The organism is Bordetella sp. 2513F2 (assembly GCF_054642735.1).
The window spans coordinates 387,039-440,898 of sequence record NZ_CM137755.1; the positions used below are offsets into that span (position 1 = coordinate 387,039).

56 protein-coding genes (2 of these 56 only partly in view) are annotated in these 53,860 nt (G+C 67.4%); 27 read left to right on the plus strand and 29 right to left on the minus strand.

The annotated features are described in order from the left end of the window. The 4 genes in view from ACYBYQ_RS01850 to ACYBYQ_RS01865 are tightly spaced (at most 42 nt apart) and all read right to left on the minus strand, a layout consistent with a single transcriptional unit that may run on beyond the window. Positions 1 to 1,191 carry the 5' portion of a CaiB/BaiF CoA transferase family protein gene (locus ACYBYQ_RS01850; protein WP_459616697.1) on the minus strand. It extends 42 nt beyond the left edge of the window, so only the first 1,191 of its 1,233 coding nucleotides appear in the window; its start codon is at positions 1,189 to 1,191; the stop codon falls past the left edge of the window. A 22-nt stretch (positions 1,192 to 1,213) separates the two neighbouring features. After that, a complete protein-coding gene (locus ACYBYQ_RS01855; RefSeq protein ID WP_459616698.1) occupies positions 1,214 to 2,167 on the minus strand; it encodes a Bug family tripartite tricarboxylate transporter substrate binding protein in 954 nt (317 codons plus the stop codon). 42 nt (positions 2,168 to 2,209) lie between these two features. Next, entirely contained in the window at positions 2,210 to 3,163 is a 954-nt protein-coding gene (locus tag ACYBYQ_RS01860) for a LysR family transcriptional regulator (protein WP_459616699.1), read from the minus strand. A gap of 4 nt (positions 3,164 to 3,167) precedes the next feature. Continuing rightward, on the minus strand, positions 3,168 to 4,124 hold the full coding sequence (locus ACYBYQ_RS01865) for a Bug family tripartite tricarboxylate transporter substrate binding protein (RefSeq protein WP_459616700.1): 957 nt from the start codon (positions 4,122 to 4,124) through the stop codon (positions 3,168 to 3,170). A 200-nt stretch (positions 4,125 to 4,324) separates the two neighbouring features. Between ACYBYQ_RS01865 and ACYBYQ_RS01870 the strand changes: the two genes are divergently transcribed. Then, entirely contained in the window at positions 4,325 to 6,658 is a 2,334-nt protein-coding gene (locus ACYBYQ_RS01870) for an acyl-CoA dehydrogenase family protein (RefSeq protein WP_459616701.1), read from the plus strand. A 178-nt stretch (positions 6,659 to 6,836) separates the two neighbouring features. After that, entirely contained in the window at positions 6,837 to 7,409 is a 573-nt protein-coding gene (locus tag ACYBYQ_RS01875; RefSeq protein WP_459618681.1) for a trimeric intracellular cation channel family protein, read from the plus strand. A gap of 12 nt (positions 7,410 to 7,421) precedes the next feature. Here ACYBYQ_RS01875 and ACYBYQ_RS01880 read toward each other — a convergent pair whose 3' ends face one another. Then, positions 7,422 to 8,210 carry an exodeoxyribonuclease III gene (locus tag ACYBYQ_RS01880; protein ID WP_459616702.1) on the minus strand — a complete coding sequence of 263 codons (789 nt, stop codon included), beginning with the start codon at positions 8,208 to 8,210 and terminating at the stop codon, positions 7,422 to 7,424. Between the two features lie 144 nt (positions 8,211 to 8,354). Between ACYBYQ_RS01880 and pyrE the strand changes: the two genes are divergently transcribed. Next, positions 8,355 to 9,032: an orotate phosphoribosyltransferase gene (pyrE, locus tag ACYBYQ_RS01885; RefSeq protein ID WP_459616703.1), complete on the plus strand. Its 678-nt coding sequence runs from the start codon at positions 8,355 to 8,357 to the stop codon at positions 9,030 to 9,032. Between the two features lie 385 nt (positions 9,033 to 9,417). Further along, positions 9,418 to 9,669 carry a hypothetical protein gene (locus ACYBYQ_RS01890; protein ID WP_459616704.1) on the plus strand — a complete coding sequence of 84 codons (252 nt, stop codon included), beginning with the start codon at positions 9,418 to 9,420 and terminating at the stop codon, positions 9,667 to 9,669. 30 nt (positions 9,670 to 9,699) lie between these two features. On the opposite strand, the gene ACYBYQ_RS01895 is transcribed toward ACYBYQ_RS01890, so the two are convergent. Both ACYBYQ_RS01895 and ACYBYQ_RS01900 read right to left on the minus strand, forming a co-directional pair. Beyond that, positions 9,700 to 10,935: a hypothetical protein gene (locus ACYBYQ_RS01895; RefSeq protein ID WP_459616705.1), complete on the minus strand. Its 1,236-nt coding sequence runs from the start codon at positions 10,933 to 10,935 to the stop codon at positions 9,700 to 9,702. Positions 10,936 to 11,133: 198 nt separating this feature from the next. Beyond that, positions 11,134 to 12,027, minus strand: a complete 894-nt coding sequence (locus tag ACYBYQ_RS01900; protein WP_459616706.1) for a LysR substrate-binding domain-containing protein — start codon at positions 12,025 to 12,027, stop codon at positions 11,134 to 11,136. A 118-nt stretch (positions 12,028 to 12,145) separates the two neighbouring features. Here ACYBYQ_RS01900 and ACYBYQ_RS01905 point away from each other — a divergent pair, with 118 nt between their 5' ends. The 4 genes from ACYBYQ_RS01905 (at position 12,146) to ACYBYQ_RS01920 (ending at position 16,094) form a co-directional block, all read left to right on the plus strand. Continuing rightward, positions 12,146 to 12,958, plus strand: a complete 813-nt coding sequence (locus tag ACYBYQ_RS01905) for a class II aldolase/adducin family protein (RefSeq protein ID WP_459616707.1) — start codon at positions 12,146 to 12,148, stop codon at positions 12,956 to 12,958. A gap of 119 nt (positions 12,959 to 13,077) precedes the next feature. Next, a complete protein-coding gene (locus ACYBYQ_RS01910) occupies positions 13,078 to 13,692 on the plus strand; it encodes a TRAP transporter small permease (RefSeq protein WP_459616708.1) in 615 nt (204 codons plus the stop codon). Positions 13,693 to 13,705: 13 nt separating this feature from the next. Continuing rightward, positions 13,706 to 14,986, plus strand: a complete 1,281-nt coding sequence (locus ACYBYQ_RS01915) for a TRAP transporter large permease (RefSeq protein ID WP_459616709.1) — start codon at positions 13,706 to 13,708, stop codon at positions 14,984 to 14,986. A gap of 97 nt (positions 14,987 to 15,083) precedes the next feature. Beyond that, complete coding sequence (locus ACYBYQ_RS01920) at positions 15,084 to 16,094, plus strand: TRAP transporter substrate-binding protein (RefSeq protein WP_459616710.1); 1,011 nt, start codon at positions 15,084 to 15,086, stop codon at positions 16,092 to 16,094. 113 nt (positions 16,095 to 16,207) lie between these two features. Here the strand turns inward: ACYBYQ_RS01920 and ACYBYQ_RS01925 are convergent, their stop codons facing one another. Both ACYBYQ_RS01925 and ACYBYQ_RS01930 read right to left on the minus strand, forming a co-directional pair. After that, a complete protein-coding gene (locus ACYBYQ_RS01925) occupies positions 16,208 to 17,077 on the minus strand; it encodes a PhzF family protein (protein WP_459616711.1) in 870 nt (289 codons plus the stop codon). A gap of 44 nt (positions 17,078 to 17,121) precedes the next feature. Next, entirely contained in the window at positions 17,122 to 18,075 is a 954-nt protein-coding gene (locus ACYBYQ_RS01930) for a LysR family transcriptional regulator (RefSeq protein WP_459616712.1), read from the minus strand. A 206-nt stretch (positions 18,076 to 18,281) separates the two neighbouring features. Here ACYBYQ_RS01930 and ACYBYQ_RS01935 point away from each other — a divergent pair, with 206 nt between their 5' ends. The 9 genes from ACYBYQ_RS01935 to ACYBYQ_RS01975 are packed head-to-tail and all read left to right on the plus strand — an operon-like array spanning position 18,282 to position 26,499. Then, complete coding sequence (locus ACYBYQ_RS01935; protein WP_459616713.1) at positions 18,282 to 19,418, plus strand: M24 family metallopeptidase; 1,137 nt, start codon at positions 18,282 to 18,284, stop codon at positions 19,416 to 19,418. 57 nt (positions 19,419 to 19,475) lie between these two features. After that, positions 19,476 to 20,528 carry an ABC transporter substrate-binding protein gene (locus tag ACYBYQ_RS01940; protein WP_459616714.1) on the plus strand — a complete coding sequence of 351 codons (1,053 nt, stop codon included), beginning with the start codon at positions 19,476 to 19,478 and terminating at the stop codon, positions 20,526 to 20,528. Continuing rightward, positions 20,513 to 21,394, plus strand: a complete 882-nt coding sequence (locus tag ACYBYQ_RS01945; protein WP_459616715.1) for an ABC transporter permease — start codon at positions 20,513 to 20,515, stop codon at positions 21,392 to 21,394. Before ACYBYQ_RS01940 ends, ACYBYQ_RS01945 begins: the two co-directional genes overlap by 16 nt. Continuing rightward, the gene (locus ACYBYQ_RS01950) at positions 21,387 to 22,190 is read left to right on the plus strand and encodes an ABC transporter permease (RefSeq protein ID WP_459616716.1); all 804 of its coding nucleotides are present in this window, start codon (positions 21,387 to 21,389) and stop codon (positions 22,188 to 22,190) included. The genes ACYBYQ_RS01945 and ACYBYQ_RS01950 overlap by 8 nt, the downstream gene beginning before the upstream one ends. Further along, positions 22,187 to 23,299 carry an ABC transporter ATP-binding protein gene (locus tag ACYBYQ_RS01955; RefSeq protein ID WP_459616717.1) on the plus strand — a complete coding sequence of 371 codons (1,113 nt, stop codon included), beginning with the start codon at positions 22,187 to 22,189 and terminating at the stop codon, positions 23,297 to 23,299. Before ACYBYQ_RS01950 ends, ACYBYQ_RS01955 begins: the two co-directional genes overlap by 4 nt. A 6-nt stretch (positions 23,300 to 23,305) precedes the next feature. Continuing rightward, positions 23,306 to 23,611 carry an FmdB family zinc ribbon protein gene (locus ACYBYQ_RS01960; RefSeq protein ID WP_459616718.1) on the plus strand — a complete coding sequence of 102 codons (306 nt, stop codon included), beginning with the start codon at positions 23,306 to 23,308 and terminating at the stop codon, positions 23,609 to 23,611. Then, complete coding sequence (locus tag ACYBYQ_RS01965) at positions 23,608 to 24,729, plus strand: NAD(P)/FAD-dependent oxidoreductase (protein ID WP_459616719.1); 1,122 nt, start codon at positions 23,608 to 23,610, stop codon at positions 24,727 to 24,729. Before ACYBYQ_RS01960 ends, ACYBYQ_RS01965 begins: the two co-directional genes overlap by 4 nt. Continuing rightward, positions 24,710 to 25,030, plus strand: a complete 321-nt coding sequence (locus ACYBYQ_RS01970) for a (2Fe-2S)-binding protein (protein WP_459616720.1) — start codon at positions 24,710 to 24,712, stop codon at positions 25,028 to 25,030. The genes ACYBYQ_RS01965 and ACYBYQ_RS01970 overlap by 20 nt, the downstream gene beginning before the upstream one ends. Next, positions 25,027 to 26,499 (plus strand): FAD/NAD(P)-dependent oxidoreductase, encoded by a 1,473-nt coding sequence (locus ACYBYQ_RS01975; protein ID WP_459616721.1) that lies wholly within the window; start codon positions 25,027 to 25,029, stop codon positions 26,497 to 26,499. The genes ACYBYQ_RS01970 and ACYBYQ_RS01975 overlap by 4 nt, the downstream gene beginning before the upstream one ends. A 261-nt stretch (positions 26,500 to 26,760) precedes the next feature. Here the strand turns inward: ACYBYQ_RS01975 and gatB are convergent, their stop codons facing one another. The 3 genes from gatB to gatC are packed head-to-tail and all read right to left on the minus strand — an operon-like array spanning position 26,761 to position 30,066. Beyond that, a complete protein-coding gene (gene gatB / locus ACYBYQ_RS01980) occupies positions 26,761 to 28,218 on the minus strand; it encodes an Asp-tRNA(Asn)/Glu-tRNA(Gln) amidotransferase subunit GatB (protein WP_459616722.1) in 1,458 nt (485 codons plus the stop codon). Position 28,219: 1 nt separating this feature from the next. Further along, entirely contained in the window at positions 28,220 to 29,755 is a 1,536-nt protein-coding gene (gatA, locus tag ACYBYQ_RS01985; RefSeq protein WP_459616723.1) for an Asp-tRNA(Asn)/Glu-tRNA(Gln) amidotransferase subunit GatA, read from the minus strand. A gap of 2 nt (positions 29,756 to 29,757) precedes the next feature. Then, positions 29,758 to 30,066: an Asp-tRNA(Asn)/Glu-tRNA(Gln) amidotransferase subunit GatC gene (gene gatC, locus ACYBYQ_RS01990; protein WP_459616724.1), complete on the minus strand. Its 309-nt coding sequence runs from the start codon at positions 30,064 to 30,066 to the stop codon at positions 29,758 to 29,760. A gap of 264 nt (positions 30,067 to 30,330) precedes the next feature. On the opposite strand from gatC, the gene ACYBYQ_RS01995 reads away from it, so the two are divergent. The 5 genes from ACYBYQ_RS01995 (at position 30,331) to rodA (ending at position 35,998) form a co-directional block, all read left to right on the plus strand. Beyond that, positions 30,331 to 31,374, plus strand: a complete 1,044-nt coding sequence (locus ACYBYQ_RS01995) for a rod shape-determining protein (protein ID WP_459616725.1) — start codon at positions 30,331 to 30,333, stop codon at positions 31,372 to 31,374. A gap of 82 nt (positions 31,375 to 31,456) precedes the next feature. Beyond that, a complete protein-coding gene (mreC, locus tag ACYBYQ_RS02000) occupies positions 31,457 to 32,344 on the plus strand; it encodes a rod shape-determining protein MreC (protein ID WP_459616726.1) in 888 nt (295 codons plus the stop codon). Beyond that, positions 32,328 to 32,891 carry a rod shape-determining protein MreD gene (gene mreD, locus ACYBYQ_RS02005; RefSeq protein WP_459616727.1) on the plus strand — a complete coding sequence of 188 codons (564 nt, stop codon included), beginning with the start codon at positions 32,328 to 32,330 and terminating at the stop codon, positions 32,889 to 32,891. The genes mreC and mreD overlap by 17 nt, the downstream gene beginning before the upstream one ends. A 12-nt stretch (positions 32,892 to 32,903) precedes the next feature. Continuing rightward, the gene (gene mrdA, locus ACYBYQ_RS02010) at positions 32,904 to 34,865 is read left to right on the plus strand and encodes a penicillin-binding protein 2 (RefSeq protein ID WP_459616728.1); all 1,962 of its coding nucleotides are present in this window, start codon (positions 32,904 to 32,906) and stop codon (positions 34,863 to 34,865) included. Then, positions 34,862 to 35,998 (plus strand): rod shape-determining protein RodA, encoded by a 1,137-nt coding sequence (gene rodA, locus ACYBYQ_RS02015; RefSeq protein WP_459616729.1) that lies wholly within the window; start codon positions 34,862 to 34,864, stop codon positions 35,996 to 35,998. The genes mrdA and rodA overlap by 4 nt, the downstream gene beginning before the upstream one ends. Before the next feature lie 31 nt (positions 35,999 to 36,029). Here rodA and ACYBYQ_RS02020 read toward each other — a convergent pair whose 3' ends face one another. The 5 genes from ACYBYQ_RS02020 to argB form a co-directional block, all read right to left on the minus strand. Then, positions 36,030 to 37,085, minus strand: coding sequence for an Ldh family oxidoreductase (locus ACYBYQ_RS02020; protein ID WP_459616730.1), 1,056 nt, complete (start codon positions 37,083 to 37,085; stop codon positions 36,030 to 36,032). A 15-nt stretch (positions 37,086 to 37,100) separates the two neighbouring features. After that, positions 37,101 to 38,597, minus strand: a complete 1,497-nt coding sequence (locus tag ACYBYQ_RS02025; protein WP_459616731.1) for a DASS family sodium-coupled anion symporter — start codon at positions 38,595 to 38,597, stop codon at positions 37,101 to 37,103. A gap of 180 nt (positions 38,598 to 38,777) precedes the next feature. Further along, entirely contained in the window at positions 38,778 to 39,353 is a 576-nt protein-coding gene (gene slmA / locus ACYBYQ_RS02030; protein ID WP_459616732.1) for a nucleoid occlusion factor SlmA, read from the minus strand. A 53-nt stretch (positions 39,354 to 39,406) separates the two neighbouring features. Beyond that, complete coding sequence (locus tag ACYBYQ_RS02035; protein WP_459616733.1) at positions 39,407 to 40,153, minus strand: pyrimidine 5'-nucleotidase; 747 nt, start codon at positions 40,151 to 40,153, stop codon at positions 39,407 to 39,409. Next, on the minus strand, positions 40,153 to 41,055 hold the full coding sequence (gene argB, locus ACYBYQ_RS02040; RefSeq protein ID WP_459616734.1) for an acetylglutamate kinase: 903 nt from the start codon (positions 41,053 to 41,055) through the stop codon (positions 40,153 to 40,155). Before argB ends, ACYBYQ_RS02035 begins: the two co-directional genes overlap by 1 nt. Before the next feature lie 241 nt (positions 41,056 to 41,296). Between argB and ACYBYQ_RS02045 the strand changes: the two genes are divergently transcribed. After that, on the plus strand, positions 41,297 to 42,082 hold the full coding sequence (locus ACYBYQ_RS02045) for a MetQ/NlpA family ABC transporter substrate-binding protein (protein WP_459616735.1): 786 nt from the start codon (positions 41,297 to 41,299) through the stop codon (positions 42,080 to 42,082). A 28-nt stretch (positions 42,083 to 42,110) separates the two neighbouring features. On the opposite strand, the gene ACYBYQ_RS02050 is transcribed toward ACYBYQ_RS02045, so the two are convergent. From ACYBYQ_RS02050 to ACYBYQ_RS02065, 4 genes are read right to left on the minus strand one after another with little or no spacing between them, the layout of a single operon-like run. Next, on the minus strand, positions 42,111 to 42,605 hold the full coding sequence (locus tag ACYBYQ_RS02050; RefSeq protein ID WP_459616736.1) for a peroxiredoxin family protein: 495 nt from the start codon (positions 42,603 to 42,605) through the stop codon (positions 42,111 to 42,113). Further along, positions 42,602 to 43,336 (minus strand): BON domain-containing protein, encoded by a 735-nt coding sequence (locus ACYBYQ_RS02055; RefSeq protein WP_459616737.1) that lies wholly within the window; start codon positions 43,334 to 43,336, stop codon positions 42,602 to 42,604. The genes ACYBYQ_RS02050 and ACYBYQ_RS02055 overlap by 4 nt, the downstream gene beginning before the upstream one ends. Then, positions 43,333 to 43,926 carry a phosphoheptose isomerase gene (locus tag ACYBYQ_RS02060; RefSeq protein WP_459616738.1) on the minus strand — a complete coding sequence of 198 codons (594 nt, stop codon included), beginning with the start codon at positions 43,924 to 43,926 and terminating at the stop codon, positions 43,333 to 43,335. Before ACYBYQ_RS02060 ends, ACYBYQ_RS02055 begins: the two co-directional genes overlap by 4 nt. Before the next feature lie 27 nt (positions 43,927 to 43,953). After that, complete coding sequence (locus ACYBYQ_RS02065) at positions 43,954 to 44,454, minus strand: YraN family protein (protein ID WP_459616739.1); 501 nt, start codon at positions 44,452 to 44,454, stop codon at positions 43,954 to 43,956. A 66-nt stretch (positions 44,455 to 44,520) separates the two neighbouring features. On the opposite strand from ACYBYQ_RS02065, the gene rsmI reads away from it, so the two are divergent. Both rsmI and ACYBYQ_RS02075 read left to right on the plus strand, forming a co-directional pair. Continuing rightward, the gene (rsmI, locus tag ACYBYQ_RS02070; RefSeq protein ID WP_459616740.1) at positions 44,521 to 45,468 is read left to right on the plus strand and encodes a 16S rRNA (cytidine(1402)-2'-O)-methyltransferase; all 948 of its coding nucleotides are present in this window, start codon (positions 44,521 to 44,523) and stop codon (positions 45,466 to 45,468) included. 26 nt (positions 45,469 to 45,494) lie between these two features. Continuing rightward, positions 45,495 to 46,058 carry a methylated-DNA--[protein]-cysteine S-methyltransferase gene (locus ACYBYQ_RS02075; RefSeq protein WP_459618682.1) on the plus strand — a complete coding sequence of 188 codons (564 nt, stop codon included), beginning with the start codon at positions 45,495 to 45,497 and terminating at the stop codon, positions 46,056 to 46,058. A gap of 15 nt (positions 46,059 to 46,073) precedes the next feature. On the opposite strand, the gene ACYBYQ_RS02080 is transcribed toward ACYBYQ_RS02075, so the two are convergent. After that, positions 46,074 to 47,039, minus strand: coding sequence for a septal ring lytic transglycosylase RlpA family protein (locus ACYBYQ_RS02080; protein WP_459616741.1), 966 nt, complete (start codon positions 47,037 to 47,039; stop codon positions 46,074 to 46,076). Next, positions 47,036 to 47,917 (minus strand): RNase adapter RapZ, encoded by an 882-nt coding sequence (gene rapZ / locus ACYBYQ_RS02085; RefSeq protein WP_459616742.1) that lies wholly within the window; start codon positions 47,915 to 47,917, stop codon positions 47,036 to 47,038. The genes ACYBYQ_RS02080 and rapZ overlap by 4 nt, the downstream gene beginning before the upstream one ends. Before the next feature lie 123 nt (positions 47,918 to 48,040). Between rapZ and ACYBYQ_RS02090 the strand changes: the two genes are divergently transcribed. Next, positions 48,041 to 48,769 (plus strand): c-type cytochrome, encoded by a 729-nt coding sequence (locus ACYBYQ_RS02090; protein ID WP_459616743.1) that lies wholly within the window; start codon positions 48,041 to 48,043, stop codon positions 48,767 to 48,769. Then, complete coding sequence (locus ACYBYQ_RS02095; RefSeq protein WP_459616744.1) at positions 48,766 to 50,049, plus strand: cytochrome c; 1,284 nt, start codon at positions 48,766 to 48,768, stop codon at positions 50,047 to 50,049. Before ACYBYQ_RS02090 ends, ACYBYQ_RS02095 begins: the two co-directional genes overlap by 4 nt. Positions 50,050 to 50,074: 25 nt before the next feature. On the opposite strand, the gene hprK is transcribed toward ACYBYQ_RS02095, so the two are convergent. From hprK to lptC, 6 genes are all read right to left on the minus strand, one after another. Then, entirely contained in the window at positions 50,075 to 51,004 is a 930-nt protein-coding gene (gene hprK / locus ACYBYQ_RS02100; RefSeq protein WP_459616745.1) for an HPr(Ser) kinase/phosphatase, read from the minus strand. Positions 51,005 to 51,011: 7 nt separating this feature from the next. Continuing rightward, on the minus strand, positions 51,012 to 51,467 hold the full coding sequence (locus ACYBYQ_RS02105; RefSeq protein WP_459616746.1) for a PTS sugar transporter subunit IIA: 456 nt from the start codon (positions 51,465 to 51,467) through the stop codon (positions 51,012 to 51,014). A 297-nt stretch (positions 51,468 to 51,764) separates the two neighbouring features. Beyond that, the gene (gene hpf, locus ACYBYQ_RS02110; RefSeq protein WP_459616747.1) at positions 51,765 to 52,100 is read right to left on the minus strand and encodes a ribosome hibernation-promoting factor, HPF/YfiA family; all 336 of its coding nucleotides are present in this window, start codon (positions 52,098 to 52,100) and stop codon (positions 51,765 to 51,767) included. Positions 52,101 to 52,311: 211 nt separating this feature from the next. Next, a complete protein-coding gene (lptB, locus tag ACYBYQ_RS02115) occupies positions 52,312 to 53,103 on the minus strand; it encodes an LPS export ABC transporter ATP-binding protein (protein ID WP_459616748.1) in 792 nt (263 codons plus the stop codon). Then, the gene (gene lptA, locus ACYBYQ_RS02120) at positions 53,103 to 53,720 is read right to left on the minus strand and encodes a lipopolysaccharide transport periplasmic protein LptA (RefSeq protein WP_459616749.1); all 618 of its coding nucleotides are present in this window, start codon (positions 53,718 to 53,720) and stop codon (positions 53,103 to 53,105) included. Before lptA ends, lptB begins: the two co-directional genes overlap by 1 nt. Further along, positions 53,717 to 53,860, minus strand: the final stretch of a protein-coding gene (gene lptC, locus ACYBYQ_RS02125; protein ID WP_459616750.1) for an LPS export ABC transporter periplasmic protein LptC. It continues 492 nt past the right edge of the window; the window shows 144 of its 636 coding nt (coding positions 493-636); its start codon lies off the right edge, out of view; it ends in the stop codon at positions 53,717 to 53,719. The genes lptA and lptC overlap by 4 nt, the downstream gene beginning before the upstream one ends.

Below are 53,860 nucleotides of genomic sequence, written 5' to 3' on the forward strand. Positions count from 1 at the left end.
CGGCAGGCCGAACTCGCGCAGGACTTCCTCGGTGTGCTGTCCCAGCGTGGGCGGGGCGTCGCCCAGGCGCGGTTGGGCGTTCCTGAAGCGGAAGGGGCTGCGCACCTGCGGTATCTGCAGCCCCTCGGGATGGGGCAGCGTATAGCGCATTTCGCGATGCTCGACCTGCGGGTCCTCGAATACTTCGGCGATGTTGTTGATGGGCCCTGATGGCACGCCTTCGCGTTCGAGGGCCGCGAGCAGCCCCGCCTTGTCGCGCTGCGCCAGCTGCTCGTCCAGCCACGGATCGAGCAGGGCCAGGTTGACCACGCGCGCAGCATTGGTTCGAAAGCGCTCGTCCTCTGCCATTTCGGGATGGCCCAGCACCCGGCACAGCTTGGCGAACTGCTGGTCCGACCCGATGGCCATGATGATGCGGCCATCCCGGCACTGGTACACCCGCTGGGGCTGGATGTTCGGGTGGCGGTTGCCCCTGCGGGGCGGCACGCTGCCTGTGAGCAGGTAGTTCATCGCCTGGTTGGCCAGCAGCGTCACGCCCACGTCGAGCATGGCCATGTCGATGTGCTCGCCTTCGCCGGTCGCGTCGCGCCGGGCCAGCGCAGCCAGGATGCCCGTGGCGGCATACAGCCCGGTGATGAGGTCCACCATGGGCACGCCGATTTTCATCGGCCCGCCGCCCGGCCGGTCATCGGACTCCCCGGTGATGCTCATCATGCCGCTCATGGCCTGGATCATGAAGTCGTAGGCGGGCTGCTGGGCTCGCGGCCCTTCCTGGCCGAAACCGGTGATCGAGCAGTAGACGAGCCGGGGATTCTCGGCCCGGAGGTGCTCGTATCCCAACCCCAGCCGGTCCAGCGCGCCCACCTTGAAATTCTCCAGCACCACGTCGGCCTCGCGCGCCATGCGCCGGATCAGCGCCTGCCCGCGAGGCGATTTCAGGTTCACCGTGACGGATCGCTTGCCGCGGTTGCAGATCAGGTAGTAGCCCGACTCGCCCGTCCGGGACCCGTCGGCCCGGGACAGGAAGGGCGGGCCCCAGGCGCGGGTGTCGTCGCCCACGCCTGGCTGCTCCACCTTGATCACCGAGGCGCCCAGGTCTGCCAGCGTCTGGCTGGCCCAGGGGCCGGCAAGTACCCGGCTCAGGTCGAGCACGCGGATATGGGAAAGGGGATGATTCTGCTGCCGCAACATGATGCAGGGGCTCCTGGTCGTTCTATTTGGGGGTGATGCCGGCGTCGGCGATGACCTTGCGCCAACGGGCCTGTTCCTTGCGCACCAGCTCTTCCATCTCCGCCGGCGTGTTGGCGATGGCGAGGATGCCCTGTGTCAGCATCTGGGCCTTCACCTTGGGTTCGGCGATGGTCTGCTGCAGGGCCGTGGCCAGCCTGTCCACGACGGCTTGCGGCGTGGCGCGCGGAACCGTGATGTAGTTGACAGGCGACGCGTCATAGCCGGGCAGGGTGCGCGAGAGCGGCGGCACGCCAGGCAATACCGGCACTTCCTCGGGCGTCGTCACGCCCAGTGGAACGAGCCGGCCGTCCTTGATGAAGGCGGTGTAGATCCCCACGGTATCGATGGCCATGTCGCCGCTGCCGCCCACCAGGTCCTTGAGCGCCTCGCCGGTGCCCTTGTAGGGCACATGCTGCAGCTGGATCCCGGCCAGGCGCTGCAGCAGCTCGCCATTGAGGTGGCTGGAGGCGCCGATGCCTGCACTCACATAGGTGATTTCGCCCGGCCGCTTCTTCGCGAGCTGGATCAGTTCGTCCAGGGTCTGCACCCCCAGCTGTTTGTTGACCACCAGCACGCTGGGGGCCAGTGAAACCTGGGACACGGGCCGCAGCGCATCGGGGTCGTACGGCATCTCCTTGACCAGGAAGGGCAGCGTCATCTGCTGGCCCGGCGTGGTGTACAGCACCGTATAGCCGTCGGGCTCGGCCCGCGCCACGGCTGCCGCCCCGATGAGTCCGCCCGCGCCGGGCTTGTTCTCGACGATGACCTGCTGGTTCAGCTTGGCGGACAGCGTCTCGGCCACGACGCGCGCGGTGAAGTCGGCCCCGCCGCCCGGGGCGAACGGGACCACCATGCGTATGGGCTTGTCGGGGTAGCCGGCGTGCGCACTGCATGCGACCAGTGCCATGGCAATGCTGCGCCAGAAGAATTTCATCATTGTCCTGTCTCCTCGTTGGTATGCCTGTCTGCGACAGGTTCTTCAGTGCGGCGAGCCGTCGCGCGGCAGGGCGTCCAGGCGCGCCACGGATTCGTCCACGATCTCCCGCAGCATGGCGGTCACCACCCGCACGGCCTGCGTCGGGCGATCGGTCTGCATGAGCGAAACGATGCGGATCACGGAAGGCTGCACGATCTCCGCCGCCTGCAGCTCCCCCCGCTCGACTTCGGCTGCGACGACATGCCACGGCAACACGGTGTAGCCGGCGCGCCGCACCACCATCTGCTTCTGGATGAAGCCGGAATCCGCTTCCACCGCCACGCGCACATCCACGTCATGGCGCCGGCCCATCTCGTCCAGCATCATGCGCACGGATGACGGCTTGCACGACAGCACCAGCGGCAGCTTGTCCAGCGCCCTGAACGGCACGGTCGGGGCAGACGTGATGCGGTCTCCCGGCGGCCCGACGAGATAGGACGGAAGCCGGAGCAGCACTTCCTCGTCCTGCCCCACGGCATCGTGGCTCCGGTACGGCAGGCCGATGTCGATCTCTCGGCGCTGCAGCCAGCTTTCGATCTGCCCTGCGGCGCTCTCCACGATCTGCATGCGGATGTCGGGATATTCGTGCTGCAGCCGTAGCAGCAGCGGAATGATCAGCGGACCGCTCAATGACGGGAGGGTGCCGATGCGCACCAGGCCGGAGACCTTGCCGCGGCTGCTGGCCACGGCATCGCTCAGCTCCGATGCGCTGGCAAGCACCTGCTCCGCCATGGGCAATACCTGCTTGCCGAGTTCGGTGAGCTCGACGCCGCGCCCGTTACGCGTGAACAGATAGCCACCGCATTGCTTCTCCAATGCCGACAGGTAGCGGCTGACCGCAGGCTGACTGACCCCGAGCTCGATCGCCACCCGCGTGATGCTGGTGCTGCGGGCAACCATCGAGAAGATGCGCAGCGAGCGCAGGTCCCAGCCGGCGGGGTCGATAGGCTTGTTCATCGGCTTATTGGCCGGAGAGTTTTTCGGCTTTGATGATGGCGCCCCAGCGTGCGACTTCCTGGTCGAAGAACTGTCGGAATCCGGCCTGGTCGCGGTAGATCGCCACGGTGCCCATGTCGGCCGCCTTGCGGCGCACCTCGGGCTCGGCCACCACCGTGCGCAGGCGCGCCTGGAGCGCGTCGATGACGCCCTGCGGCGTCCCCGACGGCACGAAGATTCCCCACCAGCTCGAGGCATGCACCTTGGCAATGCCCAGCTCGTCCAGCGTGGGAAGCTCCGGCGCTTCTTCCAGGCGTTCCGGCGCGGCCACGGCCACGGCCTGGATGCGGCCCGACTTGACGTGCGGCATGGCCTGCAGCGTGTCGAAATAGGCGTCCACCTGCCCGCCGAGGAAATCATTGATGGCGGCCGACGTGCCGCGGTAGCTGACGTGCGTGACCTGCACGCCCGTCTCCCGGGCGAACAGCGCCGCCGCCAGGTTCGGGCTGGAGCCCACGCCGGAATTGGCGAACGTCAGATGGCCGGGATTCTCCCTGGCGTATTCCACGAGCGCCTGGACATCGGGCTTCATTCCCGCACGCACGTAGAGCACCAGCGGGCTCACGGCCACCTGAGCTACCGGCACGATGTCATCGGGCTCGTAGGGCAGCGATTCGATCATTGCCGGATTGGTGGCCGTGCCCACGCTGCCCAGCAGCAGGGTGCGGCCGTCGGGCGGGCTCTTGGCCACCTGTGCGGTGCCGATGGCGCCGCCGCCTCCCGGGCGGTTCTCCACGATGACGGGGCTGCCCTGGCCGGCCTGCAGGCGTTCGGCCAGGACACGGCCGTAAAGGTCGGTGACTCCGCCCGCCGCATACGGGACGATGATCCTGTCTATCCGCGCGTCGGTCGCGGCAGCCCATGCCGGGGCATTGCAGAGTGCGGCGAGGCATATCGCCAGCCGCGCGATGGTTCGATGCATGAATGTCTCCTCGCCCAATCCGGTTCGTCCAGCTTTTTGGGGTGTGGCGGCATTCTAGGAAGGATAGTCGGGCCGCAGCATGTCGATTCGTGCATAGCTGTTCTTATCGAAGCGTTATGAGTCATGCCGGCTTCCGCACCTAGAATCTGCCGGCTGAGAGCACCAGCAACGCAACGTGGGCAAATCCCCGAAGGACGACGATGGAGACACTCGATACCTATGCATTGTTCGGGCCGCTGCCCCGGCATGCCGACTTCATGGAGGCCGCTTCGGACATTCTGGCACGGGTCTCGCCGCTGACGCGGATCCGCGCGCTGCGTGGCGCCGTGCCGGGCTGGGAGCCGGCCGCCTGGCGCGCCTTCGCCGAAGCCGGCTGGACGTCGGTGACCGTGCCCGAGGACCTGGGCGGCCTGGGGCTGGAAACGGACGTGCTGGGCGCCATCGCCACGGCGGTAGGCGAATCGCCGGTCCCGGAACCGTACCTGGGCGGCATCCTGCCCGCGCTCGTGCTGCCGGCCTTCGCGGGCAATGCGCTGGGCAGGGACCTGCTGCGCGCCGTGGTGGACGGCTCCGCGGTGCTGGGGCTGGCTTGGCAGGAGCATCTGGGCGAGGTCGTGCCCGCCTCGGTGTCGACGTCGGTGAGCCGCGATTCGGGGCGCATACACCTGGTGGGCGCCAAGCGCTGGGTGGCGCCGGGGCCCGGCGCCACGGGATGGCTGGTGCATGCCCGCCTGGGCGAGGTGCCCACCCTGGTGTGGGTGCGGCCGGACGATCCCGGCGTGACGGTCGATACCGAACTGCGTGTGGACGGCAGCCTGCTGTGCTCGCTGCAGCTCGATGTGCTGCTGCCGGCCGAGCGCATGGTCGCGCAGGGCAGCCAGGTGGATGCCGAGTGCCAGCGCGCACTGGAGACGGCCCGGCTATTGCAGTGCAGCGAGCTCTACGGGATAGCCCGGCGCGTCTACGCGATGACGCTCGACTACCTGAAGACGCGCGTGCAGTTCGGGCGCCCCGTCGGTTGCAATCAGGCCTTGCAGCACCGCCTGGTCGACGCATACGTCAGCGTGATGGTGTGCGGCGCGCTGGTTGCAGACAGTTATCGCGAAGTGCGCGAGAACCCGCAGGCCCTGGCACGCGTGGCCACGCTGGCCAAGGCCCGCGTGGCAGAACGGGTCACGGCCTTGTGCCGCGAGGCGGTGCAGCTGCATGGCGCCATCGGCTATACCGACGAATACGACCTGGGCCTTTATCTCAAGCGGGCATTTCACCTGTCCAATTGGCTGGGCAGCCCGCGTACGCTGCTGCCCCGCGCCCTGGCGCTGCGCCCCGACGAGCCGCATGCGGCAACCCCCGAGGCCGCGGCAGGCGCACAGGAAGGCGATGCCGACTACAACGCCATGCCCGACGAGGCGTTTCGCCAGATGGTGCGGGCGTTCCTGCGGCAGCATTATCCCCAGCACCTGCGCCATGTGCCGCGCCGGCTGCGCCTGCACGAGGTGCGCGAGTGGTATCAGGCCCTGTCGCGCAGAGGTTGGCTGGCGCCTGCGTGGCCGAGCGAGCATGGCGGCATGGCGCTCTCGCCAGCCAAGCTGCTGGTCTACTTCGAGGAGATGGAAGGCTGGGGCGCGGCGCGGCTGCCCGACCAGGGCATCATCAACCTCGGGCCCGTCCTCATCCAGCACGGCACGCCCGAGCAGAAGGCCTACTACCTGCCGCGCATCCTGTCGGGCGAGCACATATGGTGCCAGGGCTATTCGGAGCCGAATGCCGGGTCGGACCTGGCCTCGCTGCGCACCGAAGCCGTACGCGACGGCGACCATTTCATCGTGAACGGGCAGAAAATCTGGACCACGCTGGCACAGGATGCCACGCACATCTTCGCGCTGGTGCGCACCGACAAGACGGTGAAAAAGCAGGCCGGCATCAGCTTCCTGCTCATCGACCTGAAGACGCCCGGCGTCACCGTCCGGCCCATCACCAACATCGTGGGCGAACAGGAGTTCTGCGAAGTGTTCTTCGAGGATGTGCGCGTGCCGGCGGAGAACTTGGTGGGCCAGCTCAATGCAGGATGGACCATCGCCAAGGACCTGCTGGGATACGAGCGCATCTTCGCCGGCAGCCCCCAGCAGTCGCGCCAGGCCCTGCACCACCTGGAGCAACTGGCCGACAGCCTCTCGCTGTTCGATGATTCCGAGTTCCGCTCGGTGTACGCGGAACTGCTGGCCTGCGTGAAGGAGCTGGAGGCGCTCTACGGGCATTTTGCCGACATCGTGCGGCGCGGTGAGCTGCTTCCTCCCTCCGTGTCCGGGATCAAGATCCTGGCCACCGAAACCTATGTGCGGATCGCACGCGAGCTCATCCGCTGGGCCGACGACGCCGGCGGCAGCTGGACCGGCCAGGCCATGCCCGACGGCACGGCGCTGATTCCGGCGGCGCCGTTCCTGCAATCGCTCGTGACGACGATCTATGGCGGCACCAACGAGATCCAGCGCAACATCGTGGCCAAGGCCGTGCTGCGGCTGCCGGCCGGCTGAAGCGCCGCCGGGCATGGCTCCCGCGGCGGACGCGGCACGGCAGTTGGCGGCGGAGCGTTGATCCGGCCGCGTCTGGTTCGCCTGGCGCAGGCCGCCTACAATCGGGGTCGCCCACGCGAGAGGAGGCGCCCGCACCATGCTCACCGTGTTCTATGTGATCGCCATCGCCGCCGAGGCCATGACCGGCGCGCTCGCGGCGGGGCGGCGCGACATGGACTGGGTGGGCGTGTGCACGCTGGCCTGCGTGACGGCCCTGGGCGGCGGCTCGATGCGCGACATGCTGCTGGGGCACTACCCCCTTACCTGGGTGCAGCATCCCGAATACCTCTGGGTGACGGCCGGCGCCGCGCTGCTCACGGCCCTGATGGCGCCCGTCATGAAGCACCTGCGCCGGCTGTTCCTGCTCCTGGACGCGCTGGGGCTTGCGCTCTTCACCGTCATCGGCTGCCGGGTGGCGCTGTCCATGGACCTGCCGGTGACCATCGTGCTGGTCAGCGGCATGATCACGGGCTGCGCCGGAGGCGTATGGCGCGACGTGCTGTGCAACGACATCCCGCTCCTGTTCCGCCGCGAACTCTACGCCAGCGTGTCGCTGGTCACGGGCGGACTGTACGTGGCCGCGCGCCACCTGGAGATGCCCGATTCCTGGGCGATGACGGGCGCCATGGGCGTGGGGCTGGCGCTGCGGCTGCTGGCGCTGCGCCAGAACTGGCAGATGCCGCGCTTCGTGTATCGCGACGACTGGGACTGAGCCCCGCAGGGCTCAGAGCGTGGCGTCGTAGTCCACCGTCAGCGGCGCGTGGTCGGAGAACCGTTCGTCCTTGTAGATCGCGGTGTGGCGGGCCTTGGCGGCGATGCCGGGCGTGGCGATCTGGTAGTCGATGCGCCACCCCACGTTCTTGGCCCAGGCCTGGCCGCGATTGCTCCACCAGGTGTATTGGTCCGGCCGCTCGTCCAGCGTGCGGAACACGTCCACGAAGCCGCGCCTGTCGAACACCTCGGTGAGCCACGCGCGCTCCTCGGGCAGGAAGCCCGAGTTCTTCATGTTGCCCTTCCAGTTCTTCAGGTCGATTTCCTTGTGGGCGATGTTCCAGTCGCCGCAGATTACGAACTCGCGTCCGGTCGTGCGATGCTCGTCCATCAGCGCGTCCAGCCACGGGCCGAAGCGGTCGAGGAAGCGGTACTTGGCCTGCTGGCGCTCGTCGCCGCTGGAGCCGGAAGGCAGGTAGGCGCTGATCACCGACAGGCCAGCCCAATCGGCGCGGATGATGCGGCCTTCCGGATCGAATTCCTCGCAGCCCAGCCCCGTGGTGACGCGTTCGGCCGCCTGCTTCAGGTAGATGCCCACGCCGCTGTAGCCCTTCTTGATGGCATGGCAGAAGTGGCCGGTATAGCCCGGGGGATGGCGCAGATCGTCGGTGAGGTCCGCCTCGGACACCTTGATTTCCTGCAGGCACAGGATGTCGGCGCCATGGGCCGCCATCCAGGGTTGCAGGCCCTTGCGGAAGGCCGATCGGATGCCGTTGAGGTTGAGCGAGGTGATGCGAAGCAAAGCGGGCTCCTGTTTTTCCGCCGGCGCGTGCGCCGGCAGGCTAGGGAATAAGCCGGAACTTTAACCCAGCCCGCACGCCCGGTCCGGATGGGCGGGGATGGCGGATAATAGCGGCTGTTTATCGACTACCTCCGGATCCCCCGCATGCCTGCCACGCCCGCCACCTCCGCCGATTTTGTCCGTTTCGCCCTGGATGAGGGCGTGCTGCGCTTTGGCAGCTTCAAGGTGAAGTCGGGCCGCACCAGCCCGTATTTCTTCAATGCCGGCCTGTTCAACGGCGGGCGCTCGGTGGGGCGGCTTGCCCGGTTCTATGCGCAGGCCCTGGTGGATTCCGGCATCGGGTTCGACATGCTGTTCGGCCCCGCCTACAAGGGCATTCCCCTGGCAACCGCAACGGCGGTGGCCCTGGCCGAGCATCCCGGCATGAACGGCCGCGACGTGCCTTTCGCGTTCAACCGCAAGGAAGCCAAGGACCACGGCGAGGGCGGCACGCTGGTGGGCGCGCCGCTGGCCGGCCGGGTGGTGATCATCGACGACGTGATCACGGCGGGCACGTCGGTGCGCGAATCGGTGGAGATCATACGCGCCGCGGGCGCCCAGCCGGCCGCCGTGCTGATCGCGCTCGACCGCATGGAACGCGCGGGCCCCGACGACGCGCTGTCGCCGCACTCCGCGGTGCAGGAAGTGGCGCGGGCCTACGGGATGCCGGTGGTGAGCATCGCCAGCCTGGACGACATCATGGGGCTGCTGCAGGCGGATGCCGGGTTTGCCGAGCATCGGGAGGCGGTGGCGGCCTACCGGGCGAAGTACGGGGTGGCTTGAGGGGCGGCGGGTCCGGCGTCGTCTTCCATCGCGGCCGCGCGCCGGGCGCGCTGCGTCGCATCGGCCCGACCGGCTGGCGCGGGCGCTGGACGCGCCCGCGTCCGTCGCCGCTCCCCACCCGGCGGGCCGTGGGGCAAACTCGCGTCCCTGCGGGCCGCTCAGACATGCCCCACGGAAAACCCCCCGCCGTGCAGGGACCGGCTCGGCAGCCGGTCAACGGGCCGATGCGACGCAGCGCGCCCGGCGCGCGGCCGGGTGTAACGATGCGGGCAGGTATGGGCATCATGGGACGCTGACGCAGGCCCCGTGTTGCGGGTAAGGTAGGGGCAAAGGCCTTGATTGCCCGGCACTTCGGCCTGTGCCTGCCAGCGGGAACCCGAACATCATGAAGACCTTTCGTTCCGCACTGCCGCTCGTCCTCGTGGCGGTTGCGTGCGCGTCGATTGCCGCCTGTGCGGACAATCCGCCCCGGACAACCGATCTGGATTATCGGAGCCCGCCCCCTTCCGCCACGCACGGTGCGAGCGGCGCTCCGGGTTCGTCGGGTCAACGTCTGATCATAAAGTCCGGCGAGGGGGAGAGGTTGAATCTGCCCTGGTTCATCCGGGATACACAGGACTGGATCAATAGCAATTGATTGTGGCTCGCCCGGGGCCTGTCAACAGGCCTAGTCCGCGTAGAAACTCCCCATGATTCCGTCCATGGCGGGCAAAGACCGCTCATACAGGGCCGCTGCCTGCGCAGCGGTTTGGCCGCTCGCGATGCAAGTCAGCATCCAAACGTGGGACGGTGTCAGGTGCATCCGGGTCTGCGCCATGTTGTACTTGAATACGGCATGGGGCCCGTCGAATTTGTAGACGGCGCGTTGCGCGGCTTGGTTGGCGACGTTGACGCCACTGCGCTCCAGGAATTCAGGGGTCTCGCTGTAGGACTTCAACCAGTCGCGCCAGGTGGCTTCCGGCCAGAGCGGCGCGCGTTCTCCGGCATTCAATGCCAGGCGGCCGGCGGCATCGCTTAAATTGATCAGGCAGTTGACGGGTTCACCCTGCTCGTTGCTCGGCGCGAGAAGCCTGAGCGACATCGTTGAAGGCTGGGCCGGCGCTTCGCTCACCCGCCAACCGTTTGGAATCCACACGCCATGCGCTCCGCTTGGGAAGATATATAGGGTGTAGCCCTCGCGTTCCTTCCTGATTGCGGCGGACCCGCTGCTTGCGGGCAAACGAAACTGCACGCGCACGCTATCAAGAACTTTAGTGAAATCAGCCCGGCTGCTTCGGTAAACGGAGGCGACGGCAGCCGGATCTGAGGATCGCGCCGCGCAGCTCACTTGCACGACGCCGTCGGCGGACAAATAGCTTCGCTCTTCCATCTTTACGTGCCGCGGCGTAGTGTCGTTCCATTTTCGCGCGCTCGCGGTCATCGACACTTGCTGCACTCGCATGCCGGAAACCGACCATGCCCTGGTCTGCAAAATATCCACGGATTCAAAAGGACTTTGGTAATGGCGCTTCCAATCCTCGGTGGACCACTGTGCCTTTTGCCGCATCTCCGGTGGCACGGCGTTGCTGCCCTTTGTCCATGGCCGCGTATCGACAGTAATGGTGCATTGCGCCACAGCGCCATTGGGCAGGCGGGGCGCGAGGAACAGCGAAACCCAGAGTCCCGGCGCCACCTCGCCTGCCGAAATGCGCTGCCACCCCGCCGGTTGCGTCAGCCTGACATGACCCTGAGCGATCTGAACGGGCTCATCTGTCTGGGCCAGATGCGGGACAGGCATGCCGGGCGCATGCTGCGCCTGCAGCGGCGTAAGGCCGGCGGCGATTGAAACAAGGCAAGCCAATGGTGCACGCAAGAAACGCATGGGGTTATTCAGCAGGGTGATTTCGAAGCGTAGGTTCGTCAATGCTGGAAGGGAACGACTGCGGGCGTAAATATAGTCCAGGAGCCAGCCCTTTGCCGGAAGCCGCTGTTCGCGACTGATGGCTCCGACCTGTTATTGCCGTCGGCGCCTCATCAGCAGATGCCTGCTGTACAGCGGTTCTGCAATTCGGCACTGTGTCGGTGGCCGGCTGCTGTCAGCCCTCAGCGCTCTTCAAGCCATTCAACCGTCCAGTTCCCTGCGCAACCACGCCACAAATGCTCCCAATACGGGATTGTTGCGGTCGGCCTCGCGGTAGCAGAGGAAGTGCAGTTTCTGCGTGATGCCGATGAATCCCGGGCCGTCCAGCGCGACCAGTTCGCCGCGCTGGATTTCCTGTTCGGCAAAGCGCACGGTTTCCAGGGCCACGCCCATGCCGTCGGCGGCGGCGGATACGGCCATCAGTCCGCGATCGAAGGAAGGGCGTGGCCGTGCCGGCAGCTTCACGTGGTTCTGCCTGCACCAGTCCGACCAGCGTACCGGGCTGAGCTGGGAATCGATGAGCACCCATTGCGTGACCCATTCCGGGGTGACGGGACCCTTGGCCTGCTGCAGCAGCCTGGGCGACACCAGCGGTGCGGTGATTTCCTCGCCCAGGTCCGTCACGCAGACTCCCGGGGCGAGGGGGGCGTGGCCATAGCTGATATGGACGTCGATCTGCGCGGCCTTGCTGAGGTCCACGGGCTCGGGGCCGGACGACAGGCGGAACGTCACGTCCGGGTAGTCCTGCATCAGCCGCGGCAGGCGCGGGTTCAGCCATTTTGCGGCGAAGCTCGGCGCGGAATGTATGGCCAGTTGCGCGCGGCTGCGCGATGGCTGCAGGGCGGCACAGGCCTCGTCGATGCGGTCCAGCGCGGGCGTCAGTTCCCTGAGCAGCGAGCGCGCCTCTTCGGTCAGGGTGACACGCCGCGTGTGGCGCAGGAACAGCTCCTTGCCGAACCAGCTTTCCAGGTTCTTCACCTGATGGCTGATTGCCGAAGGCGTGAGGTTCAGCTCTTCACTGGCCCGCTGGAAGCTGGCGTGGCGGGCCGCGCATTCGAAAGCGACCAGCGCAGTGAGGGGAGGGAGGCGGCGCATGCGGTAGTATAGGTGAGAAAAACTCATCTATACACGAAATTTTATCGTTTGTGGGGTATGCAGCGGCTCTTTAGGATGCGCTGGAAATAAACAATTCCATGCCTATGAGGAGACTCGCATGTTGGATACCGCCAAGCGCATTTCCATTTATCAACCCGAGCAGCCGGGACTCAAGTTCCCGGAGGTCCAGCAGTTCGAATCGATCGAGCAGGAGCGTCTGCATCGCAAGCAGCGGCTGGTGGCGGCGTGCCGGGCGTTCGCACTGGAAGGCTTCGATTACGGTTTTGCCGGGCACCTGACGGTGCGCGATCCCGAGCGTACAGAGCTCTACTGGACCAATCCGATGTGCGTGCATTTCGCGCAGGTATCCCTCTCCAACCTGATCCTGGTGGATCATGACGGCCGCGTGCAGGAAGGCGACTACGCCGTGAATCGCGCGGGTTTCGTGCTGCACGCCGCCGTGCATGAGGCGCACCCGGATATCGTCGCGATGTGCCATGCGCATACCGTCTATGGGACTGCATTTGCCGCCCTAGGCCGCCCACTGGACCCGATATCGCAGGACGCCGCGGCGTTCTTCGAGGACCACGTCGTGATCAAGAGCGAAGCCGGCCAGGTCGCGGTCGAGAAGCAGTCGGGCCCGAAGGTCGCCGACTGGTTCAAGGGTGTGAAGGCCGCCATACATCAGAATCACGGATTGCTGACCGCCAGCCGCCACAGCATCGATTCCGCCGCCTTCTGGTTCATCGCCCTGGAACGCTGCTGCCGCCAGCAGTTGATGGTGGAGGCCACGGGCGCCAAGCCCGTGCACGTCAGCCCGGAACGGTCGCGCTACAGCCGCGAGCATGTCGGCAGCGAGTACATCGGCTGGCTCCACTTCCAGCCGATCTGGGACCACTTGGTCAAGACGCAGACCGGTATCCTGGCCTGACGGCCACGGTTCGCAGCATTGCCGGATACGCAGGCCGACAGACGCCTGCGATCCGTCTGGCCGGATGTGCAGGGCCACGGCGAAACCCGCCGATACCCCTATTTGAGGAGACAGCACAGATGAAGCGCATCATCGATGCCTATTTCCTGTTGCTCAAGGGCATGTTGGTATTGTGCCTGGCAGGAATGGTGGTTCTCGTGTTTGGCAATGTGGTACTGCGATACGTGTTCAACTCCGGCATCGCGACCTCCGAGGAAGTCTCCCGCATCCTGTTCGTCTATGGGACGTTTCTTGGCGCAATCGTCGCGCTGCGCGAGCGCAGACATCTGGGCGTCGATACTCTGCTTGTGCGGCTGTCGCCGGCGGGGCGCCGGCTTTGTGCCGTGGCCGCCTACGGCTTGATGCTGCTGGCCAGTTGCGTGGTCCTGGTGGGGAGCTGGTCCCAGACGCTCATCAACTGGTCCGTGAAGATGCCGGTGACGGGCTTGTCGATGGCCCTGCAATACGGCGTGGGCGTGGTCTTCTCCATCTCGGCGATATGCATCCTGCTGGTGGAGCTTGCCCGGGTTCTGCGTGGCGTGACACCGGATACGACGGCCTCCCAGGAGGATGCGATGGTGCTCGAGCAGCTCCAACCGGAGCACGCCGGGCCAGGCAGGCCGGGGCCGCGAGGCTTGGCTGCACGTTCCGAAGCAGGGCACTCCGGCCATATGCCCCGCCGCGCTTTGCCCTGATGCGGAGACCAGCATGATCGTGGCAATCTTTGCTTCCACCCTGCTGGCTTCGGCGGCAATCGGGGTCCCCATCGCCTTCGCGCTCATATTGTGCGGCATTGCCATGCTGGCGATGATCGACATGTTCGATGCGCAGATCGTGGCGCAGAATCTCATCAACGGGGCCGATAGCTTTCCGCTGATGGCCGTGCCGTTCTTCCTGCTGGCGGGCGAGGTCATGAACCGCGGCGGCCTGTCGCGCCGTATCGTCGAGGCGGCGATGTCGCTGGTCGGCCACTATCGTGGCGGGCTGGGCTATGTGGCCATCATGGCGGGCTGCCTGCTGGCTGCCTTGTCGGGATCCGCCGTGGCCGACGCGGCAGCGCTCGGTGCGCTGCTGGTTCCCATGATGGCACGGGCCGGGCACGACAAGCGCTATTCGGCCGGCCTGGTTGCCGCCGCCGGCTGCATCGGGCCGGTCATTCCCCCTTCCATCGGTTTCATCATCTTCGGTGTGGCGGGCGGGGTGTCCATTACCAAGCTTTTCCTGGCCGGCATCGTGCCGGGGCTTCTGATCGGAGCGTGCCTGGCGGCTGCCTGGTGGCTTGTTGCCCGGAACGAGGCAATCGAGCCGCCGCCGCGCCAGAGCGCGGCCGTGCGGGTGAAGGCGCTGCGCGAAGCCGTTTGGGCTTTGCTGCTGCCCGTGATCATCGTGGTGGGACTGCGTTTCGGCGTATTCACGCCCACGGAAGCCGCCGTGGTGGCGGTGGTGTACTCCCTGTTCGCCGCGGTCTGCCTCTATCGCGAAATGCGCATGAAGGACCTGCCCGAGCTGCTGCTGGCAACGGCCGTCACGTCTGCGATCGTGATGTTCCTGATCGCGGCCGCCCTGGTGGCCGCCTGGGTCATCACGGTGGCCGACCTGCCCGGGATGATCATCGACCTGCTCGATCCGCTGATGGACTCGCCAGTGCTGCTGCTGTTTGTGATCATGCTGCTGGTGCTGGTCCTGGGCATGGCGATGGACATGACGCCGATGATCCTGATCCTGACGCCGGTGCTGCTGCCGGTCGTCAAGCAGGCGGGCATCGATCCCGTCTACTTCGGGGTGATCTTCATCATCAACTGCTCCATCGGCCTCATCACGCCGCCCGTCGGCAGCGTGTTGAACGTGGTGGCGGGCGTATCCAAGACCTCGCTCGAATCCGTTGTCAGGGGCGTATGGCCGTTCCTGCTGGCGGAGCTGGCCGCCTTGTCGCTGATGGTGGCGTTCCCCTCCATCGTGACGGGCCCCGCCCGTTGGCTCAGCCAGTGAGCCCGCTCATACCGACGGCCATTGCGGCGGGCCGCCGCATGGCCGTGGTTTTCCGTTCCTTCAATCCCAGACTGCCCAAGAATAGGAGACATTCCCCATGATGCAGCACCTGCGCAAGATCGCCATCGCCCTGGTCGCACCCTGTGTGCTGAGCGCGACGGCGCACGCCGCCGATATCCAATCGCGCACGCTCAAGTTCAGTCATGTGCAGCCCGCCGACAGCCACATGGGGCTGGGCGTGAAGATGTTTGCCGAGGCTGTCGCCAAGAAGAGCGGCAACAAGATAAAGGTGCGCGATTTCGCGGGCGGCACCTTGGGAGGAGACCTGCAGACGCTTTCCGCCCTGCAGGGAGGAACCATCGACCTCACCACCTTGCCGCCCAGCCTCATGGTGGGCCTGGATCCCGCATACGGGGTATTCGATCTGCCCTTCCTGTTCGACAACTTCAATGAGGCCGACAAAGTCCTCGACGGCGCCATGGGCCGCAAGTTCCTGGAAAACGCGCCGAATGGATTGGTGGGCCTGGCCTACTGGGACCATGGTTTCCGCAACGTATCCAACAGCAAGCATGCCATCACACGGCCGGAGGACTTCCAGGGCCTGAAACTGCGCGTCGTCCAGACACCCCTGATGGTGGAAAGCTTCAAGGCCCTGGGCGCCAATCCCATTCCGCTTTCCTTCACGGAGCTGTTCACCGCGATGGAGACCAAGGCGGTGGATGGGCAGGACAACCCCATCGTGGCCTTCGAGACGAACAAGTTCCAGGAGGTGCAGGGCTATCTCTCGCAAACCCGCCATGTCTACAACCCCTTGATCGTGCTGATCAGCGAGAAGACCTGGAACAAGCTTTCCGATGACGAGAAGCAGATCATCGCCTCGGCCGCGGAGGAAGTGCGCACGGAGCAGCGTCGGGTGTCGCGCGCCATGGAGCAGAAGTCCATAGAGCAGATCAAGGCGCAGGGCGTCACCGTCAGCGAGATCTCTCCTCAGGAGAGGGCCCGCATGCGCGAACTGACCCAGCCGGTGGCCGAACGCCTGGCCAAGGACATCGGGCCGGACGTGGTGGCGGCCATGCAGGAAGAAGTGCGCAAGGTGCGCGCGCAATAGTAGGGAGTGTTGGCACAGGGGCCGTGTCGCTTGGGTGCTCCGGCCCATCTCCGCCCTGCCGAATGTCGCGGTGGGGCAGAGATAGGTCGTGCATCCGTTGAAACGGTTCTGTTTCAGATGATGTTGGCTCGTCCACCCAGCAGGACTGTTGCTCCCCGGTGTTCTACCTGCACAACACCACCGCGGGCTGAGAGCGCCCGTCCCACCATGGTTCGTCGGCCAAGTCGTGAAGCCCAGTAAGGCGTAAGGCACAGATGTGCCACGCCGGAGACCGGGTCTTCCGGGACTCCGTTCGCAGGTGCAAAAAAGCGGGAGACAAAGTCTATGTCATTTCGTCCCGGTGCAGTGGCGATGACGGCAGGCAGGTTCAGTGCGGCCAGTGCGGTCAGGTCGGGTGCAAGGGCTCGTACTGTGTCGGCGTCGTCGTATATACAAAGGTAATGTTTTGCTGCCAGCGACTGTATCGGTGTTTCCCCAAGCGCGGCTGCCAGGCGTTGGGCCTCGACGGATTCGGGCGCCAGTGGCACTGGCGGCAGGGCCGGCATCTCGAGACTATAGGTTGCGTTCTGGCCACGCGATACGGTGAACGTGTCGCCTCGTGAGTGGAATACCACTTTGGCGTAGCCGGGGTGCAGGCGTTCCAGTACGACACAACCGGCTGCCAGTGTGGCGTGCCCGATCATGTCGATTTCCTTCGTGGGCGTAAACCAGCGGATATCGAAATCGCCTCCGCGGGGAACGATGAATGCAGTTTCAGAAAGAGCCAGCCGAGCGGCAGTGTCCAGCATCACAGCATCATGAGGCCAGGCGTGAAGTGGGCATACGGCAGCAGGATTGCCGCTATCGGGGCCATCGGTGAAGGTGTCGACGAGTAAGCATTCCATGGCTGTCGGTGCGCGAAGCAGATCGCGATCTAAGGAAGACAGCTGCAGTGTGCCGATCGGAGCCGCGCAAGGTCCAATAAAGAATATTGGGTAACCCATGTACGGATGTTATGGCAGCGCGGCTGCGGTAAGGCCATGCACTGTTATGCCGCCGGGATGCTGCGATAGATTGCGTCGGTCATGCGCTGCAGCTGGTCCACCCGGCGCAGTGTGCCTTCAATGAAGGCTTGCGCCAGACGGGAGGGTTCGCTGTTCTCCGGCGTGAGCATGGCGTAGTCGTAGGCCACGAAGGGCTGCAACGGGCGTAAAACCAGGCCGGGATGCTGGAACGCCATGGCGGTCAGCGGATCGATGATCGCGATTCCCATACCTTCGTGCACCAGCATGGCTGCCTGCGCCGACATCGAGGTTTCCACCGACGACACCACCGACACGCCAGCCTGTTCGAACGCCTCGTCCACCAGAGAGCGCAGCATGCTGTCGGAACCCAGCGAGATGATGGGGTCAGACGCGAGCAGGGCCGGTGTTACATACGGCTCGGCGGAAAGCGGATGGCTGCGCGGCACCATGCAGATCGCCGGGAGCGCTGGAAAGGTACGAACGCGCACGCCGCTCTGGTTCACCGGCAGCGCTGCGAAGCCAAGGTCTATCTGCCCGCTGGCCACCCATTGGGCCACGTCCTGGGAGCTGCGCACTTGCGAGGCTAGGTTCACGCCCGGATATTGCTGTTGGAACGTGCGGATGATGGGCGGCAGCAGCCCCAGTGCCAGCGCCGGTGACGAAGCGATGCGCAGGTGACCCACCCGGAACGTCGCAATTTCCTCGGCCCGCTTCGTGATCCATTCGAGTCCGGAGAAGGCGTGCTGCACTTCCCGGAACAGCAGCTGACCTTCCGCCGTGAGCTGGAAGCGTCGCGACCGGTCGAACAGCGTAAAGCCGATGGCTTCCTCAAGGTCGGCCACTAGCCGGCTTACGGCAGGCTGGGAGATGTACATGCGCTGTGCAGCGCCCGACACGGACCCAGCCAGGGCCACCATCCGGAAGGCTTCCACTTGCCGGAGCGAAATGCGATTGCGCGGGAACGATGGTAGGGACATAGCGATGCGCCAAGGTGGTTCAACCCCATTATCGCTATAACACTGGCAAATAGCGATTGCATCAAATGCAATTAGACCTGATGAGATGGCCAGGGCATGATCCGCGTATCCGTCAACGCATCAGTGAGGCCCACTTGAATCCGAAGTTGTATAGAACCCGTATCGCGGGTGTACAGGCAGAGCTTGCACGCCGCGGTCTGGACTGCATGCTCGTCATCAAGCCAGAACACGTGCGCTACCTGTCCGGCGTCTGGGGCTATTCAACCCGGCCGGAGTACGCCAGCCCGCGGCGGCTGGTGGCCCTAGTTGTACCGGCGAAGGGTGAACCCACGCTGATCGTGCCCAAGATCGAGCTCAATTTCGCCAGCAGGCGTACATGGATTGGGGACGTGCGGCATCACGTCGAGTGGTCGCCGCGGCCTAGCGAGGTGTTTGGCGGCCTTGCGCTGCTTGATGTGGTGCTGAAGGAAAAAGGCCTTGCACGGGGACGCGCGGGCTTGGAACTGGGGTTCATCTCGGCGCGCCTCTACGGCATGCTGCGCGAGAGCTTTCCGCAACTGGAAATGGAAGAGGCATCGAACGTAATCGAGCGGCTGCGCATGATCAAGTCGCCCGAAGAGATCGATATCATGCGCATCAGCGGACGCATGGCCGTAGCCGAGCTGCAGGTGGAGTTCGACGCCATCCGAGCCGGCGTGCGCGAGTACGAAATCGCTCAGAAGGGGCGAGCCGAAGCTACGCGCCTCTCGGCCGAGTACATGATCGCACATGACGACAACCCCATGCCGATCGACCATCCCATCAACGACGGTCTGCAGATCCTCACCTCGAACGAGCGGCTGGACATGGTGCATGCGCCAGCGTCCACGCGCTTGCTGAGCGAAGGTGACGTCATCCTGCTCGATTTCTGCCGAATTCCTCAACTCTACCATTACCGCATCGGGTTTTCCCGTAATGCGGCGCTGCGCGAACTTACGGCGCAGGAGCAGGAGATGTACGACATCGTCAACCACTCCTACGACAAGGCGCTAGAGGTACTCAAACCCGGGCTGCCGGCGGAAGGTCCGGACCTGGTGGCTCGGGAGATCCTGGAGAGCGCAGGCCTTGCCGATAGTTTCGTCCACCGTACGGGTCGGGGCGTCGGACTCGAAGGTGTGGAAGGGCCGGAGATCGGCGCCGGCGACAAGACTATCCTCCAACCGGGCATGGTCGTCACGGTGGAGCCCAGTATCTACTACCAAGGCTTCGCCGTACATGTAGAGGACACGTATCTGATCACCGATGCCGGTTACGAGCGCTTGACGGAGTGTCCGCGAGAGGTCAAGGTCATTCCGGTACGCTAGGCCATGGCGGGCGGCTAACGTCCGCCATATTTCTGCAGACTCAAGGGGAAAACAACGATGAACATCCATCGAAATATCTTGCATCTGAGTGCGGCTGCTGCGGTGGCTGCGACGTTGGCGGTCTTGCCCGCCACTTCGGCAATGGCACAGTCCAAGACCGTCGTGTTTGCTGGCTGGGGTGGCAGCATCCAGAAGGCCCAGCGGGAAGTCTTCTTCGACTCCTTCGAGAAGGAAACCGGCATCAAAGTCATCGACGTGCCTGGCGTGCAGCTTACCCAGCTGCAGGCGATGGTCGAAACCGGCAACACGCAGTGGGACGTTGTGCAGGCGCTTGGCATGTGGATACCACAGGGTGTGAAGTCCGGCTTGTGGGAGAAGCTGGACTTCGGCGTCATCAAGAAAGACGGCGTGCCCAATTCGCTGGTGGACGACTATTCCATCGGCAACTCCACCTATGGCATGGTTCTGGCCTATAACACCAATGCGTTCAAGGGCAATCCGCCAGCTTCCTGGAGTGCGTTGTGGGATACTCAAGGCCATCCGGGGGCCCGGGGCATGTTCGACGGCCCGCGCTACTCCCTCGAGGCCGCACTGCTGGCCGACGGTGTTCCGCCCGACCAGCTTTATCCGCTCGACGTGGACCGCGCCTTCAAGTCGCTGGACAAGATCAAGAACGACGTAGCAGTGTGGTGGAAGCAGTGGCCCCAGGTGCCGGTTCTGTTGGCGTCGCAGGAGCTTACGATGTCGCTCACGTCCAACACCCGCATCAACTCGGTACGCAAGGCAGAGAAGGCGCCTGTTGACTTGTCGTGGAAGCAGGCGCTGATGACGGTTGATTTTCTCGCAGTGCCGCGCGGTGCGAAGAACCGCGAGAACGCCATGAAACTCATCCAGTGGATGAACGACCCGAAGCGCCAGGCAGCGCTGGCGAAGATGACGGGAATCGGTCCCGGCAATGCTCGCGCGATGGAGCACCTCACCGAGGAGGAGAACACCGAACTCGCTTCGTACCACTACCAGAAGGGCGAAATGGTGCTTTTCGACAATGCCTGGTGGGCCGACAACGAACAGGCCATGACGCAGCGCTGGAACCAATGGAAGCTGCAATAACCACCCCGCCCGTGCCGCGCCGGCCGCGGCTGGGCGGTCCGCTCTTGCTGGTGGTGCCAGCGCTGATGCTCCTGGCCACGGCCTTTATAGGGCCCATCCTGATGCTGCTGTCGCGCAGCGTGCTCGACCCGGACCCTACGCTTCGGCACTACATCCAGATCTTCAGTACGCCTGTGTACCTGCGCGTGCTATGGATCAGCATCGAGATTGCGCTGGTCTCAACATTGGTGTGCCTGGCCGTCGGCTATCCCACCGCCTATGTGCTGTCGCATACGCGCGGCACGTTGCGGGCCGTGCTGCTGGGGCTGGTGCTGTTGCCTTTCTGGACCAACATCCTGGTGCGGGTCTATGCCTGGATCATCATGCTGCAGACGCGCGGCGCAGTGAACCTGTTGCTGGTCGAGGAACTGGGCCTGCTCGACAGCCCACTCAAACTCGTCTTCAACTATACGGGCGCTGTCATCGGTATGGTGCACTACTTGATGCCTCCCACCATTCTCATTCTCGACAGCACGATGCGATCGGTAGATTCACGTCTGATGCTAGCCGCACAGAGTCTGGGCGCGACTCCGCGCCGAGCCTTCTTTGAGGTTTTCATTCCGCTCACCATGCCTGGCATACGCGCTGCGGCCGTGCTTATCTTCATCATGGGCCTGGGCTTCTTCATCACACCGGCGCTGCTGGGTGGACGCCAGGAGCTCACGATGGCCATGCTGATAAACCATGAGTTCACCGAGCTCATCAACTGGGGGTTCGGGTCAGCGCTGGCCGTGGTCCTACTCGTGTTGACTCTGTTCGGGCTGTACGTTTACTACCGCCTCCAGCGCAAGGCGGGCACGTCGGCCGGGAGGGCGGGGCATGGGTGAGTACCGACATGGCGCCGGCGTTTTCAGCAAAATGGTGGCTACGTTGGCCGTGGTCTTCCTGCTGTTGCCGCTGGTGGTGGTGATACCGATCTCGTTCGGCGACTCTTCGCTCATGGCCTTCCCGCCGAAGTCGTATTCGTTGCGGTGGTACCGGGCCTTGGTAGAAGACAGCCGTTGGTTGACAGCGGCGCTTACCAGCCTTCGGCTGGGCGTCCTCGTCGCACTCATCTCAACCGTGCTCGCCACGCTGACGGCTATCGGCCTTTTCCGTTACCAGGGTCCGGGAAAGGCTGCCCTGCAGGCGGTGGTTCTGTCGCCGCTGGTCGTGCCCGTGATCGTCATGGGTGTGGCGTTGTACTACCTGTTCTCGCTATTGGGCATGACGGGGTCCATGACTGCTCTGGTATGCGCGCACGCGCTGCTGACATTCCCCTACGGCGTCGTGGTGATCAACGCCGCGCTGGAGCGATTCGACACCCGGCTGGAGCAGGCCGCCATGATCATGGGCGCGAACGGCTTCAAGGCGCTCTGGTACGTGACGCTGCCCATCATCCGCCCCTCCATCGTCGTAGCGGCCGTATTCGCTTTCCTGATCTCGTTCGACGAAGTCGTCATGGCGCTGCTGCTCTCGGGACCGCAGACCCTGACGGTTCCCAAGCAGATGTGGGACGGCATACGTTTTGACCTCACACCGGTAATCGGTGCGGTATCGACGGTGCTGCTGGCCTTCTCATCCATCCTGGTGATCGTCGCTGAGTTGCTCCGACGCCGCTCTGAAGGAAACAAAGCATCATGAAGGACGACATGATGGCGGTGCCGCAGCGCCGCCGGTCGGCCGCGCTGCGGCTGGTAAATCTTCGCCGTGAGTTCGGCGATGTGGTGGCAATCGACGACATCTGTCTGGACGTCGAGGCCGGCGAATTCGTGACGCTGCTGGGCGCCAGCGGGTCGGGCAAGTCCACCACGCTCATGGCGGTGGCAGGTTTCATCCAGGCCACCCGGGGGCAGGTGCTGATCAATGGGCAAGACCAGAGCCGGCAGCCGCCCCACAGGCGCGACATCGGCCTGGTGTTCCAGCACTACGCGCTCTTCCCGCACCTCACGGTGGAGAAGAACGTGGCCTTTCCCCTGGCGATGCGCAAGGTGCCCAAGGCTGAGATCGCCGGCCGCGTGCGCCGGGCACTCGAGATGGTGAGGCTAGGCGACTTCGGCGCGCGCAGGCCTTCGGAACTGAGCGGCGGACAGCAGCAGCGCGTGGCTCTGGCGCGCGCGCTGGTCTACGAGCCCTCGATCCTGCTGCTGGACGAGCCGCTGGGCGCGCTCGACAAGAACCTGCGCGAGGAGATGCAGCAGGAGATCCGGCGCCTGCAGCAGGATCTCGGCATCACCACCATCGCGGTGACGCACGACCAGCAGGAGGCCATCACCATGTCTGACCGCATCGCCATCATGCGATCGGGGCGCATCGAGCAGTTCGGCACGCCGGCCGACATCTACGAGCGCCCGCAGTCCCGCTACATTGCGGAGTTCATGGGGTCGTCGAACTTCCTTCGCGGTACGGTGGAAGCGGAGCCGGGGGGTATGCGCCTCGGCCTGGAGGCGGGGGCGAAAGTGCCGCTTGCGCCGCGTCAAGACCTTCACGACGGCATGCGGATGGACTTGGTCGTACGTCCGGAGCGCTTGCGCTGCGTTGTGGCGGTCGGAGCGTCGGACGGCATGCTGGCGGGCACCGTGGCCGATATCACGTACTTCGGCGATGCATGGAAGGTTTATGTGCGTCTCGATTCGGGCGAGATGTTGACTGCCTCGCATGCCAATAACGGCGGTCTTTCTCTCGCCCGAGGCGAGCGCGTAGCCGTCGATATGGGTGCCCACCCTTGGTGGGCCGTACCGGTGAGTGACTGAACGATCATGCCGATCTACGAATACGAGTGCGGGAATTGCGGTCGTTTCACCGCCCTGCGCAAGCTGGCCGAGTACGAACGGCCGGCGCCTTGTCCGGCCTGTGGCAGGGCGGCGTCCCGCACGCTAACCCATCCCGCCTGGTGCGGCACCAGCGCTCGGCAACGTGGCTACGACGCCGCCGCGCCGTCCCTGCGGCCGGGGAGCGTTACACCACGGGCGCACGGTATGTCGTGCAATTGCTGTGGCGCCGACGTATTGGGCAGGGCCATGAATGATGCCGCTGCCGCCAGCCCTCCGGAAGGACCAGCATGACTGAAGATTCCTACGACGTCGCCATCATCGGCGGCGGATTGGTCGGGCTGGCGCTCGCCTACGGGCTCGGCCGCCTCGGCGAACGGGCCATCATCCTCGACGAGGGCGACGTCGCCTATCGGGCCTCGCGCGGCAACTTCGGTCTCGTGTGGGTGCAGGGAAAAGGCCTGGGCAACAGCGCGTACAGCAACTGGACCCAGCGCTCCGCGCGCGACTGGCGGCAGCTTGCGGCACTGCTGCGCGTGGATACCGGCATCGACGTCGCGCTCGAGCAGCCCGGCGGTTTCCAGGTGTGCCTGTCGGATGCGGAAATGCAGGCGAAGCTCGACGCCATGTCAGCCTTGATGCAGCAGCCGGACATCGACCGCTACGACTACCGGATCTGCGATCCCGAGGAGCTGCGCAGCTTCTATCCGGGCCTAGGGCCGGACGTCGTCGGCGGCTGTTACACCCGCCTGGACGGCCACCTCAATCCCCTGCGCCTGTTCCGCGCGCTGCTGATCGGTGCTCAGCATCATGGCGCGCGGTACTGTCCGCAGACACCGGTGTCGCGCGTAGAGCGCAGGCAGGACAGCTTTGCGCTGCACACATCTGCAGGCGAGGTGCGGGCCGACAAGATTGTGCTCGCGGCTGGTATCGATAACGCACGGCTCGCGCCCTTCATGGGCATGCACGTGCCGGTGAGGCCGCAACGCGGCCAGATCATCGTCATGGAGCGCATGCCGCGCTTCATGACGAATCCTATCGTTACGCTGCGCCAGACCGATGAGGGCACTGTGCTGATTGGCGACTCAATGGAAGAGGTGGGCAAGGACGATCGCGTCGGCACTGAGATCCTTGCCACCCTGGCCGACCGAGCGGTGCGCATATTCCCCGCGCTTGCCAACTCCCGGGTGGTGCGCACCTGGGGCGCGCTGCGCGTAATGAGTCCGGACGGCTTTCCGATCTATGCGCAATCGCGCGAGATGCCCGGCGCGTATGCCGCCACCTGTCATTCGGGCGTCACTCTCGCGGCAGCACATGTTCTGCATCTAGCGTCCTACATACATGCCGGCTCGCTGCCGGATGAGCTGGCGTCTTTTTCCATGGATAGGTTTGATGTTCAAACGCGCATTTGATGGCTCCGGGGCAGGCAACGCGGTGGTGTTCTCCTTCGATGGCGAGCAGATGCACGCGCGTTCGGGTGACAGCGTGGCCGCCGCACTGGCGGCCAATGGCGTGAAGGTCGTGCGATATACACCGGGGGAGGGTAGCCCGCGTGGGCCATACTGCATGATGGGCGTATGCTTCGACTGCCTGGTCACGATAGATGGCGTGGTCAATCAGCAGGCCTGCCTCGTTGCCGTGGCACAGGGCATGGTCGTGCGGACGCAGGAGCGCCCGATGCCGCTGTTGTCCACAGAAGGAGGGGGTCGATGATTGCGCACATGCATTGTGATGTGGCGATTGTGGGTGCCGGCCCCGCCGGCATGGCGGCGGCAGCTCGTTGCGCCCACGCCGGGCTCGTCACCTTGCTGCTCGACGAGCAGCAAGCCCCCGGCGGCCAGATCTATCGTGGCATTACTGCGCCGGCCATCGCCGACCGGCAGGTGCTCGGCGCGGACTACTGGCGCGGCGAAATGCTTGTGGAACGCTTGAGCCACCCATTGCTGACCTACTGTCCGCACTCCACGGTGTGGTCTGTCATTCGGCGGGATGACGTACAGGCGGGCGAGGTGTGGGATGTGGGCGTGAGCCATGCGGGCCGAGCTGAGCTGATACACGCGCGGCATGTCATTCTCGCCACTGGTGCTCAGGAGCGCCCGTTTCCCGTGCCGGGGTGGACGCTGCCGGGCGTGATGACCGCGGGCGCCGCGCAGATACTTCTAAAGACTTCGGGGTTGGTGCCGGCCGGCAGGACCGTCGTGGCCGGAGCCGGACCGCTGCTCTACCTGCTCGTTGCTCAGTTGGCTGCCGCAGGCGCGCGCATCGAACGCGTCCTCGACATGGCGCCTGCCTTGCCATGGCGGTCGGGGATAGGGGTGGCCTGGGATTTCCTGCGTTCGCCCTATCTGGCCAAGGGCCTGGCGATTGTGCGGCAGGCGAAGAAAGCGGCGCGCTTCGAATCCGGTGTCACGGCGCTACGCATCACCGGCGCAGACAGCGCGACGGGCCTGTCCTATCGCCGCGGTGGGAGCGACCTCCACATCGACGCTGACACCGTGCTATTGCACCACGGAGTGGTGCCCAACGTGAGCATGACTCGGGCGCTGGGCTGTGAACACGTATGGGATCCGGTGCAGCGTTGTTACACGGTCAAGCGCGACGAGTGGGGTGCAGTTTCCGTTCCCGGTCTTAGCGTGGCGGGTGACGGAGCCGCGATCCGCGGCGCGCGCGTGGCCGAGCTCGAAGGCGAAATCGCTGCGCTGGCGACCATATTCCGGTTGGGCAGCATGTCGGTGGCGCAACGCGATGCTGCGGCTGCACCCTTGCGCGAGACGCTGCGTCGCTGGATGCGTGGCCGCGCCTTCCTCGACCGGCTCTACAGGCCTACGGACGAGAACTGCATTCCCACGGGAGACACCATCGTCTGCCGGTGCGAGGAAATCACGGCAGCCCAGGTCGGCGAGATGGCGGCTCATGGCGCAACTGGCCCGAACCAGATGAAGAGTTTTCTGCGTTGTGGCATGGGGCCGTGCCAGGGCAGGCTGTGCGGACTGACGGTGACTGAGATCATTGCGAACGAGCGAGGTTCGACACCTCAGGATACCGGTTACTACCGGCTTCGGTTCCCGATCAAACCCCTCACGTTGGGCGAACTCGCCTCCATGCCCCAAACCGATGCGTCACGATATGCGGTCACCCGGATGCCGGCGGAGGCGAGTTCTGAGAAGAACGCCGGCATTTGAGAATTGCCTCCGCCTTCCGTCCGCCCCCACCCCCCGCGGGGCGCACCGGGGCGATCGGGCGGCCGTCCAGCCATTCGCGGCCGGGCGGGGGATTTCCGTGGGGCATGTCTGAGCGGCCCGCAGGGACGCGAGTTTGCCCCACGGCCCGCCCGGCCGGGAATGGCGTAGACCGCGGGCGCGTTCAGCGCCCGCGCCGGTCGCCTCGCCCCGGTGCGCCCCGCGGGGGGTGGGGGCGGACGGAACGCAAGAACCCAACCCCTATCAGCCGTCCAGCTTCTGCTTCAGCAGCTCGTTCACCTGCTGCGGATTCGCCTTGCCGCGCGCCGCCTTCATGATCTGCCCGACGAGCGAATTGAAGGCCTTCTGCTTTCCGGCGCGGTACTCCGCCACGATGGCGGGATTGGCGGCCAGCACCTCGTCGATCATCGCGCCGATCGCGCCGCTGTCGCTGATCTGCTTCAGGCCCCGGGCCTCGATGATCGCGTCTGCGTCGCCGCCGTGCTCGCCCGCCCACATGGCGGCGAACACCTCGCGGGCGATCGTGTTCGAGATGGTGCCGTCGGCGATGCGGCCCAGCAGCCCGGCCAGCGCCTCGGCCCGCACCGGCGCCTCGGTGATATCGCGCTCTTCGCGATTCAGCGTGGCCGCGACCTCGCCCATGATCCAGTTGGCCGCCTGCTTGGCCTGGCCTGCGGGCAGGACCTGCACCACGGCCTCGAAATACGCGGCCATGTCGCGGCTGGTGGTGAGCTGCGCCGCATCGTAGGCCGACAGCCCATACTCGGCCTGCAGCCGCTGGCGCAGCGCGGCAGGCAGTTCGGGCATGCCGGCGCGCACCGTCTCGATCCAGTCGGCGGACAGTACCAGCGGCGGCAGGTCGGGGTCGGGGAAATAGCGGTAGTCGTGCGCGTCTTCCTTGCTGCGCATGCTGCGTGTCTCGTCGCGGTCGGCGTCGTACAGGCGGGTTTCCTGCACCACCGTGCCGCCGTCTTCCAGCAGTTCGATCTGCCGGCGCGCCTCGAACAGGATGGCGCGTTCGAGGAAGCGGAACGAGTTGACGTTCTTGATCTCGGTGCGGGTGCCGAATTCCTGCTGTCCCTTCGGGCGCACGGAGACGTTGGCGTCGCAGCGGAACGAGCCTTCCTGCATGTTGCCGTCGCAGATGCCCAGCCACACCACGAGGCTGTGCAGGGCGCGGGCGTAGGCCACGGCCTCGGCGGCCGAGCGCATCTCGGGCTCGGTGACGATCTCCAGCAGCGGCGTGCCGGCGCGGTTCAGGTCGATGCCGCTGGCCGGCTTGCCGTTGGCCAGGTTGAAGTCGTCGTGCAGCGACTTGCCGGCGTCTTCCTCGAGGTGCGCCCGCGTGAGGTTCACCGTTTTCTCTTCCTCGCCCACGAAGAAGCTCAGCGAGCCGCCCAGCACCACGGGCAGCTCGTACTGGCTGATCTGGTAGCCCTTGGGGAGGTCGGGGTAGAAATAGTTCTTGCGGGCGAACACCGAGCGCGGCGCCACCTGCGCGCCCACGGCCAGGCCGAAGCGGATGGCATGCTCGGCCGCGCCGCGGTTCATCACCGGCAGGGTGCCGGGCAGGGCCAGGTCCACGGGGCTGGCCTGGGTGTTGGGCGCGGCCCCGAAACGGGTGCTGCTGCCCGAGAATATCTTGGAGCTGGTGGAGAGCTGGACGTGGGTTTCCAGTCCGATGACGATTTCCCAATCCATATCAGGCATCCTGCAGGGACGGCGCGCGCTGGTGCCAGTCCGTGACGTGTTGGTAGCGGTCGGCAATGGCCAGCAGGCGGCCTTCGTCGAAATAGTTGCCGATGATCTGCAGGCCGACCGGGCGGCGGCCGTCTGCGCCGAAGCCGCAGGGCACCGACATGGCCGGCAGGCCGGCCAGGCTCACGCCCAGCGTGTAGACGTCGGCCAGCCAGTCGGCGGTGGGATCGTCGCGGTTGTCGCCGATGTTCTTGGCCGCGGTGGGGGTCACGGGGCCCATGATCACGTCGCAGTGCCCGGCATAGGCGCGCTGGAAGTCCTGCGCGATCATCCGGCGCAGGCGCTGCGCCTGCAGGTAGTAGGCGTCGTAGTAGCCGTGCGACAGCACGTAGGCGCCGATGAGGATGCGGCGCTTGACCTCGTCGCCGAAGCCTTCGGCGCGCGAGCGGCTGATCATCTCGTTGAGATCGGCGTATTCGGCGGCGCGGTGGCCGTAGCGCACGCCGTCGTAGCGCGCCAGGTTGCTCGAGGCTTCGGCCGGTGCGATCACGTAGTAGGCCGGGATCGACAGTTCCGTGCGGGGCAGGGAGATCTCCACGCGGCGGGCGCCGAGCCGCTCGAATTCGGCCAGGGCCGCCTCGACGGCCGCTGCCACGTCGGCGGCCAGGCCGGCGCCGAAGAACTCGCGCGGCACGCCGATGCGCAGGCCTTCCAGCGGGCGGCTGCCGCCCGCCTCGTAGCCTTGCTGCGCCGCTTCGTAGGCACGGCGCACCCGCCCGGGGGCGTTGGCTTCGCCGTTGCATTGCTCGACGCTGGTGGCGTCGAGCGGGTCGAAGCCGCTCATCACGTCGAGCAGTTCGAGCAGGTCCTGGCTGCTGGGGGCCAGCGGGCCGGCCTGGTCGAGGCTGGAGCCGAAGGCCACCATGCCGTAGCGCGAGACCGTGCCGTAGGTGGGCTTGATGCCGCTCACGCCGCACAGGGCGGCCGGCTGGCGCACCGAACCGCCGGTGTCGGTGCCGGTGGCGGCGGCCACCACGCGGGCCGCGACCGCCGCGGCCGATCCGCCCGACGATCCGCCCGGCACCGCGGCCGGATCCCAGGGGTTGCGTACCGGGCCATAGGCCGAGTTCTCGTTGCCGGAGCCCATGGCGAACTCGTCGCAGTTGAGCTTGCCGAGGGACACGGCGCCGGCCTGGGCCAGGCGCTGCACCACGGTGGCGTCGAAGGGGCTGACGTAGTCTTGCAGCATGCGGCTGGCGGCGGTGGTGCGCCAGCCGCGCGTGACGAAGACGTCTTTGTGGGCGATGGGAATGCCGGCCAGCGGGCCGGCCTGGCCGGACGCCAGTGCGGCGTCGGCGGCGCGGGCCTGGGCCAGGGTGAGCTCCGGATCCAGGTGCAGGAAGGCGTTGAGCCCGGCGGACGCCTCGGCGGCGGCCAGGGCGCTCTGCGCCAGCTCGACGGCGCCGACGCGGCGTTCGGCCAGCGCCGTGCGCAATCCGGCGATGCCGCCGAATTCGTTATGCAGTGCGGGAGTCGTCATGTCTACTCGATGACCTTGGGGACCAGGAACAGGCCGTCGGCCGCGTCCGGCGCATTGGCCAGCAGCTCGGCGCGGCGGGCTTCGGACGACGGCTCGGTGGGCGTGTCGGGGCGCAGGCGCAGCGCCACGTCTTCGTGGGCCGAAAGCGGGTGGGCGAGGGGCTCGACGCCCTGGGTGTCCACCGCCTGCAGGCGTTCGATGAGGTGCAGGATGCCGTTGAGTTCGTCCTGGGCGCGGGTGCGCTGCCCAGGCGTGAGCTCGATTCTGGCCAGCCGGGCGATGCGGGCGACGTCTTGTTCGTTCAGGGCCATGGGGAGGTGCTGAAAAGAGGCGGGCAAAGCCGCTGTCGGGGGCGCGCCGAACCGGCAAGTATGCACGGATCGAAGCGATCTCAAGCTATGAATATGCCGAAAATTGGCGCTATTTCCGGGGAAATTATAAGTTATGATTCACGATTTAATCGCTGCGGTCACTGTATGCTTGGCGATGCAGCGGCCAGGTCCGCATGGGCGGCTTTCGAGCGCCGTGCGCGATGCCATGACATGACCCCAATTTTAGAATCTCCCTGAGCTCCCATGTTCGGATTTCTCCGCAGTTATTTTTCCAGCGATATGGCGATCGACCTCGGTACCGCCAACACGCTGATCTACGTCCGGGGCAAGGGCATCGTGCTCGACGAGCCGTCGGTCGTCGCCATCCGCCACGAAGGCGGCCCCAATGGCAAGAAGATCATCCAGGCCGTGGGCCATGAAGCCAAGCAGATGCTGGGCCGCGTGCCCGGCAACATCGAGGCCATCCGGCCCATGAAGGACGGCGTGATCGCCGACTTCACGGTCACCGAGCAGATGCTCAAGCAGTTCATCCGCATGGTGCACCCCCGCAACATGCTGGCGCCCAGCCCGCGCATCATCGTGTGCGTGCCCTGCGGCTCCACCCAGGTCGAGCGGCGCGCCATCCGCGAATCCGCGCTGGGCGCGGGCGCCTCGCACGTCTATCTCATCGAGGAACCCATGGCCGCGGCCATCGGCGCCGGGCTGGCCGTCTCCGACGCCAGCGGCTCCATGGTGGTGGACATCGGCGGCGGCACCACGGAAGTGGCCGTGATCTCGCTGGGCGGCATGGTCTACAAGGGTTCGGTGCGCGTGGGCGGAGACAAGTTCGACGAGGCCATCGTCAACTACATCCGCCGCAACTACGGCATGCTGATCGGCGAACCCACCGCCGAGTTCATCAAGAAAGAGATCGGCTCGGCCTTCCCCGGCTCCGAGGTGCGCGAGATCGAGGTCAAGGGGCGCAACCTCGCGGAAGGCGTGCCGCGCAGCTTCACGGTGTCTTCCAACGAAATCCTGGAGTCGCTCACCGATCCGCTCAACCAGATCGTCTCGGCCGTCAAGATCGCGCTCGAGCAGACGCCTCCCGAGCTCGGCGCCGACATCACCGACAAGGGCATTGCCCTCACCGGCGGCGGCGCGCTGCTGCGCGACCTCGACCGGCTGCTCCAGGAAGAAACCGGGCTGCCGGTGGTGGTGGCCGACGATCCTCTCACTTGCGTGGTGCGCGGTTGCGGCGAAGCGCTCGAGCACCTTGAGAAACTGGGCGCCATCTTCATCAACGACTGAACCCGTCCCGTGGTCCGGCGTCCGCCTTCCTGGCGCCGGCACGCGGGGCGCCGGCGGGTCGGTGCGTCCGGACTGAGCTTGCATGCAACGACAAGGGACTCCCCCGCTATTTCGTCGCGGCCCTCCCGCGGAAGTCCGGCTGGCGGTGCTGGCCGCGCTGGCCCTCGCGCTGCTGCTCGCCGATGCCAAGCTGCACGTGCTCGAGCCGGTGCGACGGGCCGTTTCCATCGGCCTCTACCCGTTCCAGCGCGCCGTGATGGCGCCGCGCGACGTGGTCGAGCAGTTCAATGAGTGGATCAATGCCGCCAGCCTGATCCGCAGCGAGAACGAAGCCTTGCAGCGCCAGCGCATAGAACTGGCGCAGGTCGCCACGCATGCCGCGCAGCTGGCCGCCGAGAACGCGCAGCTGCGGCGCCTGCTGGGCGTGGCCGACAACGCCGCCCAGCCGGCGGTGGCGGTCGAGGTGCTGTACGAGCCGCCCAATGCCTTCCAGCAGCGGCTGGTGTTCAACAAGGGCAGCCAGGCCGGCCTGGCGCCCGGCATGCCGGTGATCGACGAAGGCGGCGTGGTGGGCCAGATCGTGCGCGTCACGCCCCAGACGGCCGAGGCCGCGCTGGTCACCGACGAGCGCGTTTCCGTGCCGGTGCAGGTGCTGCGCAACGGCCTGCGCCTGATCGCCTTCGGCGGCGACACGCCGGGCAGCATGGAAGTGCGCTACCTGGCCGCCAATGCCGATATCCGCGAGGGCGACACCATCGTCACCAGCGGCGTGGGCGGATTGTTTCCCGCCGGATTGCCGGTGGCCACCGTGACCTCCGTGGAGCGTGACACGTCCTCGGGCTTCGCCCGGGCCCTGGCCGAGCCGCTGGCCCATCCGGAACGCTACCGGCACTTCCTGGTCCTGCTGGTGGACGTGGGCCAGGCCGAATCCAACCGCAAGGAGGCCGAAGCCGATGGAATCGCCGAATAGGCCTGTCCGGGCCGCGCGCCCGCTGGGCATGCCGAGCAACGTGCAGCCCGAGCGTCTGGGCCATCCCGCCAACGGCCTGATGATCTGGGGCTCGCTGCTCGGGGTATGGCTGCTGTCGCTGCTGCCGTGGCGGCAATGGCAGGCGGCGCCCGACGTGCTGCTCATGGTGATCGCGTTCTGGTGCGCCCACGAGCCGCGGCGCGTGGGCCTGGTGGCGGCCTTCGTCTTCGGCCTGCTGCTCGACGTGCACGATGCCGGCCTGCTCGGCGGCCACGCCCTGGCCTATACATTGACGGCGTACGGGTCTATCGTGCTGTATCGCCGGCTGCAACGCTTCGAGCTGTGGGGCCAGGCCATACACATGCTGCCCGTGTTCCTGGGCGCACAGCTGGTCACCCAGGTCATCCTGGCCTGGCTCGCGGGTCGGTGGCCAGGCTGGGACTGGGCGCTTGGCTCCCTGCTGACGGCGGCCACCTGGCCGCTGGTCGGCTGGGTGCTGCTGCTGCCGCAGCGGCACCTCGATGACGTGGAGTCATCCGCCGTCTGAGCGGGTCGTGGGATGTTCGAATTCAAGAAAACGGGACAGCAGCAGAAGCAGCGCTTTCGCCTGCGCGCCTGGGTGGGCGCGCTGGCCGCGTTCATCTGCTTCGGCGTGCTGGCAACCCGTTTCTGGTACCTCCAGGTCGAGCGCTATGAGGGCTTTTCGCAGCGCGCCGACCGCAACCGCATCGCCGTCGTGCCCATTCCGCCGCGCCGCGGCGAAATCCTCGACCGCAACGGCGAAGTGCTGGCGCGCAACTACCGCACCTATACGCTGGAGGTGGTGCCCGCGCACGTCGGCGACCTCGACGCGCTCTTCGACAGGCTGGCCCAGGTGGTGTATCTCAGCCCCAACGACCAGCGGCGTTTCCGCCGCCTGGTGGCCGAATCGGGCCGCTACGCCAGCCTGGTGCTGCGCAACAACCTGAACGACACCGAGGCGGCCTGGTTCGCCGCGCATGCGTTCCAGTTTCCGGGCGTGGAGCTGCGCGCCCGCTGGGTGCGCGAGTATCCGCAGGGCGCCACCGCTGCGCACGTGGTGGGCTACATCGGGCGGATCTCCGAAGGCGATCTCGATACGCTCGACAAGGAAGGCAAGCTCGGCAACTATCGCGGCACGGACTCCATCGGCAAGAAGGGCATCGAGAAGTCCTGGGAGGAGGCCCTGCACGGCCGCACCGGGATGCAGGAGGTCGAGGTCACGGCCGGCGGGCGGCCGGTACGCACGCTGCGGCGCATCGATCCCGTGCCGGGTTCCGACATCATGCTGTCGATCGACCTGGGCCTGCAGCGCATCGCCGAGGAAGCGTTCGAGGGCCGCCGCGGCGCGCTGGTCGCCATCGATCCCGACACGGGCGAGATCCTGGCCTTCGTGTCGCAGCCTTCGTTCGACCCCAACCTGTTCGTCGACGGCATCGACGTGGAAAGCTGGCGCCAGCTCAACGAGTCGCCCGACCACCCGCTGATCAACCGCCCGCTCTATGGCACGTATCCCATCGGTTCCACCTACAAGCCCTTCGTGGCGCTGGCGGCGCTGGAACTGGGCAAGCGCAGCGCCAACGAGCGCGTGCCCGATCCGGGCTATTACGAGTTCGGCGGGCAGCGCTTCCGCAATGCCGGCGGCGCGGCCTACGGCATGACCGACATGCACAAGGCCATCGTGGTGTCGTCCGACACCTATTTCTATTCGCTCGGACCCGAAATCGGCGTCAATGCGCTGCACGACTTCAGCAAGCAGTTCGGCTTCGGCCAGATCACCGGCATCGATCTCGAGGGGGAGAAGGCCGGCGTGCTGCCTTCCACGGAATGGAAGCGCAAGGCCTACAAGAATCGCGACCAGCAGCGCTGGTATGCCGGAGAAACGATCTCGGTGGCGGTGGGCCAGGGCTACAACGCGTTCACGCTGCTGCAGCTGGCGCAGGGCACGGCCACGCTGTCGAACAACGGGTTGTTCCGCAGGCCGCACCTGGTTCACGCCGTGCGCGACCCGCGCACCGGCAACGTCGAGCCCACGCTGTCCGCGCCCGACTACCAGATCCCGCTCAAGCAGGCCAACCTCGACGTCGTGAAGGCAGCCATGGCGGACGTGGTCCGGGTCGGCACGGCCCGGCGCGCCTTTGCCGACGCGCCATACCGGGCTGCCGGCAAGACCGGCACCGCCCAGGTGTACAGCCTGCGGGGGGGGCATTACCGCGCCAGCGAGGTCGCCGAACGCCTGCGTGACCATGCCCTGTTCATGGGTTTTGCGCCCGTGGAAAAGCCGCGCATCGCCGTGGCCCTCATCGTGGAGAATGCCGGGTGGGGCGCCAGCGCCGCTGCGCCGGTCGCCCGCAAGGTATTCGACTACTGGCTGGCGCGCCAGGAAGCGCCGCGCAGCGCCCGCGTCGCGCCGCCTGCGTCCGGGCCGGCCGACCCGGTGCCGGCCGACACCGCGCCGGCACCGTCGCTGGCTTCCGCCCGGCGCGGGGAGGAGACCCCATGAAGCGGCTCGGCGCCCTGCTGCTGCGCGTGTTCACGGCTTTCGACTGGCCGCTGCTCCTCATCCTGCTGTTGTTTGCGGGGCTGGGCCTGACGGTGATGCATTCCGCCGTGGGCAGCACCGACTGGCGCTTCGCCGACCAGGCGCGCAACTTCCTCATTGCCTTCTTCGCGATGTGGGCGGTGGCGCTGGCGCCGCCTGCGCTGCTGATGCGGCTGGCGCTGCCCTTCTACGTGCTGGGCATGGTGCTGCTGCTGGGGGTGGAGTTCTTCGGCGAGACGAGCAAGGGCGCCACGCGCTGGCTGGACCTCGGCGTGGTGCGCATCCAGCCCTCCGAGATGATGAAGATCGCCGTGCCCATGATGCTGGCCTGGTATTTCCAGCGCCACGAGGGCGAGGTGCGCATCCGCGACTTCTTCGTGGCCGCCGCCATGCTGGCCGGCCCCTTCGCCCTGATCGTGCTGCAGCCGGACCTGGGCACCGCGCTGCTGGTGTTCGGCGCGGGCTTCTGCGTCATCTACTTCGCCGGGCTGTCGTTCAAGCTGCTGGTGCCGGCGGTGCTGGCCGGCGTGATCGGCATCGGCACCCTGGTCTACTACGAGAACCACCTGTGCGAGCCCGGCGTCGACTGGGTGGTCCTGCACGACTATCAGAAGCACCGGGTGTGCACGCTGCTCAATCCCAGCTCGGATCCGCTGGGCAAGGGCTTCCATACCATCCAGTCCATGATCGCCGTGGGTTCGGGCGGGCTGTACGGCAAGGGCTACATGCAGGGCACGCAGACCCACCTGGACTTCATCCCCGAGCGCACCACCGACTTCGTCTTCGCGGTATATGCCGAGGAGTTCGGCCTGTACGGCGGCGTGGCGCTGCTGGTGCTGTACGGCCTGCTGATCGCCCGGGGGCTGGCCATCGCCACGGCGGCAGCCACGCAGTTCGGCCGCCTGCTGTCCGGGGCGCTGACCATGATGGTGTTCATCTACGTGTTCGTGAACATAGGGATGGTCACGGGCATCCTGCCCGTGGTGGGCGTGCCGCTGCCCTTCATGAGCTACGGCGGCACGGCCCTCTTCACCATGGGCATCGCCTGCGGCATCCTCATGAGCGTGAGCCGGCACCGCGGCGCCAAGACGTAGCGGCCGCAAGCCGGCAGGCGCCGGGCCGTTTTCAGCCCGGGGGCAGCGCGTCTTCCACGCCGAGCTCCTGCGCCAGTTTCTGCAGGCTCTGCCAGATGGCGTCGTCGAAGCTCAGGGTGCGGGCGTTGCGTTCGCGGTTGCGCGCCTCGTACTCGCCGGGATACTGCACGCCGTCCACGCCGGGCTGGGGCGGGCAGGCGTGCAGGTAGTCGATGAAGGCCGAGACCTCCTGGCTGCGCCAGTCGGTGTCGAAATAGCTGCGCGGATCCAGCACCAGCGCGAACATGTTGTTGGTGGCCACGCCGGAGCGCGGATTCGCCGGCTGGATGGTGCCCCCGCCCGACAGGACGCCGGCCAGCAGCTCGGCCACCAGCCCCATGGCGTAGCCCTTGTGCCCGCCGAAGGGCAGCAGCGCCCCGGGCGGATCGGCGAACAGCACGCCCGGGTCGGTGGTGGGCCGGCCCTGGGCGTCGATGAGCGAGCCTTCGGGGGCGGCCTCGCCGTTCGCCGCCAGCACCCGCGCCTTGTTCACGGCGATGGAACTGGTGGCCATGTCGACGAGGAAGGGCGGCCGCCCGCCCGACAGCGGGCCGGCGAAGCAGAGCGGATTGGTGGTGAGGCAGGCCCGGGCGCCGCCGTAGGGCGCGACCGTCGGCGTACGGTTGATCACGTTGGTGAATGCCAGCAGCACCAGGCCGGAATGGGCGGCCATCTCGCCGTAGTGGCCCATGCGCCCCAGGTGATGGCTGTGGCGCAGCGTGACGATGCACTGGCCGTGCTCGTGGGCGCGCGCGATGGCATGGAGCATCACCTCCTTGCCGACGTGCTGTCCGAAACCGTGGTGCCCGTCGAAGGACAGCAGCGGCCCGCGGTCGGCCACGCATTCGGCGCGGCCGTCGGCCTGCAGGTGGCCGCCTTGCAGCACGCGGCGGTAGCTGGGCAGGATGGACAGGCCATGGCTGGTGTAGCCAACCTGGTCGGACTCGACGAGGTGGTCGGCCACGTCCCGGGCGATGTCGGCCGGGACTTGCTGGGCCTCCAGGACGCGGCGGCCGAACTCGCGGGCTTGCGTGACGTCGATCTGCATGGCGGGGACTCCGGGTTACATCCAGCCCAGCCAGCGCCAATAGGTGGCGCTGAACAGCAGCATGAGCAGATAGCCGACGACGGTGATCACGATGCCGACCTTGGCGAACTGCTTGGCGTTGAAGGTTTCCGTGCCCAGGCAGACCATGTTCTGGGGGGCGTTGATCGGCAGGATGAAGCCGTAGCTCACCACGAAACCGAGCAGCATGGTCATGCCCAGCCGGTTGAAGTCGCCGGGCAGCGTCTGCAGCACCGAGATCAGGATGGGCAGCATGGCCGAGGTGAGCGCAGTGGCGCTGGCGAAGCCCAGGTGGATGAGGATCAGGAAGGCGCTGAGGATGGCGAAGATGCCCAGGGGGCCGACCTGGTCGAGCCCGGTGTGGGTGACGACCTGCGCGCCCAGCCATTGCCCCGCCTGGGTCGTGAGCAGGGCCGTGCCCAGGCTGATGCCGACGCCGAACACGATGACCGTGCCCCAGGGGATGCGCGACTGCACGTCCTTCCACGTCATCACGCCGAAGCGCGGCAGCAGCAGCAGGACCAGCCCGAAATAGGTGGTGGAGGTGGTGTCGAAGCGGTGCAGCTTGCCTTCGGTGGCCCAGCACAGCAGCAGCAGGATGGAGACGCCCATGAGCCGCTTCTGGGCGGGCGTCATGGGCCCGAGCTCGCGCAGCGAGGCCTCCACGGCTTCCTTGCCGCCGGCGATGTCGCTGCTTTCGGGCGGCAGCAGCTTGAGCACCACGGCGATGAGCACCAGCGACATCAGCACGGCCCACGGGGCGCCGGCGATGAGCCAGTCGGACCAGGCGACGCGCCCGCCCAGCATCTTGTCCATGAAACCCACGGTGAGCAGGTTCTGGGCGGCGGCGGTCTGGATGCCGACATTCCAGATGCTGGTGGCCTGCGCCACGACGATCATGAGGCCGGCGGCGATGTTGGAGCGCCTGGCCACGCCGAAGGCCGCGACCACGCCCATCATGATGGGAACCACCGCCGCGCTGCGGGCCGTGGCGCTGGGCACCACCAGGCTCAGCACGATGGTGACGGCAATGGCCCCCAGCAGCACGCGCCGGGTGCTGGTGCCCACGCGCGACAGCGTGACCAGCGCGATGCGCTTGTCCAGGCCGGTGTAGGTCATGGCGGCGGCGATGAACAGGGCGCCGGCCACCAGGGCCAGCGCCGAGTTCGCGAAGCCGGTGAGGGCCATGCTGATGGCGGCGGACGTGCCGTATGCCGTGGCGGGGTCCTTGATGGTGGGGGCGGTGCCCAGGAGGAAGGCCATCAGGGTGGTGATCATGATGGCGCTGGCCTCGTACGAGACCGCTTCGGTGATCCACACCACCACGGCGAACGCCAGGATGGCCAGCATGCGGTGGCCGGCGGGCGGCAGGTCGGCGGGCAGCGGCAGCAGCAGCACCAGGACCAGGGCGGCGAACCCCGCCACCAGGCCGATGGGAATCCTGGGCCGCGGCGTGGCGGGGGGGACTGCCGGTGCGGCGGCGGGCGCGTTCATGAAGGTCTCCGATGAGTCAACTTGCCTGGAACCAGTGTGACGGAAATGCGGAGCGACCCGTTTGATACGGATCAAGATGGCGCTGGATCGGGCTGGCCGTGCCCGTCGGATCGATTATGCTGCCCGGTTGTGCCCGGCGGCAAGGGCGATCTTCGGGGGGCGATCTTCGGGCTGCGGGCCTCAGCCCAGGGCCAGGCGCAACTGCTCGTCGAGGTGCAGCGTGGGCGCAATGCGCCAGCCGCTCTGCGCATAGCGCAGCCAGCGGCCCAGCACCAGGTGGGTGAGCAGGCTCGCATGGGCCGCCACGTTGGCCTCGGGCGGCAGCCTGCCGTCGGCCACGGCTACCCGCAGGCACTGCTTGAACGATGCCTCGATCCGCTCGTTGATGTGGTTGATGCGGTCCTGCAGGCGGTTGTCTTCGGTGACCAGGGCGTCGCCCGTGAGCACGCGCGTCATGCCGCGGTTCCGCTCCGAGAACGCCAGCAGCATGGCCGCCGTCTTGCGGGCCTGGGCCAGGCCGTCGGGCTCGGCTGCGGCGATCTGCTTGACCAGGGTGAAGATGCTGGTTTCGATGAATTCGATGAGGCCCTCGAACATCTGGGCCTTGCTGGCGAAGTGGCGGTACAGCGCCGCCTCGGATACCTGCATGCGCGCGGCCAGGGCGGAAGTGGTGACCCGCGACGCGTGCGGCTGCTCGAGCATCTCGGCGAGCGTCTGCAGGATCTGGTTTCTTCTTTCGCCGGGTTTACTTGCCATGGAAGCGCTGCCCGTCCTTTGCAGGCTGTCGGTGGATTGCGGAGACGACCGGCCTAGCCCCGCAGGGGACGTCGGCGCAGCAGCAGGTCTCTGACCGAGTTTACCCGCAAGTCGACGTACGCAGGCCGTTGGTACGCCCCGCGGGAGAACGGCGTGCCGGGGTGGTATACGTGCACGGTGCGCAGGCCCACCCGGCGCGCGCCGCGCAGGTTGGCCAGGGTGTCCTCGACCAGCACGGTGCGGGAAGCAGGCACGCCTTCGTGCGCCAGCACGTAGCGCAGCAGGGCCGGGGAGGGCTTGGGCCGGAATTCGCCGTGCAGGCGCATGTGTTCCAGGGCCCAGATGCTGTCGAACTGGCGCAGGATGCCCAGGTGGCGCAACACGGCGCGCGCATAGTGCTGCGGGGCGTTGGTGAGCAGCACCTTGCGGCCGGGCAGGTTGCGCAGGATGCGGGCCAGGCCGCGTTCGGCGCGCACCAGCGGCGCCACGTCGAAGTCGTGGCTGCGATGCAGGAAGGCGTTTGCATCCACGCCATGGTGCCGCACCAGGCCGATCACCGTGGCGCCGTAGCGCTGCCAGTATTGCTGGCGCAGCAGGCTGGCGGCGTCCAGGTCGAGGCCCAGCGCTTCCGCCACGGCGGCGGTCATGCCCGCGTCGATGCGCGGGAAGATGGCATGCGAGGTGTCGTGCAGGGTGTTGTCGAGGTCGAACAGCCACAGGCGCTGCGACACGCCCGTGGCCGCGCGCCGGGCGCGCCGCAGGCGCGACGCCGGCCGCAGCACGTACCGGCGGGCCTGCATCAGTGCGCGCTGATCATGGTGCCGACGCCCTGGTCGGTGAGGATTTCGAGCAGCAGGCAGTGCGGCACGCGGCCGTCGACGATGTGCACGGCGTTCACGCCGTTGCGGGCGGCGTCCAGCGAGGAGGAGATCTTGGGCAGCATGCCGCCCGAGATGGTGCCGTCGGCGAACAGTTCGTCGATGGTCTGCGCCGACAGGGTGCGCAGCAGCTGGCCGCTCTTGTCGAGCACGCCCGGGGTGTTGGTCATCATGAGCAGCTTCTCGGCGCCCAGCACCTCGGCCATCTTGCCGGCGACCACGTCGGCGTTGATGTTGTAGGCGGTGCCGTCCTCGCCGTAGCCGATGGGGGAGATCACCGGGATGAACTGGTCGTCCTGCAGCGCCTTGACCACAGCGGGCTCGACCCGGGTGATGTCGCCCACGAAGCCGATGTCCAGCGGCTCGGCGGGGTTCTCCTTGTTGGTCATGAGCTTCTTGTGCGCCTGGATCAGGCCGCCGTCCTTGCCGGTGAGGCCCACGGCCTTGCCGCCGACCTCGTTGATCATCATGACGATGTCCTGCTGGACCTGTCCGCCGAGCACCCATTCGACCACTTCCATGGTCTCGGCGTCGGTGACCCGCATGCCCTGCACGAACGAACCCTGCTTGCCGATCCGGCGCAGCGCGTCGTCGATCTGCGGACCGCCGCCGTGTACGACCACCGGGTTCAGGCCCACCAGCTTGAGCAGCACCACGTCATGGGCGAAGCTGCGCTGCAGCCGTTCTTCGGTCATGGCGTTGCCGCCGTACTTCACCACGATGGTCTTGCCATGGAATCGTCGGATGTACGGCAGCGCCTCGGACAGCACGGCGGCTTTGACGGCGGGAGACGATACGGCGGCAGGGTCGGGGGTGTCGGTCATGGCTGGATTGCGTACGGAAATGGGGGAACTGGAAAACCTCGAGAACGCCCGCGGCCACGCGCCCGGGCATGGTCGCCAAGCATACGGCAGATTGTAGACGCCGTGGCCGGCTTATGCCCGCCGCCCATGACCATATCACCGGTCGGATTGCTGGTTCCGGTACATTGACGGGGTTTTCGCAACGCCCGCCGGCCGACTGCGCCGGCGGGGCAGGTCCACATCCCATAACGAGAGGCAAACCATGCGTTTCAAATCCCTGCAATTCGTCTTCCTCGCGGCCGCCCTCGGGCTGTCGGCCGGCGCTGCCGCCGAGCGCCTGCGCATCGGCGCCACCCAGGTGCCGCATGCCGAGATCCTCGAAACGGTGAAGCCCGTGCTGGCCAAGCAGGGCGTGGAACTCGACATCAAGGTGTTCAGCGATTACGTCCAGCCCAACCTGCAGGTGGCCGACAAGGAACTGGACGCCAACTTCTTCCAGCACCAGCCCTACCTGGATACCTTCAACAAAGACCGCGGCACCAACCTGGTGTCGGCCGGCCTGGTGCACGTGGAGCCGTTCGGCGCCTACTCGCGGCGCATCAAGCAGGCCGGCGAGCTGCCGGAGGGCGCCACGGTGGCCATTCCCAACGATCCGTCCAACAGCGGCCGGGCCCTGCTGCTGCTGCAGAAGCAGGGGCTGATCAAGCTGGCGCAGGCCGGCAAGATCGACGCCACGCCGCTGGACATCGCCGAGAACCCGCGCAAGCTGAAATTCCGCGAGCTCGAGGCCGCCATGCTGCCGCGGGCCCTGGACGACGTGGACCTGGCGCTGATCAACACCAACTACGCGCTGGAGGCCGGCCTGGTGCCCACGCGCGACGCGCTGTTCATCGAAGGTTCGGACTCGCCCTATGCCAATCTGGTGGCCACGCTGCCGGAGAAGAAGGACGCACCCGCGGTGCGCAAGCTGATGGACGCGCTGCACTCCGACGCGGTGAAGCAGTTCATCCTGGAGAAGTACAAGGGAGCGGTGGTGCCGGCGTTCTGAGCACCGGCACGGCGCGGCGCCGGCGCGCTCAGCCGGCGGCCAGCGCCTTTTCGACGGAGGCCTGGAACTCGGCCTTGTCGTACTCGCCCAGGTAGCGCTTGATTATGCGCCCCTGCTTGTCGATCAGGAAGGCGGTGGGGGTGAGGCGCACGTTGCCGAAGGCCTCGGCCAGCTTGCCCTGGGTGTCGAGCGCCACGGGGAAGGGCAGCTTGCGGGTCTGGGCGAAGTTCAGCACGTAGTTCGGCGGGTCGTACGACATGGCCACGGCCACGGTTTCGTAACCCCGCGGGGCGTAATGCTCGTAGGCGGCCATGGTGTCGGGCATCTGCTTGACGCAGGTGACGCAGCTGGTGGCCCAGAACTTCACCAGCACGACCTTGCCGCGCAGGTCCTGCATGCCGATGGTCTTGCCCTCCAGCGTGGTGAAGCTCACGTCGGGGGCGGTGGGGGCGGGGCGCCACACGAACCAGCCGGCAATGCCGGCGGCGGCCACGATGACGAGTGCGAGGACGAGCTTCTTCATTTGATCGGCATGGCCTGGATGCCGGTGTCGCCCGACTCCGGCGTGGTGGACTCGATGGGCACGGGGGCCGACGAGGAACCGCCGGACGGGGGCGTGCTGCTGCTGCTCTGGCCGGAGAGGCGCAATGCCTCCTCGCGGCTGATGATGTCGAATACCTTGACCACCTTGGTGACGCCGCTGACCCCGGCGGCTGCATTGGCTGCGTAGTCGCTCTCGGCCTGCGTGACCTTGCCCATCAGGTAGACCACGCCGCGCTCGGTGGTGACCGTGATCGTGCCCGAGGGTACGTATTGCGCGTTCACCAGCGCCGTGCGCACCTTGGAGCTGATCCAGGAATCGTTGCTGCGGGTGGAGAACGGCGCGGCCGGCCCGACGTTGAGCTGGTTGACCACCGACTTGACCTTCTCGACGCCCTTGGCAATGGCCTCGGCCTGCGCGCGCGCCTCCTGCGTGGGCACGTCGCCCGTGAGCAGCACCCGGCCTTCGTACACCGTGGCCGCGACGCGGGCCTGGTTGCCCAGCTTCTGGGCGGCCTGGCTTTCGATCTTGTAGGTGAGGTTCTTGTCGTCCAGCTGCGTGCCCGAGCTGCGCCGGTCGGTGACCACCACGGCCGTGGTGGCGGCCGCGCCGCCGATGACCAGGGGCGCGCACGCCGTGAGCAGGCCGCCCGTGCCGCTGAGGGCCAGGGCCAGCACGATCGGGCGTGCAGCGTTTCGGGCGTCGATCATCATTCGGTATCTCCTAGGAGTAGGGCATCTATGCCATCGCACAGTGCATGCAGCAGCAGGATGTGGACTTCCTGGATGCGCATGGTGCGGTCGTGCGGCACGCAGAGATGGACGTCCTGCGGCCGGATCAGTTCCCCCATGACGCCGCCGCCCTTGCCGGTGAGGGCGATGACGTGCATGTCGCGGTCGTGGGCGGCCTGCATGGCCCGCACCACGTTGGGCGAGTTGCCGCTGGTCGAGATGGCGACCAGGATGTCGCCAGGCTGGCCCAGCGCGTTGACCTGGCGCTCGAAGACCTCGTCGTAGCCGTAGTCGTTGCCCACGGCGGTGAGGATGGAGGTGTCGGTGTTCAGGGCGATGCCCGCCAGCGGCAGGCGTTCGCGTTCGAAGCGGCCCACCAGCTCGGCGATGAAATGCTGCGCGTCGGCGGCCGAGCCGCCGTTGCCGCAGGCCAGGATCTTGCCGTTGTTGGCCAGCGCGGCGAACAGGAGATCCACCGCGGCGGCGAGCGGAGCGGACAGCGCAGTGCTGCTTTCTTCGAATAGGCCGATCGCGGCGCGGAAGTGCGCGGCCATGCGCGAGGTCATTTCCATGGCCGGCATTATCTCACGCAGCGGATTTCATGCCCGGGCATCGTCGGCTTCGAAGGCATTCTTCAGCCATTGGGCGCGGCCGCCCTCGAACAGCACGGCATCGAAGCGCACGGGCGGAGGCCTGCCCGCCCAGTGCAGCGCCGCGAGCCGCGGCAGCAGCAGGGCGGCCGCCCGCGCCAGCCTGGCCTGCTTGGCCCGGTCTATGCTGGCGGCCGCGCCGCCATAGCGCCCGCCGGCGCGCGAGCGCACTTCCACCAGCACCAGGGCCGGCCCGTCGCGCAGCGCCAGGTCGATCTCGCCGGCGCGCGTGCGCAGGTTGCGGGCCAGCGGCACCAGCCCCCGCGACTGCAGCAGCGCCAGGGCTTCGTCCTCGTAGTCGCAGCCGCGGCGCTGGGTGGGCGACAGCCGGGGCGGATCGGCCGCCGGGCGGACGCGCGGGGCGGTGCGCCGGCGGCGCTTGCGCAGGCGCCGCTGGGCCGCCTCGGCCAGGGCCAGGGCAAGCGCGAAAGACGGGTCTGGGTCGGGCATGGGCAGGGCGGGAACGGAACGGCCAGCGGCTACACTGGCATGGTTTTCACCGTTGTAATGCCTGCCATGCATGAAGATGTCCCTTCCTCCCGCGCAGAGGGCTGGCGCCGCGTCGCCGAGCGGGTGGCCGCCCAGCACTGGCCCCGCGCCGTGCTCTACGTGGTGGCCACGCCCATAGGCAATCTGGGCGACCTCGGCCTGCGCGCCTGGCAGGTCCTGTCGCGGGTGGACGTCATCGCGGCCGAGGACACCCGGGCCACGCGCACGCTGCTCGAGGCCTGGGGCATCGGTACGCCCCTCATGGCGGCCCACCGCCACAACGAAGCCGCGGCGGCCCAGGCCATCTGCGAACGCCTGGCCCAGGGCCAGTGCGTGGCCCTGGTGTCCGACGCGGGGGCGCCGGCCGTGAGCGATCCCGGCGCCCGGGTGGTGCGGGCCGTGCGCGACGCAGGCCATGCCGTGGTGCCCATCCCCGGCCCCAGTGCCGTCATTGCGGCGCTCATGGGCAGCGGCGTCACGTCCGACGAGAATCCCGCCTACGCCTTCGCCGGCTTCCCGCCGTCCAAGGCGGCGGCGCGCCAGCGCTGGCTGCGGCAATGGTGCGCGCTGCCCGCCCCCGTGCTGATGTTCGAGGCGCCGCACCGCGTGGCCGCGACCGTGGCCGACCTCGCCGCCGTCTGCGGCCCCGCGCGCATGCTGACGCTGGCGCGCGAGCTCACCAAGCGCTTCGAGCAGATCGTCACGCTGCCCGCCGGCCGGGCCCGGGCGTGGCTGGACGAGGATCCGCACCGCTCGCAGGGCGAGTTCGTGCTGATCGTGCATGAGGCGCCAGCGCCGGCCGGCGAGCCGGACGAGGCTGCCGACGCCGGCGCCGACCTGCTGCTCGACGCGCTGCTGGAAAGCATGTCGGTGCGCGATGCTGCCCGCGTCGCGGCCCGGGTCACCGGCCAGCCGCGCGACCGCCTCTACAACCGCGCCCTGGCGCGCCGGGCCGCCGCCGGGGGTGAGGAATGACCGCGCAGCGCCGGCCCGAAGCAGACATGCTGCGCGCCTTTGCAGCCTCCGCGGCCCCGCCCGCGTACCGGGACGTGCCCACCCCGCTGGGCCCCATGCGGCTGGCGGCGCTCGACGACGCGCTGTGCGGCGCGTGGTTCCTGGACCAGGCCGACCTGCCCGCGCCGCAAGGGTGGCGCGCGGTGCCCGTGCCGGTGCTGCGACAGGCCGAAGCGGAACTGCAGGCATGGTTCGATGGCGGGCGCAGGCACTTCGACGTGCCGTTGAAGCCCCGCGGCACGGCTTTCCAGGTGCAGGTATGGGCAGCACTGTGCGAACTTCCGTTCGGCGCCACCGCCAGCTACGGCGAACTGGCGCGGCGCATCGGCCGGCCCAGGGCCGTGCGGGCAGTGGGCGGCGCCGCGGGGCGCAATCCGATCTCGCTGTTCATCCCCTGCCACCGCATCGTGGGGCACGACACCTCGCTCACCGGATTCGGTGGCGGCCTGCCGCGCAAGCACGCGCTGCTGGCGCACGAAGGACACCGCTACGCCGGCCCGGCGGCGCGCGCCCGGCGCACCGGCAGCGGCCAGCTGGCGCTGCCCTGGTAGGCCCAAGGGCCAGCGTCAGCGGGTGGTGAGGCTGGGCAGGATGCCGGTGCGGTCGGAGACGGCCTGCACCGCGCCCATGGCCGATTCCCGGCTGGCGTAGGGTCCGATCTTCACGCGATACAGGCGGTCGCCCCGCTCGATCACCGCGGGCGGCAGCCCGTCCGCGCCGTTGAGGCGGGCATTGACCTGGCTGGCCAGTTCCTGCGCGTTGGCCTGCTGGCTGAATGCGCCCATCTGCAGGTAGACCTTCGTGCCGGCGTCCGCCGCCATGGAGCCGGCCGAGGCGGCCGGGGCCGTTGCGGTAACGGCGGCCGGCGCTTCGGCGCCGCCTTCCTGTACCGCGGGCATGGCCATGGCCTGCAGGCTGGCGGGGCCGGGATCGTTTGCGGCGGCAGCCTGGGTCTGGGAGGCCATGGCCCGGATCTCCTCGGGCGTGATGCGTTCCACCACGACGGGGCCGCTGCCCCGGGCGACCAGGCCCAGCCGGTGCGCGGCCGTGTACGAGAGGTCGATGATGCGCTTGCCGTGGAAGGGGCCGCGGTCGTTGACGCGCACGATGACGCTGCGGCCATTGACCTTGCTGGTGACCCGGGCGTAGCTGGGTATGGGCAGCGTGGGATGGGCCGCCGTCATGGCGTACATGTCGTAGGTCTCGCCGTTGGACGTGCTGTTGCCGTGGAACTTCTTGCCGTACCACGAGGCGAGACCTTCCTGGCGGAAAGGTTTCTCGGCGGTCTGGGGCACGTAGCGCTTGCCGAAGATCACGTAGGGCTGGTTGGCGCCGGTGGCCAGCGGTTCGATGCGCGGTATGGCGTCAGGGGTGGCATCCAGGTCGGGCGGCGGATCGATGCCGGGGCCGTCATCCTGGTAGTAGCCGCCGGGCTTTACGCTGGCGGTTTTTTTCGGGGAGGTGGAGCAGCCCGCCACGAGGGTGGCGATGCAGAAGGCGATGAGGAGGTACGGGAAACGGGCAATTCTCATGTGGCATGTGCCTCCGCCGGCGCGGGCTGGGTTCGGTGGCGCACGAGCAGGGGACGATGGCTGGCGAAGCGGCGCGCCAGCTGCTCGACCACATACACGGAGCGGTGCTGGCCGCCCGTGCAGCCCACCGCCACGGTGAGGTAGCTGCGGGTGTCCTGGGTATAGGCAGGGAGCCACCGGCTGATGAAGCCGGCAATGTCGTCGATCATCTGGCCTACCGCATCGAACCCGGCCAGCCAGTCGGCCACCGGCTGGTCGCGCCCGGTGAGCGGACGCAGCGTGCGGTCGTAGTAGGGGTTCGGCAGGCAGCGCACGTCGAACACGAGGTCGGCGCTGTTGGGCACGCCGCGCTTGTAGGCGAACGATTCGAAGGTGAGCACCAGGGGCGCGCGGTCGGCCTGGATCAGGTCGCGGATCCAGGCCCGCAATTGGCCGGGCGTGAGATTCGACGTGTCGATGACGTGAGCCTGGTCGCGCAGCGGCGCCAGCATTTCGCGTTCGAGGTCGATGCACTCGGTGAGCGAGGGGCTGTGTCCGCCGCGGGCGGCGCGGTCGGTGAGCGGATGGCGGCGGCGCGATTCGGAATAGCGCTGCACCAGGGTGTCGGTGTCTGCGTCGAGGAACACCACGCGCAGGCTGACTTCCATGTCGCGCAGCGTGGCGAGTACGTCGGGCAGGTCGGCCAGCGCGCCGGGCGAGCGCACGTCGATGGCGATGGCGATGCGGTCCATGACGTCGCGGCGCGCGTCTTCGATGAACTCGCCGAGGAAGCGCACCGGTAGATTATCGATACATGTGTAACCGGTATCTTCCAGTGTACGCAGGGCGACCGATTTGCCCGAGCCGGAAATCCCGGTGATTAGGACGACGCTCAACATGGGCATGATTGTGGCATGGTTTATGCTGTCGTTGGACGGCGGACTCCCGGGCGGGCCGCCGGCCCCTCCCGACAGCCCGACGCCGGACCGACCCCGATGGTAGCCTCGTCGTTGCGCATAAGTATGTCAGCCGTGGTGCTCGCGCTGGTGGCGGAAGCCGGCGCGTGGGCGCAGGACGCCGGCAGGCTGCGCCCGGGCACGATGGAAGCGCGCGTGGCCGCCTGTACGACCTGCCATGGCGCGCAGGGGCGCGCCGGGCCCGACGGCTATTATCCCCGGCTGGCCGGCAAGCCCCAGGGATACCTGTATCACCAGTTGCTCAATTTCCGCGACGGGCGCCGCCGCTATCCTCCCATGCAACGCCTGCTGGCCGGCCTTCCCGATGCCTACCTGGCGGAGATGGCGGGCCATTTCGCTGCCCAGCAGGCCGGCTATCCGCCCCCGGCAGCCGGTGGGGCGGCCCCGGATGCGCTGGCGCGCGGCCGGCAGCTGGTGTTCGAGGGGGATGCCGCGCGAGGCCTGCCGGCCTGCGCCGCCTGTCACGGCGCCGTCCTGGGCGGACGCCTGCCCGCCATCCCGGGTCTGCTCGGCCTGTCGCGCGATTATCTGGCAGCCCAGGTCGGCAGCTGGCGCACCGGCCTGCGGCGCGCCGCCGAACCTGACTGCATGGCCGACGTGGCGCGCGCCCTGACGCCCGAGGACGTCGCGGCCCTGTCTGCCTGGCTGGCGGCCCAGCCCGTGCCGGAGGGCTATGCGGCCGATCCCGTTTCCGACGCGCCTCTGCCGCGCGCATGCGGCAGCCAGGGGTCGCATGCCGCCCCCGCCACCCCGCACGGCGGAGCCGCGCAATGACGCCAACCGCGCGCCGCTTCGGCTACCTTTGCGCGGGCCTGGCCGTCCTGGTGCTGGCCGCGCTGGGCCTGCTGTATGCCATGGGCACGCGCAGCGAGGCCCCGCCGCCGCCTGCCGGCGGCGGCGACCCCGCCCAGCGCATCGAGCGCGGCCGCTATCTGGCGCGGCTGGGCAATTGCGCGGCCTGCCACACCGCCCAGGGGGGCATCCCTTATGCCGGCGGGACGCCCATCCCCACGCCGTTCGGCACGCTGTACGGACCGAACATCACGCCGGACCGCGACACGGGCATCGGCGCCTGGACGGCCGAGGACTTCTGGCATGCGCTGCACAATGGCCAGCGGCCGGACGGCACGCTGCTCTATCCCGCCTTCCCCTATACCGAGTACACCCGGCTGACGCGCGCCGACACCGATGCCCTGTATGCCTATCTGCGCAGCCTGCAGCCGGTGCGCCAGCCCAGCCGGCCGCACGCGCTGGCGGCCCCGTACGACCGGCGCATCCTGCTGGCTGCCTGGCGCGCCCTGTACTTCAGCCCCGGCGTCGCCGTGCCGCGCGCCGACCGGCCGCAGGCATGGAACCGTGGCCGCTACCTCGTGGAGGGACTGGGCCATTGCGCCGCCTGCCATGCGCCGCGCAACCGGCTGGGGGCCACGCAGCAGCGCGAGCAGCTGCCGGGCGGGGTGATCGCAGGCCTGGGCTGGTATGCCCCGTCACTGGGCGGGGACCTGGATTCCGGGCTGGGCCGCTGGAGCGAGCAGGACATCGCCGCGCTGCTGCAGACCGGGTTGTCGCGCCATGCCGCCGCCAGCGGTCCCATGGCGGAGGTGGTGCGGGGCAGCACCCAATATCTCACGGACGACGACGCCCGGGCCATCGGCGTCTACCTGAAATCGCTGCCGGCCACGCCTGCGCCGCCGCCGGCCGGACCCGTGCCGGACGCGGCCATGCAGATCGGCCGGAAGCTGTATGGCCAGCATTGCGTCCAGTGCCACGGGGAGTCGGGGGAGGGCGCGGGCACCGACTGGCCGGCGCTGGCCGGCAATCCCGGCGTGACCGCGCCGTCGGCGCTGAACGTGATCCGCATGGTGCTCGAAGGCGGGTATGCCCCGGCCACGGCGGCCAATCCGCGGCCCCACGGCATGCCGCCGTTCGGCCAGGTGCTCAATGACAACGACGTGGCGATGCTCGCCACCTATGTGCGCAACCAGTGGGGCAACCGCGCCGGACCGGTGCAGCCGCTGGAGGTCAAGCGCGCCCGGGATTACGCCGCCCGGTGATGCCGGCCCGCCGGGCGGGCCGGCGTCATTTGTTGCTGCTCTGCAGGATCGCCATGGCCTGGCGTTCCATGAATTCGCCCAGCGTGTCGATGCCGCGCAGCTTGAGGATGGTATTGCGCACCGCGGCCTCGACCAGCACGGCCAGGTTGCGCCCGGCCGCCACCTGCAGCATGACCTTGCGCACCGGCAGGCCCAGCATGTCCTGGGTGATGTCCTGGAGCGGCAGGCGTTCGAACTTGTCTTGTGCGCTGGCGCGCACCAGGTGCACGATGAGCTTCAGGCGCATCTTGCGGCGCACGGAGGTCTCGCCGAAGATGGTGCGGATGTCGAGCAGGCCCAGGCCGCGCACTTCCAGCAGGTTCTGCAGCAGCTGGGGGCAGTGGCCCTCGATCACATTGGGAGCCGTGCGCGAGAATTCCACGGCATCGTCGGCCACCAGGCCGTGGCCGCGCGAGATCAGCTCCAGCGCGAGCTCGCTCTTGCCGAGCCCGGATTCGCCGGTGATCAGCACGCCCAACCCCAGCACGTCCATGAACACGCCGTGCACCGTGGTGGTGGGCGCCAGCTTCTTGCCCAGGTAGATGCGCAGCAGGTCGATCAGCTGGGCCGCGGCCACGGGAGTAGACAGCAGCGGCACCTGGTGCTGCTCGCACTGGTCGATGAGGTCCTGGGGCGGGGAAAGCCCGTCGGCCAGCAGGATGGCCGGGACGCCGCCGATCAGCAGCTCGTCCATGTGGTGCATGCGGCGGCGCAGGTCGAAGCGGGTGTAATAGGCCAGTTCTTCCTGGCCGAACACCTGCACGCGCGAGGGGTGGATGAGGTTCAGGTGGCCGACGAGGTCGGCGGCAGCCATGCCGTCGTCAGGAATGGCGCGGTCGGCCGCATTCTGGCCGGCAATCCACGTGAACGGTATCTTGTCGGCATTGTCGTCGACCAGTTCCTGGACGGTGAGCATGGCGGTGTCAGAGCTCTCCGGTTGTGAGCAGCCGGTGCACGCGGGCCGGATCCGGCTCCGTGGCCAGGGCATCGCGCAGCGGCTTGTTGGACATCAGCTGGGCGAGTTCGGCCAGGATGTCCAGGTGCTGCTGCGTGGCGGCTTCGGGCACCAGCAGACAGAGCAGCATGGATACCGGCTGGCCGTCGGGCGCGTCGAAGGGAATGGGCTGGGCCAGCCGGACGAACGCGGCCAGCGCCTGGTCCAGGCCCTTGACGCGGCCGTGCGGCACGGCCACGCCCTGGCCCAGGGCGGTGGAGCCCAGGCGTTCGCGGGCGAACAGGCTGTCGAAGACGATCGAACGGGCCAGGCCGTGATGGTTTTCGAAGAGCAGGCCGGCTTGTTCGAATGCCCGCTTCTTGCTGGTGGCCAGCATGTCGAGCACGACGTTGCCGGCGGGGAGGATGCGCGACAAATGATTCATGCGACGGATTATAGGTTTTTATGCCGCAGCGCAAAAAAAGCCCGGCGACCCCGGCCCGGCCCACGGTTTTGCGGCAGCCCGGCAGGGAGCGCCCGTCTCTCTGCGGGCCAAGCCCCAGAGCATAGCCGCAGCAGGGCAGCGCTGTGAAGAGCGGGACGGAATCGTGCCGGCATCGGTGGAAAACAGGGGGAGGGGCGATGCCGATGTCCCGGCGGCAGGTGCGTGCGGGACATCGGTACGGACGACCGCTGGGCGGTCAGGGACGCGGCCCGCATGGCGGGCGCGCAAGGCAGGGGCTCACGCTTGCTGCGCCTGGGCAGCGGCTTGCCGTTTCACGGGTTCGGCAGCGTGGTTCTGGACCTTGTCTTTGTGCTTGAGTACCTGGCGGTCGACCTTGTCGGCCAGCAGGTCGATGGCGGCGTACAGATTCTCGTCCACGGCTTCGCAGTGGATGTCCTTGCCACGCAGATGCATGGTGATCTCGGCTCTGTGCCGCAGGGGCTCTACTGAGAGCATGACCTGGGTATCGATGACGTGATCGAAATGTCGCAGCACTCGCGCCAGTTTGTTCATGACATATTCCCGGATGGCCGGGGTGACGTCGAGATGACGACCGCAGATGCTCAGGTTCATAGCGTGCTCTCCTTCTGGAAAAGAGAAAATTTGCGCAGGATGCGCGGGGAAGGTTGGTGTGGCGGGACTCCTCTGCTCAGGGTTTTGCGGGGTATTCAAGTACTAGTGTATAGACTCCTGCGGCCAACACAAGTTGCGCGGTCCCGGTATGCCGGGCCGCGCAGGGGCTGGGAGGATAGGGGTCTTCCCGGGCCTGGCAGGCCCGGCCGGATTACATCTTGAAGTGTTCGCCGAGGTACACCCGGCGCACCGCCGGATCGCCCACGATCTCGTCGGGATGGCCGTCGGTGAGCACCTTGCCTTCGCTGATGATGTAGGCGCGGTCGCAGATGCCGAGCGTCTCGCGCACGTTGTGGTCGGTGATGAGCACGCCGATGCCGCGGCCCTTGAGAAAGCGCACGATGCGCTGGATCTCGATCACGGCGATGGGGTCCACGCCTGCGAAGGGTTCGTCGAGCAGGATGAAGCGCGGCCGCGTGGCCAGGGCGCGGGCGATCTCGACGCGGCGGCGCTCGCCGCCCGACAGCGAGATGGCCGCATTGCCGCGGATGTGGCCGATCTGCAGTTCGTCGAGCAGCGTTTCCAGTTCTTCCTGGATGCGGGTCGAGCCCAGCGGCCGTCCGGCGGGATCGAGCTGCAGCTCGAGCACGGCGCGGATGTTCTGCTCGACCGTGAGGCGGCGGAACACCGAGGCGTCTTGAGGCAGGTACGACAGGCCCATGCGCGCGCGCTTGTGGATCGGCATGGCAGTGATGGCGTTGCCGTCGATCTCGATGCGGCCGGCATCGGCCGGCACCAGCCCCACGATCATGTAGAAACTGGTGGTCTTGCCGGCGCCGTTGGGACCCAGCAGGCCGACGACTTCGCCGCTGACCACGGAAAGCGATACGTCCTGCACGACGGCGCGGCCGTTGTAGCTCTTGCGCAGGCCGACCGCGCGCAGGCTACCCTGCTTGGCGGCGCCCGTGGCGCCGGCGATGGTGGACGAGGTGCTGGGACTCATCAATTGCCCTTCTTGCCCGACTGCGCGCTGCGGCAGGCGGCGATGGCGGCATCGGTCTTGGCGCGCGGTTCGGCCACGGAGCGCACGCGGCCTCCGGCAGCGGCAGACTGCGGGCCGCCCTGCGCCTCGTAGACGCCGGTCTTTTCGTTGTAGCGCACGCGCTGGCCGCGGATGGTGTCGAACGGCTTGCCGCAGACGTAGCGGGTGACGATGGCCTGGCCGATGAGGTCGAACTGGCTCTTGCTGCTGTCGTACTCGGCGCGCAGGCCCTTGCCCTCGATCACTTCGAAGGTGGCCGGCCGTTCCTGGCGGATCGTGACCACCTTGCCCTTGTCGGCCGTGGCGGTTCCGTACTGGTTGCCGGCCTTGTCTTCGTGCACCTCGAGCTGGTCGGAGGTGAGCTTCATGAGGCCGCGGGTGAGCACCACATTGCCCGTGAACACGCTCTTGCGGTTGATGTCGTCGTAGTGCAGGGTGTCGGACAGGATCAGCGTGCTGGGCTCTTCGGCCGGCGCGTCGCTGCCGCCCTGGCCTTGCGCCAGGGCTTGGCCGCAGGCGGCCGCCAGGATCAGGGTGCCCAGCACGCGCGCCGTGGCGAGGACGGTCGGATGTGTCATGGTTGGTTCTGGTTGGTGTTCGCGGGCGGGGCGGTCTCTTCGCGGTCGCGCCTCGTCCGTTCGTTCCCGGCGATCTCGACGTCGGTGGACGCCGATACCCGCAGCTGCCGGGTCTTGTTGTCGTAGTGCATGCCCGTGCC

Excerpts from the sequence above, each read along its gene's own strand:
- ACYBYQ_RS01965 (WP_459616719.1), top strand. The coding sequence starts at position 23,608 with ATGACTGAAGATTCCTACGACGTCGCCATCATCGGCGGCGGATTGGTC.
- ACYBYQ_RS02055 (WP_459616737.1), bottom strand. The coding sequence starts at position 43,336 with ATGATGATCGACGCCCGAAACGCTGCACGCCCGATCGTGCTGGCCCTG.
- gatB (WP_459616722.1), bottom strand. The coding sequence starts at position 28,218 with ATGGATTGGGAAATCGTCATCGGACTGGAAACCCACGTCCAGCTCTCC.
- ACYBYQ_RS01900 (WP_459616706.1), bottom strand. The coding sequence starts at position 12,027 with ATGCGCCGCCTCCCTCCCCTCACTGCGCTGGTCGCTTTCGAATGCGCG.
- ACYBYQ_RS01935 (WP_459616713.1), top strand. The coding sequence starts at position 18,282 with ATGCTCGTCATCAAGCCAGAACACGTGCGCTACCTGTCCGGCGTCTGG.
- gatC (WP_459616724.1), bottom strand. The coding sequence starts at position 30,066 with ATGGCCCTGAACGAACAAGACGTCGCCCGCATCGCCCGGCTGGCCAGA.
- ACYBYQ_RS02060 (WP_459616738.1), bottom strand. The coding sequence starts at position 43,926 with ATGGAAATGACCTCGCGCATGGCCGCGCACTTCCGCGCCGCGATCGGC.
- hprK (WP_459616745.1), bottom strand. The coding sequence starts at position 51,004 with ATGCTCACCGTCCAGGAACTGGTCGACGACAATGCCGACAAGATACCG.
- ACYBYQ_RS01950 (WP_459616716.1), top strand. The coding sequence starts at position 21,387 with ATGGGTGAGTACCGACATGGCGCCGGCGTTTTCAGCAAAATGGTGGCT.
- ACYBYQ_RS01875 (WP_459618681.1), top strand. The coding sequence starts at position 6,837 with ATGACCGGCGCGCTCGCGGCGGGGCGGCGCGACATGGACTGGGTGGGC.
- ACYBYQ_RS01955 (WP_459616717.1), top strand. The coding sequence starts at position 22,187 with ATGAAGGACGACATGATGGCGGTGCCGCAGCGCCGCCGGTCGGCCGCG.
- lptA (WP_459616749.1), bottom strand. The coding sequence starts at position 53,720 with ATGACACATCCGACCGTCCTCGCCACGGCGCGCGTGCTGGGCACCCTG.
- ACYBYQ_RS02065 (WP_459616739.1), bottom strand. The coding sequence starts at position 44,454 with ATGCCCGACCCAGACCCGTCTTTCGCGCTTGCCCTGGCCCTGGCCGAG.
- mrdA (WP_459616728.1), top strand. The coding sequence starts at position 32,904 with ATGTTCGAATTCAAGAAAACGGGACAGCAGCAGAAGCAGCGCTTTCGC.
- ACYBYQ_RS02080 (WP_459616741.1), bottom strand. The coding sequence starts at position 47,039 with ATGAGAATTGCCCGTTTCCCGTACCTCCTCATCGCCTTCTGCATCGCC.
- ACYBYQ_RS01930 (WP_459616712.1), bottom strand. The coding sequence starts at position 18,075 with ATGTCCCTACCATCGTTCCCGCGCAATCGCATTTCGCTCCGGCAAGTG.
- ACYBYQ_RS01970 (WP_459616720.1), top strand. The coding sequence starts at position 24,710 with ATGTTCAAACGCGCATTTGATGGCTCCGGGGCAGGCAACGCGGTGGTG.
- mreD (WP_459616727.1), top strand. The coding sequence starts at position 32,328 with ATGGAATCGCCGAATAGGCCTGTCCGGGCCGCGCGCCCGCTGGGCATG.
- ACYBYQ_RS02090 (WP_459616743.1), top strand. The coding sequence starts at position 48,041 with ATGTCAGCCGTGGTGCTCGCGCTGGTGGCGGAAGCCGGCGCGTGGGCG.
- ACYBYQ_RS01855 (WP_459616698.1), bottom strand. The coding sequence starts at position 2,167 with ATGATGAAATTCTTCTGGCGCAGCATTGCCATGGCACTGGTCGCATGC.
- ACYBYQ_RS02025 (WP_459616731.1), bottom strand. The coding sequence starts at position 38,597 with ATGAACGCGCCCGCCGCCGCACCGGCAGTCCCCCCCGCCACGCCGCGG.
- mreC (WP_459616726.1), top strand. The coding sequence starts at position 31,457 with ATGCAACGACAAGGGACTCCCCCGCTATTTCGTCGCGGCCCTCCCGCG.
- ACYBYQ_RS02095 (WP_459616744.1), top strand. The coding sequence starts at position 48,766 with ATGACGCCAACCGCGCGCCGCTTCGGCTACCTTTGCGCGGGCCTGGCC.
- pyrE (WP_459616703.1), top strand. The coding sequence starts at position 8,355 with ATGCCTGCCACGCCCGCCACCTCCGCCGATTTTGTCCGTTTCGCCCTG.
- ACYBYQ_RS02050 (WP_459616736.1), bottom strand. The coding sequence starts at position 42,605 with ATGAAGAAGCTCGTCCTCGCACTCGTCATCGTGGCCGCCGCCGGCATT.
- ACYBYQ_RS01995 (WP_459616725.1), top strand. The coding sequence starts at position 30,331 with ATGTTCGGATTTCTCCGCAGTTATTTTTCCAGCGATATGGCGATCGAC.
- ACYBYQ_RS01960 (WP_459616718.1), top strand. The coding sequence starts at position 23,306 with ATGCCGATCTACGAATACGAGTGCGGGAATTGCGGTCGTTTCACCGCC.
- ACYBYQ_RS01860 (WP_459616699.1), bottom strand. The coding sequence starts at position 3,163 with ATGAACAAGCCTATCGACCCCGCCGGCTGGGACCTGCGCTCGCTGCGC.
- ACYBYQ_RS01890 (WP_459616704.1), top strand. The coding sequence starts at position 9,418 with ATGAAGACCTTTCGTTCCGCACTGCCGCTCGTCCTCGTGGCGGTTGCG.
- ACYBYQ_RS02035 (WP_459616733.1), bottom strand. The coding sequence starts at position 40,153 with ATGCAGGCCCGCCGGTACGTGCTGCGGCCGGCGTCGCGCCTGCGGCGC.
- gatA (WP_459616723.1), bottom strand. The coding sequence starts at position 29,755 with ATGACGACTCCCGCACTGCATAACGAATTCGGCGGCATCGCCGGATTG.
- rapZ (WP_459616742.1), bottom strand. The coding sequence starts at position 47,917 with ATGTTGAGCGTCGTCCTAATCACCGGGATTTCCGGCTCGGGCAAATCG.
- ACYBYQ_RS01870 (WP_459616701.1), top strand. The coding sequence starts at position 4,325 with ATGGAGACACTCGATACCTATGCATTGTTCGGGCCGCTGCCCCGGCAT.
- hpf (WP_459616747.1), bottom strand. The coding sequence starts at position 52,100 with ATGAACCTGAGCATCTGCGGTCGTCATCTCGACGTCACCCCGGCCATC.
- ACYBYQ_RS02045 (WP_459616735.1), top strand. The coding sequence starts at position 41,297 with ATGCGTTTCAAATCCCTGCAATTCGTCTTCCTCGCGGCCGCCCTCGGG.
- ACYBYQ_RS01945 (WP_459616715.1), top strand. The coding sequence starts at position 20,513 with ATGGAAGCTGCAATAACCACCCCGCCCGTGCCGCGCCGGCCGCGGCTG.
- ACYBYQ_RS01920 (WP_459616710.1), top strand. The coding sequence starts at position 15,084 with ATGATGCAGCACCTGCGCAAGATCGCCATCGCCCTGGTCGCACCCTGT.
- ACYBYQ_RS02075 (WP_459618682.1), top strand. The coding sequence starts at position 45,495 with ATGCTGCGCGCCTTTGCAGCCTCCGCGGCCCCGCCCGCGTACCGGGAC.
- ACYBYQ_RS01925 (WP_459616711.1), bottom strand. The coding sequence starts at position 17,077 with ATGGGTTACCCAATATTCTTTATTGGACCTTGCGCGGCTCCGATCGGC.
- ACYBYQ_RS01975 (WP_459616721.1), top strand. The coding sequence starts at position 25,027 with ATGATTGCGCACATGCATTGTGATGTGGCGATTGTGGGTGCCGGCCCC.
- ACYBYQ_RS01865 (WP_459616700.1), bottom strand. The coding sequence starts at position 4,124 with ATGCATCGAACCATCGCGCGGCTGGCGATATGCCTCGCCGCACTCTGC.
- ACYBYQ_RS01910 (WP_459616708.1), top strand. The coding sequence starts at position 13,078 with ATGAAGCGCATCATCGATGCCTATTTCCTGTTGCTCAAGGGCATGTTG.
- ACYBYQ_RS02020 (WP_459616730.1), bottom strand. The coding sequence starts at position 37,085 with ATGCAGATCGACGTCACGCAAGCCCGCGAGTTCGGCCGCCGCGTCCTG.
- ACYBYQ_RS01905 (WP_459616707.1), top strand. The coding sequence starts at position 12,146 with ATGTTGGATACCGCCAAGCGCATTTCCATTTATCAACCCGAGCAGCCG.
- slmA (WP_459616732.1), bottom strand. The coding sequence starts at position 39,353 with ATGGCAAGTAAACCCGGCGAAAGAAGAAACCAGATCCTGCAGACGCTC.
- ACYBYQ_RS01940 (WP_459616714.1), top strand. The coding sequence starts at position 19,476 with ATGAACATCCATCGAAATATCTTGCATCTGAGTGCGGCTGCTGCGGTG.
- argB (WP_459616734.1), bottom strand. The coding sequence starts at position 41,055 with ATGACCGACACCCCCGACCCTGCCGCCGTATCGTCTCCCGCCGTCAAA.
- rodA (WP_459616729.1), top strand. The coding sequence starts at position 34,862 with ATGAAGCGGCTCGGCGCCCTGCTGCTGCGCGTGTTCACGGCTTTCGAC.
- ACYBYQ_RS01915 (WP_459616709.1), top strand. The coding sequence starts at position 13,706 with ATGATCGTGGCAATCTTTGCTTCCACCCTGCTGGCTTCGGCGGCAATC.
- lptB (WP_459616748.1), bottom strand. The coding sequence starts at position 53,103 with ATGAGTCCCAGCACCTCGTCCACCATCGCCGGCGCCACGGGCGCCGCC.
- rsmI (WP_459616740.1), top strand. The coding sequence starts at position 44,521 with ATGCATGAAGATGTCCCTTCCTCCCGCGCAGAGGGCTGGCGCCGCGTC.
- ACYBYQ_RS02105 (WP_459616746.1), bottom strand. The coding sequence starts at position 51,467 with ATGAATCATTTGTCGCGCATCCTCCCCGCCGGCAACGTCGTGCTCGAC.